The following is a 57,671-nucleotide window of genomic DNA, read 5'->3' as shown; positions in this document are numbered from 1 at the left end:
GCGGTCTTCTTTGGCATCAGTAAAAGAGCCTTTCTTATGGCCAAATAATTCGCTTTCGAATAGCGTCGGGGCAATGGCGCCAACATTCACGCTTACATAGCGTTTATCAGCTCTGAGCGAGTGCTGGTGGATATAATGTGCCAATAAGCTTTTTCCAGTGCCATTTTCGCCGGTAATTAAAATGCTGGCATCGGTTTTAGCTGCGCGCTCAGCTTTGGCAAGCAACAGCTGCATGACTTCTGATTGAGCTATGTAATGTGCTTGTGTGTCACTGGTAAGCGCCTTTAAGCAAGCATTGTCGTGATTACTTTGCTTGAGCTTGAGTTGTTGTCGCACAACGGCGGTTAAGCGTAAGTTATTCCATGGCTTTTCAACAAAGTCGACAGCCCCTAATTGCATGGCTTTAACGGCAACATCAATGCTGGCCCACGCGGTCATGACAATGACAGGTATGGTCGAACCTAATTGATTTAGTTGCTTTAAAAAGCGTAATCCCTCTTCACCTGAGGTCGTGTCGAGCTTGTAGTTCATATCGAGCAAAATCAGGCTAATGTGCTCGGTTTTTAATAACTCAAGCGCATGTTCAGGGCCTTCGGCCTCATGGCAGTGTAAGCCTAATTGTTGTAATGCAACAGTAGCAGCCAGACGTACATCAGCTTGATCGTCTATGACTAAGATTTTGTCCATGATGTTTTCTTATTATCCTGTTGAGGTGGCTTAAATTTAAGCCACCATTTTGTGCTGTTAATCGTTACGTAGTGCAGCCATAGGTTTTGCTTTAAGCAGCAAAACCAAAGGTCTAAAGCAAGCGAATAGCGCAATACATAAGGTAATACTCCAAGCGAGTAATTGCAGTCTTACATCAAGTATCAGCCAAGACATTAGCTGTCCTTGTAACATGTAAAAACCCACTATTACCGCGGCGAGAGCAACCGCAAAACCAATGAGCACAGGGATAATAGCTTCAACACTCATCAGCTTGAATAAGCGTGCTTTTTTCGCACCTAATGCCATACGAATACCAAACTCATAGCGGCGCAGACCTAGGTTGTAGCTCAGTACCCCAAAAATACCGATTGCTGCTAATAATAGAGTAAATAGCGCTAAGGTACTACACAGAACCACGGTCAGTCGGCTCATATACAGTAAATTGTCGTACTCTTGTTGCAGGTCATTAAACTGCCACATGGTTAGGTCGCTGTTCTTTTCTTTTAGCGTATTAAGTATTTGTTTATTAGTCAGTTTAACGCCTTCAGAAGCTTTGATAGTAAACATGTAGCTATACGGTGTTGCTGGCCACCAAATATGACGACCAAACGACTCATCGTAGTATTTAGGGTGATTAAAATCTTCGGTTACACCCACCACTTCATACATCTTTTCTTCTAAGCCTTGGTAGCTCTTGCCGATGATATTTCGATAGTCTTGGCCTGGTAATAAGTTCTCTGCAACGCTGACCGAGACAAGTATCTCGTTGGTTTCACCACGTATAGCTTGTTCGCTAAAGGTGCGGCCAGCGAGAATTTTGGTGTTAACTAACGCAAAGTAATCAGGCCCTACCCACTGACTAGGGAAGAAAATTGAGCTTTTACCGTTTACATCAGTCAGGGTGTTGGCATTTTGTCTTGCTGATACTGGGCTGTGACCCAGGGCAACATCATCAATGCCTTGGCTATCAAGCAAAACCTGCTTGTATTGCAGCATATGTTCGTAGCGCTCCGCTAATGACATTTGATTATTTGGCTGGAACAGGTTGGCAAAATACAGGTTTTCGGTATCACTGCCGAGTGGGCGGTTAATCGTGCCCATGGCTTTACTGACTACCATCACCGAAAAACTAACAAGCAGCGCGGCAACAAACATTTGTGAGCCAATTAAAATACGCACTGTACGGCCAGATACCTGCGAAACCCCGCCTTTACCACTGTTCTGCATTTGCGTATTTAGGGTTTTGTAATTCACCAAACGTGCTGTAATTACAGAGAAAATATAAGCAAGAGCAATACACAGTATGATGGCAACAATGACCAACGTGCTATCAACCGCCAAGCTGTTAACCAGTGGTAATCGGCCTTCTGCCAATACTTTAAATAAACGTATGCCCCATACCGATAAAAACAGCGCAATGCTTACCGATAAGGTCATTAAAATCAGTGACTGTAAAAAGATACTTTTAAATAACGTGCTGCGTTTAGCACCTAACACCGCCTGCAAGGCTAGGGTTTTATGTTGAGCAAGAGCGCGCGAGAAGAATAAAGTGCTTACATTAAGTACTGCAATAATCAGTAGCCCTACTGCACCGGCTAACATCATTAAGCTTAAGTCATCGTTATTACCCAGCTCAACGTCGCGATACGGGGTTACTTCAGGTTTTACATCGGTGATCCCCCCGTTGTTTAGCCACTCTGATTTAACCGTATCAATTTGCTGTTTTAAATCGACTTTAACTTGATCTATGGTGACCCCAGGCTTTAAAACTGCAATCAGTTTTAGGTTTTTAAAAGTGTTTGTCCACGGGCTTTGCCAATCGTCATTGTGAAAGAAACGGCGGTCCGCACTTGATGGAAACCACACTTCAACATCGCTTGCTTTAAACATGTAAGGTGGGCTGAATGAGTCATCAACAACACCCACGATACGGTGAACATAATCGGTTTCACCCGCCATGACTGAGAGTGTTTTACCAATAATGTTCGGGTCGCTGTTGTAATGCTTGCGCCAAAAGTTAGCAGAGATAACAACGCGGTCATCAGGTGTTTCTAGCGTTTCTCCAAGGTCAAAACCTTGTCCCATTAAAAATGGCGTGTTTAATAAGTCAAAGTAGTTGCCGCCAACATACAGCACAGGCTCTTTCGGTTCGCCATCTAGGTTTGCAAAGATTTGCTCACCCGCATTGATCATCATACTTTGTTCAAAGCTTTGATTATGCTTAAGCCAATGCACCATCGATTGATAGCTTTGAAAGCCGGTGGCATCGTAGTCATCATAAGTAAGTGATTGCTCAACCACTACCATGCGGCTTTCATCGTATACATCAAGGGGCTTTAAAAAGTAGCTGTTAACAAGGCTAAGCACCACAAATAAGGTGGCAAGAGTTAAAGCAAGCGTTGCGATAACCGCTGTCACAAAGCCCGGTGCATTCATTAATGATGCCCACGCTAAGCTTAGTTGGGCGCGTGTTTTGGTTAATTTCATTACATCACCTCGGCGCTTTCGAGTACTTGCTCAGCAGTGTCGCTGCTAGGTGCTTGGCGTGCTTCAGAGTAGGAAACAATTTCACCATCTAGCAATTTAAGTTGCGTCTTTGCACGTCCGGCATAACGTAAATCATGGGTTACCATACAAATCGTGGTGCCTTTTTTATTCAGCTCATCAAGCAAGTCCATGACGGCATCACCATTTTTTGAATCTAAGTTACCAGTTGGCTCATCCACCAATAAAATGCTTGGCTTGCCAGCCAGTGCGCGGGCAATAGCAATACGCTGTTGCTGACCACCGGATAATTGGTTTGGTTTATGCTGAGCACGGTGGCCCATCTCAACTTCATCAAGGGCTTGTTTTACCGCAAGCTCAATTTCGCTCGGGCTCATGGCTGGCTCTCGGTAAGTGAGCGGCAGTGCTACGTTGTCAAACACCGATAATTCATCAATTAGGTTAAACGACTGAAATATAAAACCAATGTGAAGGTTTCTAAGTTCAGCTTGCTGATCCATATCAAGGGTTTTTGTGTCGACTTCCTTAATGAAATAGTCGCCAGCAGTTGGGCTATCGAGTAAGCCTAATAATGACAGCAGCGTCGATTTACCACAGCCAGATGGGCCGCTAATGCAGATATAGTCACCTTGGTTAATATTCAGGCTGATGTCTTTTAATGCATAGGTTTCAACATTTTGGCCGCGATAAACTTTGGCGATTTTGTTTAATGAGATAAGCGTATTGGTTTTCATAAACTGTCCTGTTCGATTTTTATTGTTGCCAAATGCTGCCATTTAGAAAGGTCTGAAATGATCAGCTGTTCGCCCACGGTGGCACCGCTCAAAAGTTGAATTTGATTGTCACTGAGTGTACCAAATTCGATATTGGTTGGCGTTGCTAACTGGGTGTTTGGATTAAGTTTAAATAGCGTGGCTTCGCTATTTGCTTGTGCTTTTTGCGGCACGTTAATGGTTAACGCATTGGGAATAATGTTGCTAACCACATAGCCTTCAATGCTTAAATCGGGTCGAGCATTAGCAGGCAGTGTGCCTTGTAAATCAAGTTCGATAATAACTCGACCATCGGTAACGATAGGGTCAATTCGGGTGACTTTGGCATCAACTTCACTGTGGTCTGCTTGGCTAAAGGTGTTTACTTTCGCTGCCATATTGAGTGCCACTTTTTCGGCATCTGCTTGCTTAACGCTTAGCTCTGCTTTGAGTGCTTTGTTTGATCCAACCACCGCAAGGCGGGTACCGGGCACGAGATTTTGGCCAAGTTCAACATTCAACTCTTGCAGCATGCCATCGATACCTGCCGTTATTTGCAGCTGATCAAAAGCCTGTTGCTCAACTTGATAATTAAGCTCAAATTGGCTTAATAGTTCTTGCTGTATTTTGCTACGTTGTAAGTGCATTTCTTTAAGCTGTGCAAGGCGTTGCTGCTCGATACTTACGCGCTCTGTAAGCTGTGCAACGTTTAGCATGCTTCGTTTGTAATCGAGGCTTGAAACAATCCCTTGCTCGATCAGTTTGCTTTCAGCATCGACTCTAAGCTCTGCACTTTGCAGCTCACTTTTTAATATGGCGAGATTTGCTTGGCGCTCAAGTAGCTCACTTTGCTGGTTAATTCTTTGCTCATTAACACTGGCTTTTTGGCGAGCAAGTTCTAGCCGAGCGACCGATAAACGCTGCGCTTGCTGTGGGTTGACGAGGCTTAAAATCACTGTGTCTTTTTTAACGATAGTGCCGGGGTATACATGGATAGCTTCGACCATTGCGGTGTCGGTATTGGTTAAATAACGTTGATACTTTGGCTTTAAACGGCCAAAGCCACGTATTTTTACCACAAAATCGGCTTGTTCTACGGTTGCTATTTGCAGTTGGCTTGCAGCAACCACAGTGGGTGTCGCCCATTGATACACCATTAAAGCGCCAAGAGCCGACACGCCTATGGCTGCAGCCATAAGCCATTTTTTAGCTTTTGATTGCTGAGGTTTGCGTTTTAGTGTGCTGTCTAAATCCATGATACTGAGAAATATAAATAATCATGGAATAGCTAAGGCGAATTTTGTGCCAAAAGCTAAGGTGTTGAAAAGTAATGGCTTTTTGTTTTTTGGAACGTGAGCTTTTCCCATTACTGGGAAAGCGAGTTTTAAAATTGGGAGTGAATGCTTAAATTAGCTTTCTTCGATTTTGCCAACTTGCGAAAGCTGATTAAACAAAATGCCTGCTTGGGTGCGGTTATAAACATTGAGTTTGCGTAAAATCGCTGACACATGTTGTTTGATTGTGGTTTCTTGAATCGACATTTCAAAGGCGATTTGTTTATTCAATAAACCGTCGGCAATCATCGCTAGTACGCGGTATTGCTGCGGAGTTAGTTTTTCGAGGTTACGAGCAAATTCGCTTTGTTCGTCGTTGATCACCACATCGGTTAAATCTACTTCAGGTGGTAACCAAGTGTCGCCGTTGAGTACATGGCTAATTGCTTCACTAATGACATCTAAAGAAGATGACTTTGGAATATAGCCTGCAGCGCCAAGGCTCATCGCTTGTTTGATTATGGCTGGTGTCTCATTGGCAGAGACCATAATCACTAAGATATCAGGGTAATGGTTACGCAGTTGCGAAAGGGCTTGTAGGCCATTTGCACCTGGGATGGTGAGGTCTAAAAATATTAGTTCAATCTCAGGGTGAGCGCTTAACAGTGTAAACAAACCATCAATGTCACTGGTCTCTTTAATATGTTCTTCTGGCACTGATGTCGCGGCAGCTTGACGCAGCGCACTTCTAAATAACGGGTGATCATCGGCGATTATGGTGTTCACAGCTAAAGACATTCCCTCGATTCTCCAATGCGTTATGTTATAAGTGATTTTGCGCTTTGAAACAAGGTTTGCCTGAGGGGAAGTTTCAGACAAACCTTTCTCACACAAGGATTTAGATTCTATTTTAGAAACGGTAACCAACAGTGAAGGCTACAGTGCGAGGGTCGCCGTAGTAACCAATCAGGGTATTATCACCACCTAAACCTGGGGTGTATTTGCTGATATCAGTTGGGTCTGTTGGATCAGGTGCCACGAATTGGTAGCCACCAATCATGTACTCTTCATCCGTTAAGTTTTTACCGTAAAGACCTGCAGTCCAGTGACCATCTGTGCTGTACCAAGTGATACCCATATTAAAGATACCGTAAGCATCTTGCGTTAATAGGCTATCTTCTTCGAATAGCGCGTAGTCGCCTCTGTGGTAGTAGTTACCATTGACAACAAAGTCACCCATTTCTGTGTACATACGGTACGTTGCACCCAGGTTAAAGGTTAAATCAGGTGTGTTTGATACCGTAAAGCGATCTGATTTATCGAATGCTTCACCGGTTTCTGGGTCGTAATCAATTACGTTATCGAAGCTACTATCAATGTAACCCACTGACGCATCAAAGCTGAGTGACTCTGTTGCAACATAGTTTAGTTCAAGCTCAATACCATCTGATGTTGACTCACCAATGTTACCCAAGCGTTGATTTAGATCTGCTGCGCTATCGCCCGGTAATACAGAAATGTATTGACGGTCTTTATGGTCAAGGGTGAATAAAGTGACGTTTGCACGTAAGTTGTTGTTCCACTCACTCTTCATACCGATTTCGAATGAATCAACGATTTCTGGTTTTGCTGCTGGCTCTGCAGTGGTTGCACGTGGGTTGAAAGTACCTGACTTAAAGCCTTGCGCGTAACTAGCAAAGAACATGATGTCACGATTGTACTGGTATTCAACACCTGCACGTGGTGTGAAGCGTGACCATTCTTCTTCATCATCGAGTACTGTTGGAACCAGTTGACCTTCTGGGCGAGTGTAACCTGGTACCCAACCTGATTCTGGATAAACAATGTCAAAGATTAGGCCATTGTTAACCTGTGCTTCTTTTTTGTCTTTGGTGTAACGCGCGCCGAGTGTCATTGACCATTTATCGGTTAAATCAATTGAGCTTTGGATATACGCTGCTTTACTGTTTGAGTTACTACAGCCGCTTACTTCACGAGTCAGACCCGGGGCACCTAAGCTTTGACCTAAGATACCTAAAATAGCCTCAAATTGACCGCAAGATTCACCATCATAGTAGTAAAGGCCCGAAACCAGTTTATAGTTATCGCCTTGATGATTTAGCTGTAACTCATGAGTGGTTTGCTCATCATCGTAAATAGCAGGTACATCGAAAATTTGAATTGACGTGTTATCAAAGTCGATATTCGTTGGTGAGTAGCTCTCACGGCTTGAACCAATATATTTAATGCTAGTGCTGTCAGTCATATCCCAACGAGCAGTTAGGCTATAGCCTTCTAGTTCAACTTTATTCCATGTTGGTAAGCTGGTGTAAGAGTCATACACGCTGTCTGGAACTGGTGCATCAGTAAGAATACTTGGTAGTAAACGGTAACCACCTTTTGCGTTTGATTTGTCTTCTGTTTTATCCCACGCGAAACGGAAGAATAAGTCGTCAGTCGGAGTGTATTCGAGTGTAACGCGTGCTGCTGTTACGTCTTTGTTGTAGTTTTCGCGGTCTTGGTTATCAAGAGCCGATGTTAAAAACTCGCCAAAGCCATCACGGTTAAGCGTCGCAAAACCAAAGCCAACGTAAAGTTTTTCGTCAACAATCGGTAATTGGCCAGTGATTTTTAAATCTTTCTGGTTATAGCTACCTACAGTGCCTTGAATATTTAAGGTAGCATCACCGCTCATTTCTTTGGTGACGTATTTAATGGCACCACCGATGGTATTTTTACCGTAAAGCGTCCCTTGTGGACCACGTAATACTTCGATTTGTTGCACATCAAGAAGGTCAAGCACGGCACCCTGTGGACGAGCAAGATAAACATCATCAATATAAATACCTACGCCTGGCTCATACCCCCAAAGAGGATCTTGCTGACCTACACCACGAATAAACGCGGTAATTGTAGAGTTAGTACCACGGCTTGCTTGCAGGGTGGTATTTGGCGAGAACTGTTGAACTTCGGTCATAACGACGATGCCATTTTCTGCCAGTTCTTCAGCACCCACTGAGGTTACAGCAACAGGAACTTCTTGCAGGTTTTCAACAGTTTTACGTGCTGTTACCTGAATACGTTCAAGTTCACCTTTTTTTGCTGCAGGTTCGGCTTGTTCTGCCGCTTGAGCACTGACACCTGCCAAAGCAAGTGATACAGCCAGAGTAAGTGGCGCGACTTTTGGGTTAAGCTTTATCATGTTGTATTCCTTGTTATTGTTGTCATTAGTCTTATGGCCACTCACATTGATGTTGCCGAAGACTTAATAAGATTTGCCCGTGTCACCTGTCAATTAATGTAGAAGATAGTTGCAGAAATTGAATTAGTACCATAGTGCTATACCCGCCATAGCCCTTTATTTATCAAGCAATTAAGCTATTTTTAAAGCAGATAGTACCTTAGTGTTATGTATTTTTTGAACGCTTAGGGTAAGACTGAAAGCATTATTCCGATGTCACCTCATCTGTGTAATAACAATAATTATAGGAATGTCTATGCTGAGCATGATAGGACTGTTAGGCGGTTTAATACTGCTGATCATTTTAACGCTGCGTGGGGTAAATTTATTTATCGCTGCGCCAATCTGTGCACTGTTAGTTGCACTTAGTAGTGGCATGGCCATTTTCCCTGTATCGGCAGATACAAACTTTATTAACGCCTATATGGATGGCTTTGCTGGCTTCTTAAGCGCATGGTTCTTTATGTTCTTACTAGGTTCTTTATTCGGTAAGTTCATGGAAGACACCGGTGCTGCAGACAGTGTTGCGAGCTACATTGTGGGTAAACTAGGTATGAAGCACGCCGTTCTTGCGGTTGTGATTGCCTGTGCAGTTTTAACCTACGGTGGCGTGAGCGTCTTTATTGTTGCGTTTTCTGTCTATCCAATGGCATTAAGTCTGTTTAAAGATGCAAACTTACCGCGCCGCTTTATTCCAGCAACACTAGCATTTGGTTCGGTGACCTTTACCATGACCTCGGCAGGCTCGCCAGAAATTCAAAACTGGATCCCGGTTAAACACCTTGGTACGTCACCCTATGCGGCTTGGGAAGTGAGCTTAGTGGTGGCTATATTCATGGCGACAGCAGGTTACTTTTGGTTAAACAAGATGATCAAAAAGGCCGTTGCTAACGGCGAGACCTTTGAAGCGCGCGATGATGATCCTGTCATTATTGAGCGTCGTCGTCCGCATCCAATTACGGGTGTGATCCCGCTGATCGTGGTGCTACTTTTATCATTTACGCTACATGATGTGCTACAGCAAACAGCGCTTATTGTTGCCTTACTTGGTGGTGTACTGAGTATTGTGATTATTAACTTCAAGCATTTTCACGATATGGGTAACGCCATTAATGTTGGTACAACCGGCGCTTTAGTGGCAATCGGTAATACCGCTGCTGTGGTTGGCTTTGGCGCTGTGGCGAAAGTATCACCAGCATTTACCGCCGCTGTCGATGTGATGACCCATATGCCGGGGAATGAGTTGGTTGGTGCTGCAGTTGCGGTCAGTGTAATTGCCGGCTTAACTGGCTCTGCTTCTGGCGGGCAAGCCATTGCATTACCACTTGTCGCGCCGGGTTATTTAGATATGGGTGTAAACCCTGAACAACTACACCGTGTAGTGGCAATAAGCTCTGGAGCCCTAGATACCTTGCCGCATAATGGTTATGTGGTCACAACAATACGCGCTATCTGTAAAGAAACGCATCAGCGAGCGTATTGGTCAATGGCTGCTCTGACAGCGGTTATTCCGCTTATCGGTGTCGCATTGGCACTCGGACTCTTTATTTTCTTTTAAGGAACAGCAATGAAAACCAAATTAATAATTTTGCTATGGCTGGTTGTATTTAGTAGCACTGCGTTTGGCGCTGCAAACAAAGCCGACACCATGCTGGTGGAAAAACAGCATTTTACGACAAGAGATTTTACCACTGTGTCTGGTGTGACTTTAGAGCAAGTGGATATTGGCTGGGAAAGCTATGGAAAGCTAAACGCCAATAAAGATAACGTGATTTTAATCACTCACTATTTCTCTGGTACTTCTCATGCTGCAGGTAAATATAAAGCGGATGACGCCCTACCGGGTTATTGGGATGCGATTATCGGCCCAGGTAAAGCTATCGATACGAATAAATATTATGTGATTAGCTCAGATACCCTAGTGAATGCCAACTGGCATGATGAAAATGTCATCACCACAGGCCCTGCGTCAACTAATCCAAAAACAGGTAAACCTTATGGTTTGGATTTCCCTGTGGTTACGATTACTGACTTTGTGAATGTGCAAAAGCGTTTACTCGACAGCCTAGGTATCACTAAATTACATGCTGTGATGGGCGCATCAATGGGCTCATTTCAAGCACTTGAGTGGGCAACACGTTACCCAGATAAAGTAGAGCGTTTAATTCATGTGATTGGCGCTGCAACTATGGATGCATGGACAGTCGCTGCCCTTGAAAAATGGGCGTTACCAATTCGTTTAGATAAAAATTGGCAGCAAGGTAATTACTACGGCAAAGAGCGCCCGCTAGATGGCTTAGCAGCAACCATGCTTAATATTACGCAAGATGCGATGCATCCAATTATTTATAACGCGAGCTTCCCTGACTTTAATGTATTAGATGAAGGCGCATTAAAAGATATTCGTACCTTGCCTAAGTTAAACCAAGTACTCGCTCAGCGCGCAATGGCACGAGCGAAAACGCAAGATGCCAACCATGTACTTTATTTGGTCCGGGCATCACAACTATTTACCGCTGGCATGCAAAGTGATTTAACAACAGCACTTAAAAATGTCTCTGCCAAAACATTATTGCTACCTGCAACGAACGACTTACTGCTTCGCCCTGAAAACATGCGCACCGTGTTTGACACCATGAAAGCGGCAGGTAAAGACGTTGAGATTTCAGAAATTGAAGGGGGTTGGGGACACCTTGATGGCATTTTCTCAATCGCCACGAAAGCGCAGCTTATCAGTGAGTTTTTAGAGGAGTAGCCCGATGAGCAAAACAGTTTTAATTACCGGTGCAGCCAGTGGTATTGGTCTATATGTTGCCCAGCAACTGGCGATGCAAGGTCACACTATTATTGTGACTGATTTAAATCAGCAAGCAGCACAGCAAGCGGCATCAGGCATTGTTGAGCAAGGTGGTAGCGCCGAAGGGTATGCACTTAATGTGGCAGACAGTGATGCAATTGAGCAGTTTTTCACTGAGCTTAATCAGCCAATTGATGTACTTATTAATAATGCGGGTATTCAGCACGTGGCAAAGCTTGAAGATTTTCCGGCTGATAAGTGGCAGTTCTTACAGCAAGTTATGCTCGTTGGCCCGGCGATGATGACCAAGGCAGTACTCCCTCGCATGCGTGAGCAAGATTTTGGTCGTATCATTAATATTGGCTCAATTCATGCGATGGTGGCGTCTAAATATAAGTCTGCTTATATCGCTGCAAAACATGGCTTAATCGGCTTTGCTAAAACCATGGCACTCGAAACGGGTGATGCCAACATCACGATTAATACTGTGTGCCCAGCCTATGTAAAAACACCGCTTGTGGAGCAACAAATTGCCTCGCAAGCCAAAGAGCATGGCATTTCAGAGCAACAAGTGATCGACACAATTATGTTAGCACCGATGCCGAAAAAAGCATTTATCGGCTTAGATGAGATCCTGCATACCGTTAGCTTTTTAATGGCCGATGCAGCACGCAATATTACCGCCCAAGCAATCGCCATTGATGGCGGTTGGACTGCACAGTAGGAGGAGCCAATGGCAGGTTTTGATAAAGTAGTTACAAGTTACAGCGAAGCGATGGCTGGTCTTGAAGATGGCATGACAGTGATAGCCGGTGGTTTTGGCTTATGCGGTATTCCTGAAGGCTTAATTGCGCAAATTAAACGTCAAGGCACCCGTGATTTAACCGTGGTATCGAATAACTGTGGTGTTGATGGTTTTGGTTTAGGAGTGCTACTTGAAGACAAGCAAATCAGCAAGATGGTTGCCTCTTACGTTGGTGAAAACGCGCTATTTGAGCAGCAACTATTAAATGGTGAACTTGAAGTTGAGCTCACACCGCAAGGCACTTTAGCTGAAAAAATGCGTGCTGGTGGTGCGGGTATTCCAGCATTTTATACCGCAACGGGTGTCGGTACACCGGTGGCTGACGGTAAAGAAACTCGCAATATTAATGGTCGCGATTATTTATTAGAGCCAAGCATTACTGGCGACTTTGCGATAGTTAAAGCGTGGAAAGCAGATCGCTACGGTAACTGCATTTATCGTCATACGGCGATGAACTTTAATCCGATGGCAGCAACCGCAGGCAAAATTACGGTTCTTGAAGTTGAAGAAATTGTTGAGCCAGGGGAGCTAGAGCCAAGCCAAATTCACACGCCGGGTATCTATATTGACCGAGTGATTAAAGGTGAATTTGAAAAGCGCATCGAGAAAGTTACCACTAAGCAAGAGAATCAATAAGGAGCACGCTGATGGCATTATCACGAGAGCAAATCGCTAAACGCGTGGCGATGGAACTACAGGATGGTTACTACGTTAACTTAGGTATAGGTATTCCAACCTTGGTTGCTAATTATGTCCCTGATGGCATCGAAGTGATGCTGCAATCTGAAAATGGTTTACTCGGTATGGGGCCATACCCAAGTGCAGACCAAGTTGATGCCGATATGATCAACGCAGGTAAAGAAACGGTCACCGCTGCAACGGGGGCGGCTATATTTAGCTCCGCAGAAAGCTTTGCCATGATCCGCGGCGGCCACGTTGATTTAACCGTGCTGGGTGCGTTTGAAGTAGACCAAAACGGCAACATAGCCAGTTGGATGATCCCGAAAAAGTTGGTTAAAGGAATGGGCGGTGCGATGGATTTAGTAGCCGGTGCTAAAAACATTATTTGTACCATGACCCATGCCAACAAGCATGGTGAATCAAAACTGCTGACCGAATGTAGTTTGCCGTTAACGGGCGTTGGTTGTATCAATAAAGTGATCACCGATTTGGCACTTTTAGAAATTAAAGACGGTGCATTTCATTTATTAGAGCGTGCGCCAGGTGTCTCGGTTGATGAGATTATTGCTAAGACACAGGGCAAACTTATTGTCTCTGGTGACGTTCCTGAGATGACTTTTAGCTAGTTTGCGACTTTTAAGCAGCTAATTTGCCTAGATTTTATACTAACCCCCAGTAATGCGCTTTTTGTTCATGAGTTTTATGAACAAAAAGCCATTTATCTCCATCAATGCAACTTACCCCCTAAACATTTCGTTAATCTATCGTTAACACTATGCTCCAAACCAGATCGCCGTTTGCAGTAGGCCGATCAACGACAACAAATAACTATAATCTGGTGTGGAGTAATTCATGAAAGCAAGTAACACACAGCTCGCTTTAGCCGTTGCAGCGGCGTTAGCAAGTACATCAGCATTCGCACAAAGCGACACTGAACAACTACAGCAACAACTCGATGCACTTCAAAAAGAAGTGGATTCATTAAAAACATCTAGCGGCTTCAACCTAGAATTTGGTGGTCGCGTGCAACTTGATTACAACTATTTCGACGGTGCTTACAATGCCGACAATGATGGCGCTGGAGGCAGCGACTTCTTCCCACGTCGTATTCGTACTTATGTTGAAAGTGAACATGGCAACTGGGATCACAAATTACTACTCGAATTTTCTGAAGGCACGGCTGAAATCGTGTTAGCGCGGGTACGTTATGCATTCGACAACGGCTTAAAAGTAAAAGCCGGTAAAATCCGTGAAGACATGTCGCTCAATGCGCTAACCAGTTCTAAACACATTAATACTATTGAGCGTAGCACCCTTGCTAACACCTTCTCGCCTTTCTTCCGTTGGGGTATCTCGGCTTATCAATACTTTAAAGATTCAGGCTTACGTTACGCCGTGGGTGTTTACAAAAACGATGCGTTTGGTGCATCGGGCCATGACGAAGATGACAAACTGACATTGGCTGTAACAGGTCGCTTAACCTGGTCAAGTGCAGCGCCGGGTGATGTGATTCATTTAGGTGCTTGGCACTCTTATCGTGATATGGGCGACAATGATTTAAGCGCTCGTTTTGCCCGTGGTGAAGTGCGTGAAACCAATGTTCGCTTAGTGGATTACGCAGTCGGTGGTGAAACCGCAGCGCTAAATAGCATGTCACAAAGCGGTCTTGAATTTGCCTACCAAGCAAATGCATTCACTCTAGAGGCTGAATATGCCAGCCGTTACCTTGATACGGTCGATAGTAGTAACGAACTTGATGGTGAGCGTTTTGATGGCTTTCATGTCTCGGCAAGTTACTTCTTAGGCGGTGAGCAGCGCCGTTACAAAGCAGGTTCAGCGCTATTTGTACAACCAAAAGGGATTAAAGATGCATGGGAGCTGGTTGCACGTGTGTCACAAATGAATGCTAGCAGCAAACAGCAAGGTACTGACGTAACCACTTATACATTAGGCACATCATATTACCTAAGCAGCGATATCAAATTTATGGGCAACCTGATTTACAGCGATGTTGATGGTGCCGGTGCTTCTACGCTGGTAGGTGATGAAGATTCAGGTATGGGCATCAGTGCTCGTATGCAGTACTTATTTTAGGAGTCGTGCATTATGACTATGTTTAAATCATTAAAAAGATCTGTTTTAGCAGCTTCATTATTAGTAGCCAGCCCACTGGCATTAGCAAACTTACACTTTTTGGTACCGGGTGGCCCAGGCGGCGGTTGGGATACCACAGCACGTGGTGTCGGTGAAGCAATGGTAAAAGCGGGCATTGAAGATAATGCATCGTTTCAGAATATGTCGGGCGGCGGCGGTGGCCGTGCAATTGCATACCTGATTGAGTCGGGCACTAAAAAAGGCGATATGTTGATGGTTAACTCAACGCCTATCGTTCTGCGTGCATTATCAGGCAAAATTCCTTACAGCTATCGCGATTTAACGCCAGTTGCCAGCATGATTGCTGATTATGGTGCATTTGTTGTGCGCAATGACTCGCCATTTAAAACATGGCAAGACGTTATTGATGCAATGAAAAAAGACCCAGGCTCTGTAAAAGTAGCAGGTGGCTCTGCGCGCGGCAGCATGGATCACTTAGTGGCTGCACAAGCGGTTAAAGCGGCGGGTCTTGATGGTCGTCGATTACGTTACATTCCTTATGATGCCGGTGGTAAAGCGAAAGCTGGTTTACTGTCGGGTGAGGTCAACTTACTTTCAACAGGCTTAAGTGAGGCACTCGAAGTCGCTAATGGTGGTCAGGCACGTATTTTAGCGGTGACTTCTGCAGATAAATTGCCAGATTACCCAGCAATTCCAACCTTAAAGTCGCTAGGTTACGACATGGAGTTCGTAAACTGGCGCGGCTTTTTTGCAACCCCAGATTTACCAGCAGACAAACTTGCCGAGTACACAGAAAAGCTACGTAAGTTGCAACAAACCCCTGAATGGGAAGCGGTTCGTGCCCGCAATGGTTGGCTAAATCTATTTCAAGAAAAAGAAGCGTTTATTAAATCGCTTGAGCAGCAAGAAGCGCAATTACGCGTTGTAATGAAAGAGCTTGGTTTTATCCGAGGCTAAGGTTAGACGATGTTAAACCGTGAACTAATTGGACCAAGTTTATTCTTGGTCCTCTTTACCCTCTACGCCCTTGTGGCTTGGCAAATTCCACTTATGCCATTTGAAGAATACGAAAGCGTTACTTCTGCAACCTTACCAAAAGTGTATGCAGTATTTGGTATCGTGGTGTGTGTACTTTCGATTGGTGCCAACTTATTAAAGCAAGCGCCTGCAGAAAAAGCAGAGCTACTCAGTAAGGGCAACTTACTACGTACCTTTGCATTGTTGGTTTTAATGGTTGCTTATAGCGCCATGCTTGAACCGTTCGGCTTTTTAATTGCCACCAGTGCATTTTTAATTACGGGCTTTTTTATCATGGGCGAACGCCGTAAGGCAGTGTTGTTGTTTGCTTCAGTGCCTGTGGCCGTGGTTTTTTGGTTTTTAATGACACAAGTACTGGGCATTTACTTAGTACCTGGCAATCTGTGGAGTTAAGTTATGCTTGATGGAATTATGTTAGGTTTGTCGACCGTACTCGACTGGAACAACTTGTTATATGTGATCGTAGGCTGCTTTGTTGGCACGTTCATTGGTATGCTACCAGGCCTTGGTCCAATTACTGCGATTGCGTTGATGATCCCGATCACTTACAGCATCGGTGCTGATTCGGGCATGATTTTAATGGCCGGTGTTTACTATGGGGCTATATTCGGTGGCTCTACTTCTTCTATTTTGATTAATGCGCCGGGTGTGGCGGGTACGGTAGCGTCATCGTTTGATGGCTACCCGCTAGCAAAGCAGGGTAAGGCAGGTAAAGCCCTTGCGATTGCGGCTTATTCATCCTTTATAGGCGGGACGATTGGCGCCATTTTATTGATGGTGGCTGCGCCATTATTAGCGAAAGTGTCATTAAGTTTTCAGTCGCCTGATTATGTTGTACTGATGTTTTTAGGCTTAACGGCTATCGCTGCGTTCTCTAATAAAGGACAATTTTTAAAAGCCATGATGATGACGGTATTTGGTTTGATGCTGGCAACGGTAGGTATTGATCCCTCTTCAGGTACCGAGCGCTTTACTTTTGGCCAAGCTGATTTATTAGATGGTATTAGCTTTTTATTAGTAGCAATGGCAACGTTTGCGTTGGCTGAGGCGTTGATTAATGTGGCACGCCCTGAAGCTGAACCAGATAAAAAAATTGATGATCCTGATACGCCAAAAATTGGCTCAACAAAACTGACTAAAGAAGAAGTAAAAGACATGGCTCCTGTGGTTGGGCGCTCATCTTTACTTGGTTTTATAGTCGGTGTGTTACCGGGCGCAGGGGCAACCATTGCTAGCTTTATGGCCTATGCCACTGAGCGTAACCTTGCTCCAAAGGCACTGAAAGATAAATTTGGTAAGGGCTCAATGCGTGGCTTAGCCGCACCCGAGTCTGCTAATAATGCTGCCTGTACGGGCTCATTTGTACCATTACTGACTTTAGGTATTCCAGGCTCTGGTACAACAGCGATCATGCTAGGTGCATTAATTGCTTACGGTATTCAGCCGGGCCCTATGTTAATGCAAGAAAACCCAAGCGTGTTTTGGGCTGTCATTGTCAGTATGTACTTTGGCAATATTGTACTGCTGATTTTGAATCTGCCGTTGATCCCATATTTCGCTAAAGTGTTGGCAATGCCTAAATCTGTGCTGACAGTGATGATTTTATTCTTCAGCTTAATTGGTGTGTATTTAGTGTCATTTAACACCTTTGATTTATTTATGATGGTGGGCTTTGCGCTGGTGGCCTTGGTGCTTCGATTGTTAGCTTTCCCGATGGCGCCTTTATTACTTGGCTTTATCCTCGGTGATATGATTGAGCGAAACTTCCGCCGTGCCATGATGATTTCAGATGGTTCACTAAGCTTTTTATGGGACCGCCCATTAACACTGAGTATTTTTGTGATTTCGATCTTAGTGTTGTTGTTCCCACTGAAAGACTATATTGTCCAACGTCGTAAAGAAAAAGCAGCTACGCAAGCAGAGCAACATGCGTAGAACAAGGCACTGATATGAGATACACCAATAAGCTAAACCCATTTCAGCATGTGGTTAAAAAACCCAAGCGCTTAGAAACGCGACTCATTATTTGGGTTACCGGTCTATGTGTTTTACAGGCTGTATTGTTTGGCGCATTGGTGTATCAGATCACCGCAGAAAGCTTACATAACCACATGGGTGATAAAGCGCTTGCGCTCGCAACCAGTATTGCCTCACGGGATGACGTGCAAAATGCATTGCAAACCAAGCAAGGGCTTGATGAGTTAAATACGCAAATAGAGCATATTCGTGAACTCACCGCAGCTAGCTTTATCGTGATTGGCGATAAGAATACCCGCCGCATTGTTCACCCAGATCCCGACAAGCTAGGTAAGCCGATGGTGGGTGGTGATAGTAAAGCGGCGCTGCGTGGTGAGCGGTATGTGTCAATTGCAAAAGGGAGTTTGGGTGAGTCTATTCGTGGCAAAGTCCCTGTGCTCTCAGAGCGAGGCGAAGTCATCGGCTTGGTATCGGTTGGCTTTTTAGTGCAATCAATTGAACCGCTTATTCGTGCTCGCAGTGCTGAAATTATGCTTTGGGGTTTGTTGTTAGTAGGTTTAAGTATTTTGGCCGCGGTGTATATTGGTCAACGGGTTCGTAATGCTATTTTTGGGTTACAGCCTGACGAAATAGCACGGTTGTTCTCTGAGCAAGATGCTATTTTGAATACTGTTCGTAGCGGCATTATCGCCCTCGATCCTGAAGGTAATGTACGTAACTTAAATCAACGTGCCTGCGAAATCCTCGGTAAACCGACCAGCTGTATTCATCAACCACTTAAACTTGCAGACTTACTTCCTGAACATAGCGAGTTTTTAATGCATAACCAACAGCGTCCGATTGTTGGTTTTGAATTATTTGCCGCCGATAAACGCATTGTGTTGTCGCGATATGCATTGCAAGTGCAAGGTCAGGCTGATGGTATTTTGTTGAGTATGCGCCCTGCGGATGAACTTGAATATTTATCGCAGCAATTAACCAAAGTGCAAGCCTTTGCTGAGTTATTACGAGTGCAAACGCATGATTACTCGAATAAGCTAAACTTAATTGGTGCGTTAATTCAGATGGGGCAAACGGATCAGGCGATTGAGTTAATTGGTCAAGAAAGTAAAGGCTCGCAAGCGCAGATCCATCATTTGCTCGAAAGGATCCAAGATCCGGTACTAGCAGGTTTATTGGTTGGTAAATACCATAAAGCCCGTGAATTAAACGTGATACTTGAGCTTAATCCAGATAGCTTATTAGGATCGATCACCCGTAAAGATATGCTTGAACGGGTTGTCTCGATACTTGGCAATTTGATTGATAACGCAATTGAAGCTGCTATTCGAGCTAGCGATACACGTACCCCTAAAGTTCGTGTTACGGTTGATGAAACCAGTAAAACATTATTGTTTGATGTTGAAGACAGCGGCTTTGGTTTAGGCGATGACAAGGATGTGATATTCACACCACAATACAGTTCTAAGTCAGGGGCAGAGCATGGTATTGGCCTTTATTTAGTTAAAACCAACTTAGATTCGTGTCGTGGTAGTTTAGAAATAGGTGAGTCTGATCTGATGGGAGCACGTTTAAGTGTCTACATTCCAAAATAATAAAAAATGATCAGCCTATAAATAAAAGGTAAAGAACATGACTTACTCAGTTGTCATTGTTGAAGACGAAGTAGAAGTAGCCCAATTATTGGCGCAATACTTATTACTTCCTCATGGCGTTGCTGGCCAACAAGGGGCGCGGCAAACACTGCGTCAGGGGCAATATCAGGTTGTGGGTATTGCAGGCAATCTTGCCACTGCGAAAGCGCTATTATCGGCGATTAATGCCGATTTAATTTTGCTCGATATTCATTTGCCCGATGGCAATGGTCTTGATTTACTTAATGAATTACGCCGCGAAGAAATGAAAAGCGAAGTAATGCTATTAACCGCAGCAAAAGAAGTAGAAACACTGGAAAAAGCCATGCAACTTGGTGCCTGTGACTTCTTAGTAAAACCATTAATGCTAAATCGTTTAGATCAAGCGTTGGCGCGATTCGAAGCAAGGCAACAATGTTTGTCAGATGCCGATGAAGTAACCCAATCTATGGTCGATACTTTATTTGGATCGCAAGAACAGTTAAAAGCCCCAGTCAGGTTGCCAAAAGGGGTGGATCAGCTTACTTTACAAAAGATCTTAAAAGCTTTTAAAGCGAATATTGGCACGGCTTTTACTGCTCAGCAAATGGGTGATTTAGTCGGCGTAAGCCGCTCAACAGCCCGTCGTTACCTAGAATACTTGCTTGAAGCTGAGCAAGTCAGTGCTGATCAGAGCTATGGAAGTATCGGGCGACCTGAGCGCTGTTATAAAATGACAAGTAGCTAATCGCATCATTTAATAGCCAAATCAGTGCTAAATTAGCGATTTTAGTAGCATAAACTCATTGTTCGGCACGTTAAAAAGTGCCGCTTATCCTGAGCATAGAAAAATTTTATAAAATTGATTGCATTTTAAGCGACTTCGATGGTGATGTTCGCTTTAAGTAATGCTATACTCCCGCCGAATAATTTTTCGACTTTATTAAGAGTAAAATAATGGCAGATTTATCGAAGTACAGAAATATTGGTATTTTCGCCCACGTTGACGCGGGTAAAACTACCACCACTGAGCGTATCCTTAAGCTTACGGGTAAAATTCATAAGACTGGTGAGGTACACGACGGTGAGTCTACTACTGACTTCATGGAACAAGAAGCTGAGCGCGGTATTACAATCCAATCAGCAGCTGTAACTTGTGAGTGGAAAGGCCACCGCTTAAACGTTATCGATACTCCGGGACACGTTGACTTTACAGTAGAAGTATACCGTTCACTTAAAGTACTAGACGGTGGTATCGGTGTATTCTGTGGTTCTGGTGGTGTTGAGCCGCAGTCAGAAACTAACTGGCGTTATGCGAACGAATCAGAAGTTGCACGTGTAATCTTCGTAAACAAATTAGACCGTATGGGTGCTGATTTTTACCGCGTTGTAGGTCAAGTTGAGAAAGTACTAGGTGCTAACCCACTAGTTATGACTTTACCAATCGGTATCGAAGACCAATTCACTGGTGTTGTAGACGTACTTGAGAAAAAAGCATACGTTTGGGACGAGACTGGTCTTCCTGAAAACTACGAAGTACAAGACGTTCCAGCTGACATGGTAGACAAAGTTGACGAATACCATGAGATGCTTGTTGAGTCTGCTGTTGAGCAAGACGAAGACCTAATGATGGCTTACATGGAAGGTGAAGAGCCTTCACTAGAAGACATCAAACGTTGTATCCGTAAAGGTACTCGTGATCTTGCGTTCTTCCCAACATACTGTGGTTCTGCATTCAAAAACAAAGGTATGCAGTTAGTATTAGACGCGGTTGTAGATTACCTACCTTCGCCTACAGAAGTTGACCCACAACCTCTAACTGATCCTGAAACAGGTGAGCCTACTGGTGAAGTAGCAACTGTTTCTGCAGATGAGCCACTTAAAGCGTTAGCGTTCAAAATCATGGACGACCGTTTCGGTGCACTTACGTTCATCCGTATCTACGCTGGTCGCATGAAGAAAGGTGACACAATCCTTAACTCAGCAACTGGTAAAACAGAGCGTATCGGCCGTATGGTTGAGATGCAAGCTGACGAGCGTAACGAACTTACTGAAGCACAAGCGGGTGACATCATCGCTGTTGTTGGTATGAAGAACGTTCAAACTGGTCACACTCTTTGTGATCCTAAGCATGAATGTACACTTGAAGCGATGATCTTCCCTGATCCAGTAATCTCAATCGCTGTTGCTCCTAAAGACAAAGGCGGTAACGAGAAGATGGGTATCGCGATCGGTAAAATGGTTGCAGAAGATCCTTCATTCCAAGTTGAAACTGACGAAGATTCAGGCGAAACCATCCTTAAAGGTATGGGTGAGCTTCACTTAGATATCAAAGTAGATATCCTTAAGCGTACTTACGGCGTAGACCTAGTTGTTGGTCAACCTCAGGTTGCTTACCGTGAAACTATCACGAAAGAAATCGAAGATAGCTACACGCATAAGAAACAATCTGGTGGTTCTGGTCAATTCGGTAAGATCGATTACCGCATCAAGCCAGGCGAGCAAAACTCAGGTTTCACGTTCTCTTCATCAGTTGTTGGTGGTAACGTACCTAAAGAATTCTGGCCTGCAGTTGAGAAAGGCTTCGCATCAATGATGCAAGAAGGTGTTCTAGCTGGCTTCCCAGTATTAGACGTTGAAGTTGAACTTTTCGACGGTGCTTTCCACGCAGTTGACTCATCAGCAATCGCGTTCGAAATCGCTGCTAAAGGCGCTTTCCGTCAGTCTATCCCTAAAGCGGGTGCACAACTTCTTGAGCCAATCATGAAAGTTGATGTATTCACTCCGGAAGACAACGTAGGTGACGTAATCGGTGACCTTAACCGTCGTCGTGGTATGATCAAAGACCAAGAAGCTGGCGCAATGGGCGTTCGCATCAAGGGTGATGTACCACTTTCTGAAATGTTCGGTTACATCGGCCACTTACGTACTATCACTTCTGGTCGTGGTCAGTTCTCTATGGAGTTCTCACACTACGCACCATGTCCTGCAAACGTTGCTGAAACAGTAATCGCTGCAGAAAAAGAGAAAAAAGCTGCTAAGTAATTAGCCTCTTAACTTCTTTTAAAAAAACCCGCACATGCTGCGGGTTTTTTATTACCTAAAAATCGTAAATATATTGTCGTAATTTTTTCGATTACAAAGTAATCATTTCTTTCCTTTGTATGTTAATTAACCATTCAGCTTTGAGTTATTAATGTACCGGTACAGGTATCGCACTTTTAAAGTATTTTCTAAATAGCTAATACGATTTAAGTGCTGCTGCTCTTAAATTGTACGATTTTAATACAAATTTCATTTTCAAGAAATATATAAGGTTATTAGTAAGTTGTAAGCTAATTACTTTGTTCTAGTAAAAAAGTGCTTTTTTGTACCTTGTGTACCTTTTTTAGTCTATGTAAAATGGCGCCCGAATGATTTTTTAATCATTTTGTATTAAACGTCTGCTTATTAAATATTACAACTATAGAAATATACTCATGAAAACGATTAAGTTAAGTCCTAATTGGACTCTACAGGGAAGCAAGATAGCACTGGCTATTCTTGTTGCATTAAGCGTTACTTTGCTAGGAGCATCAATTTTGATGCTATTGTTGCCTGTTCTGCTATTTATTACTCTATTAAATTTTTTAGAATTGCGCTTCTTACACTGTTACAAGGCGGGGATTTGTTATTCGCGAGGATTAGGTAAGCGTTACATCAACGCTGAAGATATTGTCACTGTTGAATTTAACCCAATGGCATTCATCACAGTATTTAAAATTACCTTAGCGAATGGTAAAACACACCAGTTTATGAACTGGCAGATTGATGAGCAGCAACAGATTGACATTGCTAAGCTCTATAAGTCAAAAGCAGGTTGTGCCATAAAGCCTAATCTGCAATGTAAAGCCTAATACTAGCAAGCCTCAATAATGCTAAATTAAGTGAACTGAAATAAAAAGGCCGCGAAATGCGGCCTTATTTATATATAGCGTCGTTTATTTTTTCATACGACGACGAAGTGCAAACGGTAAAGCAAGTAAGCTTAACCAAGCAAATGAACCAGAATCATCATCTTTTGACTCTTCTTCTGTTTCTTCTTCAACTTCTTCAGCTACATCTTCTACTTCATCATCAGCTTCATCGTTTGTGATGTTGATGTATAGCAGTTGTGCTTCTGATAGATTACCAGCGCTATCTTCTGCACGGATCATCAGCGTAAGCTTGTCTTCTTCTTCGAAGTCTAGCTCTTTAGCCACTGTGATTTCACCTGCAGCACTGATTGCAATTGCATCAGCATGCTCACCTTCAATGCTAAAGCTTACTACTGGGGTGTAATCAGCATCACCATCAGAGAAAACTAGTTGGCCAATCACAGCGCCAATTTCACTATTTTCTACGATTTCGAATGATTGACTCGCTTCGATTACTGGTGCCTGCTCTGCAGGAATAGGCTCTGCAGATTGAATATCAACAATTACTGGGTCGTGATCAGATGCGCGGTATGCATTGTCAGCGTATAGGCTAGCTTGTTGTGTCGATGACTTATACTCAAGGTTGTAGTCTAGGCTAATTGGCTCATCGGCATTGATATGCCAATCCGTAGCAGCAACAACTTTAGCTAGCATAGATTCAGAGACTAGTGCGTGGTCAAGGCTACCAATGCGGCCAGAGAAGCTATAAGAGTAACCTAATGTGTCGCCATCTAGTTCAGCAACCGCACTCTTCAGACCTTTATCTGCAAATGCACGAATAGGATCTTCCATCGCATAAGAGTTCATATCACCGACTAGGATGATATCTTCATCTTCAACTTCAGTTGGGTAAGTTGCTAACCAATCAGCATATGCATTTGCACCCGCAACACGGATTTCATTCCAACATGCTTGACCATCGCCTAAGTCAGCATTATTACCTTCAGCGCTACCACAGCCGCCTTTAGATTTTAGGTGGGCAACGGCAACAGTGAAGATTTCTTCGCTTTCAAGAGATTGGAAGCTTTGTGCAATTGGCGGGCGATTACTGTAATCGAAAGGTTCTACTGTAGTATGAGCAGCCTTACCAACTTCAGATACTTTATTTGAGCGATAAATCAGTGCTGTAGTGATTGCATCAGTACCAATTTGGTCAACACCGAAATCAACAAATGCGTAGGTATTTTCTGCATCTTCATCATTAAGTGCAGATACTAGGCTAGCAATAGCGCTATTTTCACCGAAACCGTCATTTTCGATTTCCATTAAGCCAATAACATCAGCGTTAATAGCTGTAATTGCACTAACTAATTTAGCTTCTTGGCGAATCAGCTCTTCTTCGCTATCTGCACCACGGCTAGTAGGGAAGCCTGCGCCTTGGCCATCACCATTGAAATAGTTTAAGACGTTGAAGCTTGCTACACGTAGGTCTGCATCTTCGTTAAGCTCTGGTGCATCTGTACGAGGGTTAGTCGCAGTGAACTCAGGTTGTACTGTAGGGTGAATACGGTAACGGTTGAAGCTGTAACCCATTACACCAGTAATCGTATTAACAGTATCGCCTAAACGTAACGTGTTATAGGCATCAAGGCCGGTACCTGGGTAGGCAATAGGATCAAGGTTTTGCTTTGTTGAACCATCGTCGATTAAGATTTGTTTTTTTAGGTTTTCAGCTTCAACAGCATTTGCTGCATCACCTGGTAGCGCAACTTGAGTACCTTGGTATAAACGCTCAGTACCTAAGTCAACTTCACCATAGCGACCAAGACCGTAGTTGTTATTAACGACTAAAGGTTGATCTATAGTTACTAACATACCTTCGTAAGCTTCAAGGTCTGCCACGTCAGTAACTGGTAAAGAAATAGCGGTTGCGTCAGTAGATAAACCTGTCGCACAGATCTCAACTTGGCTAACATCGCCTAGTTGTGTTGCGCTGTAGTATTCAGCCACGCTACCTTTAACGCGCACATGGTCACCAACAGCAACGTCGGTATCTGCGAAATAAACGAATACACCTTCAGAAGTAAGTGGGTTTTCATCAATATCAGCAGCAAGTGAGCTAATGAAGAAGCCTTTTAGTTGATCATCACCTTGGAAGTCAGCTGTAACAACACCTTCAACTTCTACTTCAGTGTCGATAAGCGGGCTGTCGCCGCCTTCACCTTGAATTGCGCTGATTAAGGTTTTTTCTGCACCACACTCAAGAGGATTAACTGGCTCTGATTCAGGCGTTGGCTCTGTGCTCTCACCATATTGACCTATATTGCTGAAATCGTCTTGGTCGAATTGCTCCCACTCATCGCTTGGATTAAACGCTGAGGTTGCATCAGTACGGCCTGAAGTGATTGTAGCTTTACGGCGAAGTGTTTTATTTTGTGTTGATACGCCGCCTTCATCCCATGCTGAGCCTGGATCTACGCCCAGTTGACCAAAGCTATCAACAATTGCACCGTCTTTAGTTAGCACCAATGCGTCATCACCGTTGAAATAAGTGATTGTTGATTCAGTGTCCGCGTTGGCTTTTAACTCATCTGCAGAGCTTGCATTAACAATAACGTAAGTTGCGTTTGCTGCAAGAGTACCGGTTAAAGCTAAGCTGTTATTCGGGTCTGCTAGATCGCCGTTACCATTTGAGTATAAAGAGATGGTGTAACCGTCAAGCGATAGCTCAGCACCAGAAGTGTTGTAAAGCTCTACCGCTTTATTGTTAGAGCTTCCTTCAACGTATTCAGAGATGATTAGGTTGGCAGAAGCAGGTGCGCTCAGGCTTGCAATCACAAGCGCGAGCGGCGTTAATTTTGTATTTATCATTATTTTTCCCGTGTATGTATTATAAAAGTCCCAATATGGGACACAGTACTTTAAGAAAAATCTATGACAAATTAAATACAAAATGTTAATAAAATAGGAATAATTACCAATTTTTAGAACATTTACTTTAGATTAGTTATTTTTTAACCAAATAGCTGCTTGTTTTGCAAAATAAGTCAGGATGCCATCGGCGCCAGCACGTTTAAATGCTAGTAATGATTCCATGATTATTGCTTCTTCTGCAAGCCAGCCGTTATCAATGGCTGCTTTATGCATGGCATATTCACCACTTACTTGGTAAGCAAAAGTGGGTACACCAAACTCATCTTTTACGCGGCGTACTACATCTAAATAAGGCATACCTGGTTTTACCATCACCATGTCTGCACCTTCTTGCAGATCGAGGGCTACTTCACGAATTGCTTCATCAGAGTTCGCAGGGTCCATTTGATAGGTCTTTTTGTCGGCACCTTTTAAGTTGCCTGCAGAACCTACCGCATCACGGAATGGGCCATAATAGCTAGAGGCGTATTTAGCAGAATAAGCCATGATACGAGTGTGGATATGGCCTTCGGCTTCGAGTGCTTCACGAATTGCACCAATACGTCCATCCATCATGTCTGATGGTGCAACTACATCCGCACCCGCTTCGGCATGCGATAGCGCTTGTTTAACTAAAATTTCAGTTGTTACATCGTTAATCACATAACCGTCTTCATCGATAATGCCGTCTTGACCATGAACGGTGAATGGGTCAAGTGCCACATCAGTGATCACACCTAGTGTAGGAAAAGCTTCTTTAAGCGCGCGGACAGTGCGTTGTGCTAATGCATCTGGGTTATAGGCTTCTTCAGCAAGTAGAGATTTTTTATCGCTCGGTGTTACCGGGAAAATAGCCACTGCAGGAACACCTAATTCAACAAGCTCTTTTGCTTCTTCAAGTAGTAAGTCGATAGAAAGACGCTCAATGCCAGGCATAGACTCAATAGCTTCGCGGCGGTTTTTACCTTCTAACACAAATACAGGAAAAATAAGGTCATTAACAGTTAGTTGGTTTTCAGCCATTAGGCGACGAGAGAAGTCATCACGACGCATGCGGCGCATACGTGTATAAGGGAAAAGGTCGAGTCCTGATTGGGCCATGCTTTGTATACTCCTAGTCTGGTAGAGGATAACTCACTACGCGATTTCGACCTGTTTGCTTGGCATGATATAAGGCTTTGTCGGCATAGTCAGTGAATAAACTTGGGTTATTAATGTCTTCAGCAATTGCGCTGTAAACACCTGCACTCAAAGTAAATTTAATCGTTGTTCCGGCAACTATTATATCAGTATTTTGGGCTGCTTTGCGTATTTGTTCGGCAATTTCTAATGCACCTGTCAGTGGCGTATTAGGCAACAGCACGACAAATTCTTCGCCTCCGTAGCGCGCCACTTCATCAAGAGGTCGTTTCAGGTGCTGTTTAATGACATCGGCAGCTGATTGAATGGTTTGATCACCGGTTAAATGACCGTAGGTGTCATTAATTACTTTGAAATGGTCAATATCTAACATGATGATGGCTAAAGGTGTTTGTTCACGTCGCGAGCGACGAATATCCATTAGTAGCTTTTTATCGAAGTAACGGCGGTTCTTGGTTTTTGTCAGCGCGTCTTCCATATTGAGTTGTTCAAGCTCTCGGTTTTTCTCTTCAAGCTCGCGTAATGTCACTTGTAACTCAAAGGTACGCTCCTCGATATTCGCTTCAAGGTCTTGGCGAGCTTGTTCTTGCAGTTCAAGGCGCTCGCGCATTAAAGTATCTTTAGCTTTGCTCTCAGCTAAGGCATTTTGTTGTGCTGCAACTTCAGCATCGCGCTGCATCAAAAACAGTTTTATAACTGCATAGCTTAAACTTAAGCTACAAACCAAAAAGCAAATAAAGGTAAGTGACAGCACTCCGATATTTAAATTAAACGGGTTAAATACCCCAAGTGCGCTGTAAATAATGGCGCAGAAGAAAGCGAATAGGGCGATTAGAAAAGCGCTACAAGGCTGTTTATACTCACGGTTAAACTGCTTTAGAGCAATACTTGCAAAGATGATAAGCACCACAGGTAAACTTAATAAGCAAAGTGTAATTGCAATATGAATTGGTAAGAGCCACATTATTACGGTGACAAGCACTACGACCCACGCTAGCCAATACTGAAAGCGATTTAAGCGAGATTTGGTAAAGCCGAATATATAGCCTTGCAAGGGCACAAATAACGCACCACAAATGAAAAATAGGCTCGGTATGGTGAGTTGTTGAAACGATGAACCGCTCGGTTGTAAGTAACGATAACCATAGCCATAAAGGTAGGCTAGCGACAACCAAAGTAAGGTAAGTAATAACCCAGTGTAGGCGAAATAGCGGCGTCTAGAAAAGCCATAAAGTACTAAATTAGTGAGTGCGAGCGATAAAATAAAACCGACTAATAAGCCGTACAATAAATTGAACTTACTTTTATGTTTTAGATATTCAGAGGGGCTCCAAAGGCTTAGAGGTACTCTTAGGCCACCGTTGTTTTTAATTTTTAGGTAGATTTCGGAATGACTGGCTTTTGGAATGGTTAATGAGGCTAGCAGCGATTCATTTTTAATTTGCCGACTAGCTAAAGGAACGGCGTCACCTATTTTGGTGTTAAATAACACATGCCCACCTTGCAGATGAAAGACGCTTACTTCATCGAGTAAAGGGTTATCTATCGATAATATAAGCGGTACATCATTTAATGAGGTGTTTTTTATCGATAGCTTGAGCCACAGAGGCTTTAAAGTCATGCCTAGATTTAAGGTTTCACCTCGGTTTTTCAGCCATTTTACATTAGCATTGCTAAATGCTTGTTGTTGAGTAATAGGATCAAGGGTGTACTCAACATTTAGCGTATGTTGAGACTTAAATTGTGAGCTAACAATAAGTGGGTTAGCCAATAAATAAGGAGTAAATAAAAAAACGAAGAGTACGCCACAAAGTGACCATAGGCGCTTCATCTTAACCCTTTATGGAAAATAATTGCTGAAAGTTTAGTGTAGTTTGTTTTGCCACTTCAGTAAATTCACAGCCTTTTAAATCAGCAATTTGCTGACACACATAAGGAAGGTTCTGAGGTTCATTGCGACGAGACTTCGGTCTTGGTCTAATATTTCTTGGCATTAAAAAAGGCGCATCAGTCTCGATTAACAAGCGTTCTAAAGGGATTGATGGCACTAAGGCTTGTAATTGCTCACCGCGGCGTTCATCGCAGACCCAACCCGTAACACCGATATAAAGCCCCATTGCTAGGTAACTTTGGAGCGCTTTTTCATCCCCCGTAAAACAGTGCAATACGCCTCGTACTTTGAAGTCACTTAAAATTGCGAGCATATCTTCACTAGCATCTCGCTCATGCAAGTAAACTGGCATATTCAGCTGCTCAGCAAGCTGCAGTTGGCGTCTAAAAACGCTACGCTGAACGTCCCGAGGAGAAAAGTCACGATTGTAATCGAGGCCACATTCACCAATAGCAACTACTTCATGGTTTTGGCTAAGCGTTGTTAAGTGTTCTTCAAGGTGTTCGTCGGCGGTTTTTGCATCATGAGGGTGAATTCCTGCAGTGCAAAATTGCTTAAATTGTTTGGCGAGGTTAAGAGAGGCTTGGCTACTTTGCAGATCGCAGCCAATAAGAAGCAGCTGCGTTACATTTGCCTCAGCGGCACGTTGTAACACAGCTTCATGAATATCATCAAATTGATGATTGCTTAAGTTGACGCCAGCATCAACCAGCGAAATGCTCATTAGTTAGTGCGCTTAACACGAATCGAACGGTTTTGGCCTTCAACTTTTAAAAGGAAAGAATTGAAAACGCCACGTTCAATAACCACAACATCTTGTTTTTTTAGACGTAAGCTATCAGAGCCAACTTGACGCCATTGTTGACCATTATCAAGTTCGATGATGAGTTCACCGTAAGGGGCTTTTTTCACGCTTTTTACACTGGCGCTAATTTGGTCATCGTTTACTTTAGCAACTTCTTTATGCTCTAAACCAAAGTCTTCATTTTTTGTTCTTACGATTTGTTCGTTTGTAGCTCCTGCTGCGGCAACAGGCGCTGGGGAAGCAGCTGCAGCTGAGCTTGCAACAGGTTGTTCAATTTGTTTTTTTGTCGCAGGCTTTGATAGTGATTTACCTGCCATCACGTTGTCGTAACAAAGTAAGCGGTTAAAATCATTTTCAACAAAAGTACACGCTTGTAGTGCTTGTAAGTTAACTTCGTTTGCTTGTGCAGTGCCAGTAATCGTTAACAGTGCAACGAATGGAATGAGTTGTTTTTTCATTTATTCCTCTGATTCCTGTTGAGGTTTGGCGGTATAAAATGCAGCCAAAATTAAACCTAATTCAAATAATAACAGCATGGGTAATGCTAGTAATGTTTGTGACAGTACATCAGGAGGTGTTAAAAACATGGCAACCACAAATACACCTACCACGATATAAGGTCGTTTTTCTTTTAAACTTTTTGTTGTTGTTGCGCCACTCCAGCATAACAGCATGATTGCAACAGGTATTTCAAAGGCAATACCAAAAGCAAAAAAGAGCTTTAAAGCAAAACTTAAGTAGCTACTAATATCAGGCGCTAATGTCATCATATCAGGGCCAGTGTTAGTGAAAAACCCTAAAATAATAGGTAACACCACAAAGTAGCAAAATGCGATACCACTATAAAATAGCAAGATGCTAGAGGCCAAAATTGGCATTAGCATACGCTTTTCATGTTGATACAAGCCAGGTGCTATAAAGCTCCAAACTTGGTGTAGTATCATAGGAATAGCAGCAAATAACGCCACAAATAAGGTGAGTTTAAACGGTGCAAAAAAAGGTGCCGTTACATCCGTTGCGATCATGGTGGCAGTGCTAGGCAAGTTTGCAATAAGTGGTGCTGCAACAAAGCTATATATATCGTTGGCAAAGTACACCAAGGCGATAAATATTAGCAAAATGCTTAACAAAGCTTTCATGAGTCGATTTCGTAACTCAATTAAGTGGCCAACAAAGCCTGTGTGAGCTTGCTCGGTCATAGTTTACTATTCATCATCATTGTTATTGACCACAAAAGCAGAGATTAAATTCACTTTTTTTCGTCATTATTGTTACTTTCTGCTTTTTCAGGCGTGTCTTTTTTGTAACTGTGGGTGACTGACTGAGCAGCCTTTTGAAGTTCGTTTACAGAGTCTTGCAGATCTGGAGATAGTTCTTGCAAGTTTTGTTGCTCTGCTTTTTTTAAGTTTTCGTGAAGCTCATGGATACGGAGTTCTTCGTTCACTTCTGCTTTCACTGAGTTGGCGACTGACTTTAAGGTTTTTACCCAGCGGCTAACCGTGCGAATTGCCACAGGCAAGCGCTCTGGGCCTAATACAATTAGACCCACGATCAGTACGACAACAAGTTCCCACATCCCCATGTTGATTAAGCCTTATGGTCGTCTTTGCTTTTCTCTACGGTTTCTTTGTTTTGCGTGTTAGAAGCTTGGTCTATTTGCTCGCTTTTAGCGCTAGCTTGGTCATCATCAGACACGGCTTTTTTAAAGCCTTTTACTGCGCTACCTAAATCACCGCCGATGCCACGAAGTTTTTTTGTGCCAAATAACAACACGATGATCGCCAAAATAATGATTAATTGCCAAATACTGATACCACCAAAACCCATGGGTTACTCCGTTTTTTCAAATTTATCGAATAGACTTGTCTCGATTATACTCACCAAAACATAAATAGCACTTAGTTTATGCGCTACGCCATGCTGCAATAAAGCCTGCTACAGCAAAGCCTGCGGTAATTGCACTGGCAACTAAGTCATGCTGCAAATAACATAAGCCTGAAACAATCAAGCAGCTGCCAGCAAAGATGCTAAGTAACAAAGGTTTAGCAGATTGCGGCGCTGGCAATTGTACAGGTTGTTGTTGACGCTTTAAGTTTTGATAAATTAAATCAGGTAATTCAGGCATTTTTTCTGCCCAAAATGGCAAGTTCGCATACATTTTTTTCATTACTGCAAGCGGACCAACTTGTTCTTTGACCCAATCTTCTAGAAAAGGTTTAGCTGTTTTCCATAAATCAAGCTGCGGATACAGTTGTCTGCCAAGGCCTTCAACATACAACAGCGTCTTTTGCAGTAATACTAATTGCGGTTGAACTTGCATATTAAAGCGACGAGCCGTATTAAACAGGTTGACTAACACATGGCCAAACGAGATTTCGGCCAGTGGTTTATTGAAAATTGGCTCACACACAGTACGAATGGCAAATTCAAACTCTTCAATGCTGGTATCGGCGGGTACCCAGCCAGAATCAACGTGTAGCTGTGCTACTTGGCGGTAATCACGATTGAAAAAGGCAATAAAGTTTTCTGCTAAATAGCGCTTATCTTCACGATTAAGGGTGCCAACAATACCGCAATCAATACCTATGTATTTGGGGTTATGAGGGTTTTCACGAGAAACGAAGATATTACCTGGGTGCATATCAGCGTGGAAGAAGCTATCACGGAATACTTGTGTGAAAAATACTTCAACACCGCGCTCAGCTAGCAGCTGCATATTGGTATTTTGTGCCAGCAATGCTTCGGTATCTGATACCGGAATACCGTAAATGCGCTCCATTACTAATACGTTACTGCGGCTGTAGTCGCTGTAAACAAAAGGAATGTAGAGCGAATCTGAGTCTTCAAAGTTACGGCGTAGCTGAATCGCATTCGCCCCTTCACGCATTAAGTCGAGCTCATCGAGCAAGGTTTTTTTGTACTCGTTTACTACCTCAATAGGGCGTAAACGTTTCGCTTCTTTTAATAACTTAGCCACTAAGCGTGCGACTTTTTGCATTAGCATTAAGTCGGCATCAATTTGCTCTTTAATGTTAGGGCGAATGACCTTAATCACTACATCTTGTGGTGCGCCATGCTCATCAATTAAGGTTGCCGTGTGAACTTGTGCAATCGAGGCTGATGCTAAAGGTGTTTGCGAAAAATCACTAAACAATTCACTAATATCATTAATACCCAGCGCTTTTTCAATAAGCTGCTGGGCAAGTTCACCTTCAAAAGGTTCAACCTGATCTTGTAGTAGTGCAAGCTCTAATGCGACATCATGAGGGAGTAAATCACGGCGTGTTGAAAGCATTTGGCCAAACTTGATCCATACAGGGCCAAGCTCTTGCAGAGCAAGTCGTAAGCGCATACCTGCAGGTTTATCTTTATGTTGGTTGCGTAACCAAAATAAGCTGCCACGGGCGAGTTTGGCAAACCAAGGCACTCGTTTACGTGGAATTAATTCGTCTAAGCCATAGCTCAGTAGGGTTTTAGTGATGTAATAAAGACGAGCAGACGACACACAAGTTCCTTAGCGCATTAGCGAGACTGTAACAGCGCGTTAATTCGCATCTCTAATTGAGATACTTGGCTTTTTAATTGGCGGTTTTGCTGTTTAAATTCAGCAAGCTCAAGAGGGTGTATGGTCACTGCTAACTCATCTTGGCAAAGCGTTGTTAAGGTGTTTTCTAACTTACTTTTTGTTTGTGAACCACGACGCTTTAAAGCTTGAATAGAGAGCCACAACTGTTGTGCTGGGGCATCGCCAATGTACCGAGAAAAATGTTCTGGCCAATCAATATCAAGCTCAGCAAAGGCATTGCTAAAGCCTTGCGCAAGATTTAAATCGCCTTGTAAGTCGAGCTTATCTTGGCGAATGAGTTGCGTGAGCATTGATGGATCTTTAAGCGCCAACAAGGTGTCGATATCGGCGCTGATCATGCAATCAAAACTACGCTCTTGCGTACTGTATAAGTGAATTTGCTCGTCGCTGTAAACACACAAAATTGACTGTTGCCAATCACGTATCTCAATCAACAGCTGTTTATCAGCAATTGCTGCAAGCTTACCCTTTAACTGAGGGTCTAACTGCAGCAGTTGATTAATGATTCGTTCGACTAGTGATAACAGAGCGTTTGCTAACATCGCGTTACCTACTTAATTTACAGAATTTTTAGTATTTAAAACCACGGTGAAGGGCAACAATACCGCCAGTAAGGTTTTGATAACTGGTTTGTTCAAAACCAGCATCTTCCATCATGCCTTTTAATGTTTCTTGATCTGGATGCATACGGATTGATTCAGCAAGATATTGATAAGACTCGCCATCATTCGCAACCAGCTCACCCATCTTAGGTAAGATATTAAATGAGTAGAAATCGTAGGCTTTGCTTAATACTTCTTGTTCTGGTTTTGAGAACTCAAGCACGAGTAAACGGCCACCTGGCTTAAGAATACGATACATTGAACGCAGAGCTTTATCTTTATCGGTCACGTTACGAAGACCAAAGGCAATCGTAATTAAGTCGAAGCTGTTATCAGGAAATGGCAATGCTTCTGCATTCATTTGAACATATTCGATATTGCCAACACGACCTAGGTTACGCAGTTTCTCACGGCCAACTTTCAGCATCGAAGAGTTAATATCGCCTAAGATAACCTGACCGGTTTCACCCACTAGCTGACTAAATTTAGCGGTTAAATCACCTGTACCGCCGGCAAGATCTAATACATAGTGACCTTTGCGAACACCTGAACTTGCAATAGTTTGGCGTTTCCATAAACGATGAATACCGAACGACATAAGATCATTCATTACGTCATACTTTGCAGCGACTGAGTGGAATACATCTGCAACCATTGATGCTTTGTCGTTTTCAGCAACGGTTTTATAGCCAAAATGCGTGGTCTTTTCTTGATTCTCGTTCATGATTAATCTCTATCGTGGCAATAAAGACTAGTGTACTTGATTGTAGCTGTGGGGTGCAATTTGATTATAACTAAATCATCAGATTAGCGTGGCTTTTCATGACTTAGCGCAGTTTTAAACTTTATTGGCCGGCAATAAAACTACTTTGCCCTAGCGACTTGGCTTTAGCGGCTGCTAAAGAGGCTTTACGGGCTAAACTGTTAAAGTCGCCATCGCCTTCATGTTTAGCGATGCCTAGGGCTAGGGTGATAGCTGGAAGTTTGGTGCCATTTTTTGAGCTGACAAAGCGCAGCTTTTCTACACCATTTCGTACTTTTTCGGCAATTAAGTTGGCAGTTTCAGGCTCTATATCAGCAAGTAGGATGGTAAATTCATCTTTACTTGTGCGCCCAGGTAAACCGCTTTCTTGTACGTATTTTTGCACTTGCTTGGCGACTTTACTCAAAATAACTTCACCAATGACATCGCCATAGTTTTCAATAAAATGGTTTAAGTTCTCAATGTGAATAGAGATAGCACAAACCGCTTTATTTTGGCCGACCCAGAGCTGGGTTTGTTGATTCAAGTAATGGCGCTTGTATAAGCCGGTTTGTTGGTCGGTAATGTGTTGTTTGCGTAATTGAGTGAGCTGTTTTTGGGTTTTTTCTTGCAGCGATTTGGCTTTTGCTATTTCTTGCTTAAATTGACGGTGTTGATTGAGCAGCACTTCTGATTGCTTACCGAGCATTTTTAATGCGTGACGCGTTTGCTCAATATTGTTTTCATCGATTGAATGCACACAGTCACTAACTTGATCAGCAAAGCGCACAATATTTTGTTCGTTATTGCTAGCATTACGTGAAAGAGTGTTAATAACGGAATCAACGTTGCGAACAATGGCGGTTTTCATTTTATGGCCTTGCTCTATAAAATCGAAATAAAGCTGTTCTACATAGACACAATCGATGGTTTTTCTTTGTGCGATGGCACGGTCAATAGCGGCGTTAAGTTTTGGGTTAGACTGACTGACGTAGGTGTAAACAACTTGGTAGTTAAGTGGTGACGGCGGTAATGCATGATGTTCTAAAAAGATACATACCTTTGTCATTTTTTCTTGAGCAATAGCCATGGGATCATGGAACATCATTTTTCAATACCACTAAATACGCATATCAACCAATTAATCATCTCTTCCGTAAAGTTTATTTGCTTCCAAGCATAAATACCGAGTCTACAGTAATCTGTAATCAGTCTATTTAAAAGCAAAATCGCTAATTTTGGAACTTAAATTTGTTTCGTTTGTGTCTATTAGCTGATTTTCTCAACAACTTTAACAAGTGTAATTAAAAATTGCTTAAACCTTGCTCATTCTTATTTACACAACGCTGTTAATTTGAGCGTATTTAACCTGAGCTTGGTCGCATTTGCTTGGGTTTTAGCCAGTGCTGCGCTACTTTAGCGATACTGATTAAAACTAAAAAGAATGCTATGAAACAAACACTGTCGCGAACTTTAAACCGCTCTGTTATTGCGGTTGCTTTAGCTTGTACTTTAAGCGCTTGCCAAGTCACAAATATTGATGCTGATCAGCAATTTACTCAAGTAGCCGAAAATATTGTTAATTACCGCCAAAGCATCAGCCCATATGGTAAAGAAAATGGCGTTGATGGTTATTTATTAGAAAATCTATCGGCTGAATTTTTAGAACAAAAATACAAGAAGAATACTGAGCTACTTGCCGAGCTAGACGCTATCGACCGTGATAAGTTATCGGAAGAAAACCGCATTAACCTGACTATTTTGCGTGGCCAAGTGCAAAATAGTGTCGATGAATATGTGTTTAATGCGCATTATATGCCGCTGACATCTGAGTATGGCTTCCATTCTAGCCTATCATTTATGATATCAAGCTCAGATTACACAAAACCACAAGATTACCAGCTATATCTTGCTAAATTACAACAAATTCCCCGCTATTTTTCGCAAAATATCGGCTGGATGCGTAAAGGTCTTGAAGTGGGTTTAACTCAACCAAAGGCTGTTTTAGAGGGCTATCAAGACTCAATCACGGCTTATATTGTTGATGATGCGACACAGTCTGAATTTTACAAACCATTTTTAAATAACACGGCAGGTTTAAGTGATAGCGAGTTTGCAGCGCTACAAAAGCAAGCGCAAACCATTATCAAAGAACAAGTTATTCCGGCATATCAAGGTTACTTAACTTTCTTTAACAATGAGTATCAACCGGGTGCACGTACAGATATTGGTATTTCAAGTACGCCGAATGGCAAAGCGTTTTACGAAAATCGCGCTAAGTACTACACCACCACAGATATGACGCCAAAAGAAATCCATGAGCTAGGTTTACAAGAAGTGGCGCGTATTCGCGCAGAAATGGAAAAAATTATTGAGAAAGTAGGCTTTGAAGGCTCGTTTGCTGATTTTGTGCACTTTTTACGTACTGATCCGCAATTTTACGCAAAAACACCAAAAGATTTACTAAAAGAAGCGTCTTACATCGCCAAGAAAATGGATGCGCAGTTACCTAAGTTATTCCACACCTTGCCAAGAATGCCGTACGGTGTTGCACCGGTGCCAGAGAGTATTGCCCCCAAATATACAACCGGCCGTTACTCAGGTTCTCGCCGTGATGATCAAGCGGGTTATTACTGGGTTAATACCTATGCGTTAGATAAGCGCCCGTTGTATGTTCTTGAAGCATTAACTTTACACGAAGCTGTACCAGGGCATCATTTACAAATCTCGCTAAATGCTGAACTTGAGTCATTACCAAGCTATCGCCGTAATGCATATTTGTCGGCATTTGGTGAAGGTTGGGGCTTATATTCGGAGTTTTTAGGTATCGAAGCGGGCTTTTATCAAGACCCATACAGTGATTTTGGTCGTTTAACCTATGAAATGTGGCGTGCAGCACGTTTAGTGGTTGATACAGGTATGCATATGTATGGCTGGAGCCGCGAACGCGCAATGAAGTTTATGAGCGAAAACACCGCGCTTTCATTACATAACGTGAAGACCGAAACCGACCGTTATATTTCATGGCCTGCACAAGCGTTGTCATACAAAATTGGTGAGCTAACAATTAAACGTTTACGCCACGAAGCTGAGCAAGCACTTGGTCAAGATTTCGATATTCGCGAATTCCACCATCAAATATTACGTCATGGCTCAGTGCCAATGTCAGTGCTTGAAGAGCAAATTCAACTTTATATTAAAGCTGAATTAGCCAAACGAGCAGCATAGCGGCATAAAAGAAACGAAAAGGCGTGATTTACATCACGCCTTTTTTGTTTATTGCACGTAATATAAACACCTTATATGCTTTGAAGGATGTCATTTCACAAAGGGGCCTTGGATGAGTGATTTTATAATTTTTAGTATCGATGTTTTTGCCAGCTTGTTTATTTTTGCACTCGGCATAGGCTTGCTGGTGATTGTGTGCTTTTACATTAGTGATGTGACGCAATCTAAGCAGGCGATTCGCCGTAATTACCCGGTGATCGGCCGCTTTCGTTATTTTTTTGAACGCCAAGGTGAATTCTTCAGACAATACTTTTTTGCCATGGATAGGGAAGAGCTACCATTTAATCGTGCTGAGCGAAGCTGGGTTTACCGCGCTGCGAAAAATGTTGACCGCACTACGGCCTTTGGTTCAACCCAAAGCCTTGAAGCAACGGGAACGGTGATGTTTATGAACTGTGCGTTCCCAACCTTAGATGAAGATGCACTCGACCCGAGCGAAGTCACGTTAGGGCCTTATTGCCAAGCTCCTTATACAACAAACTCGTTATTTAATATTTCTGGCATGAGCTTTGGTGCCTTATCTAAGCCAGCAGTGCGCGCACTATCGCGAGGTGCAAAGTTAGCAGGCTGTTGGATGAATACCGGTGAAGGAGGGCTCAGCCCTTACCACCTTGAAGGTGGTGCAGATATTGTGTTTCAGATTGGCACGGCAAAATATGGTGTACGAGATGAGCACGGTAAATTAAGCACCGAAAAACTCAAAGCGATTGCTGATCACGAACAAGTTAAAATGTTCGAAATTAAAATGAGTCAAGGTGCTAAACCCGGTAAAGGGGGTATGTTACCAGGGCGCAAAGTGACCGCTGAAATTGCAAAAATTCGGGGTATTCCCGAAGGGCATGACTCGATTAGTCCAAATGGTCATCAAGAAATTAAATGCCCAGCAGATTTACTCGATATGATTGAAACGGTACGCAGTACCACAGGTAAGCCAACCGGTTTTAAAGCGGTGATTGGTGAATACACTTGGCTCGAGACCTTGTTCAGTGAAATTAATAATCGTGGTATTGAATCAGCGCCTGATTTCATCACTATTGATAGTGCCGACGGCGGTACGGGCGCAGCTCCTCAACCCTTGATGGATTCAGTTGGTTTACCGCTACGAGAGAGCCTGCCTTTGGTTGTTGATCTGCTAAAAAAACATGGTCTCAGAGAACGAGTGAAAGTGATTGCATCAGGTAAGCTAATCGTACCGTCAAAAGTGGCTTGGGCACTTGCATTGGGTGCTGATTTTATTGTGTCGGCGCGTGGTCATATGTTTTCGCTTGGTTGTATTCAGGCTCTACAATGTAATAAAGATACCTGCCCGACCGGTATTACGACTCATAATGAACGCTTACAGCGAGGCCTCGATGTGACCGATAAGGCACAACGTGTCGCCAATTATAATAAGTTTATTCATTATGGTGCAGGGCTGATTGCTCATTCATGTGGTGTATCAAGTGCCCGCGAGTTAGCTCGCCAGCATGTGCGAGTGGTACAAGAAAATGGTTTATCAGAGCCGCTCGATAAAATGTATGAGCACTACAATAAATAATCTTGTTGAATAATTAAAAGGCGCATTGAGCGCCTTTTTACTTTTTGACTATTAGTTTAATAAACTGATTAATAAAGAAAAGAATTCATCTTTATTGTTACAGCTTGTGGCATTGAGCATCAGTTGCTCGCCGAGTACGAGCGTTTGCTGTTGTACTGCTAAACGAGCTTGTGCATCTTCAATACCGTCTATATCTGCAACATGGGCTAAACCAATAGTACGGCGAATAAGTTCAGCGCCACAGTAACCAATTGCATCACGCAATACGTGTTGTAAGTAATCTTCGATAAAGGCGCGGTTTGCAAAGCTAATATCAGTTGCTTCGCTGCTTGCTAGGTTTAACCAATGTTGCTCAAATTGGCTATAACAGTCTTGTAAGCAGGTTAATAAATGGGTTTGATACTGGCGGCGTTTTGCTTGCTCTGTAATGCGGGCGTTTTGGGCACAGTAATTTAGAAGCAAGTTACCCATAAATGAGCCGATATCAAAGCCAACAGGGCCAAAAAAGCCAAACTCAGGGTCGATCATTTTAGTTGTTTTGCTATCAACAAAAATGCTGCCACTGTGCATATCGCCATGCAATAAAGTTTGTGGGCAAGATAAAAATTTAGCTTTTAATTTGGCCGCGGCCAGTTTTAAACCATCATTATTTCGAATACTTTCGACGTGTTCATTAAGCTCAGCAGGGAAATTATTGCGCTCATGCTCAATGTAAGGATCAGTAAAGAATAAGTCTTCTGTGATCTTACATAAATCAGGATTAATAAATTGACTGACTTTGGCTTTTTTATCTTCAGCAGATAAGTAAAAGTCTGAGTTATAAAAGCCTGTACGGCTTAAGTAGAGCGCAACGTGGCTGGCCAATAATGGAAATTGCTCTGCGTTGATTTGTGCACCACGTAAAATTTGTAACTCACCTAAATCTTCTAACACGGTTAATGCCAGCTCGACATCGTGATGCAATATCGCCACGGTATGCTCTGGGCACAACTTACCATGATTAATCAATACTTCGGCTTCGACTCTTGCGCGGTCTAACGATAATGGCCATGACTCACCTACGCAGCGGGCATAAGGGAGTGCTTGCTTTAGAATTACACTGTTGTTGTGCTGATCAGCAACCCGAAAAACTAAGTTTAAGTTTCCGTCTCCAAACTCGTATGCAGTCAGTGTTGCATCAGCAGGGAAGACTGAAATTAGTTCACTTTTAACAAGTTCTTTAATGTAATCAACAGCATGCTCTGCATTAAAGGCAGTGTATTTAGCCATGGCTCTATCTCGTAATACAATTAACTTTGAGCATTCTATACCTATAACCGTTTAGATGTCCATACATCTAGCTTGTTAGTTGTCAAAACTGATGTAAAATAACTATTCACTTAAATTAGTTATTCATTAGTTATTCGGATTCAGTATGCAAGATCTCATCGCCAGCAGTATTAAATATCAGCAAGGTACGCTAACCGTGCTTGATCAGTATTTATTGCCACATCAACAGCATTGGCATGTATGTAACGATGTTGAAACGATGAAAGATTTGATTTTGACTTTGAAAATCCGGGGAGCGCCTTTAATCGGCTTAGGTGCTAGCTTATTGGTTGCACACCTAGCCGAGCAGGGCATGAGTCAATCAGCACTTGCGGTTGCTATAGATGAACTAGAAGCAACACGCCCAACAGCGGTAAACCTTATGCACTGCATGGCCAAGTTACGTGCAGCGCTTGCAGAGACTGATTATGTTGCAGCTGTTGTCGCAACTGCTGAGCAGTTATTTAAAGAAGATATTGCCCTTTGCGATAGCATGGCAGAACGTGGTGCGGCTTTGGTAAATAAGGGAGATAACATTTTAACGCACTGTAATACTGGTGCGTTAGCGACTGCGGGTGTCGGCACTGCATTAGGTGTGATTTATAAAGCGCAGCAACGCCATGGTGATATTCATGTTTGGGTTGATGAGACACGACCGTTACTGCAAGGCGGCCGCTTAACAGCTTTTGAGCTTGAGCGTTGGCAAATCCCTTATACTTTGATTTGCGATAACATGGCAGCCAGTTTAATGGCTGTGGGCAAAGTAGATAAAATATTTGTAGGGGCAGACCGTATTGCTGCAAACGGTGATTTTGCCAATAAAGTCGGCACTTATAATCTCGCTGTGTTAGCGGATTTCCATAACATTCCATTTTATGTCGTTGCACCACTTACGACACTTGATACACAAACGTTGTGTGGTGCAGATATCGAAATTGAGCAACGCAGTCCTAATGAAGTGCGCGGTGTTAGTGGTAGTTTTGGTGAAGCGATGTGGGCACCGACTAACGCGAAGGTTTATAACCCGGCATTTGATGTGACACCGGCGAGCCTAGTCACAGGTTGGGTGCTCGATAGCGGCGTTTATAACCAGTCCGATATCGAGCAAGGTATTCTAAAACAGTTAAAGTCGTAAATTACTCTGCGCTTTTTTTAGTGTAGAGCTCAATGCTATTTTGATTGTTGGCAGTTAAGAAGGTCACTGCCAGCTTGTCGTTTTTAGCATTAAGGCGCGATATATAGTGAGAAGGCTTCATTTGAAGTACTGACTCAACGCCCTGCATTGTGGCTAAATTAATGCTGAAAACTTCAGTATCAGTGGCGATATACAAACTATGTAGGTTACTTGCCATCGACACAATAGAAGGCTTTAACTCAGTTAGTTTGTCTGGTGTAGTCAGCTCACTATAGGTGTTGTTATCGCTGTCTAAAAGCAGGTATTTATCGTATTTAGAATGCACAATCAGCTGTGTATCGTCATACCATGCAATAGCTAGGGGTGTATCTATAGTGCTTTTAATCACTTCATCGCTGTTGGTGTGAAGAATCATTATTTGATTTAGCTGATTGCTAAGATCGGTATATAGCACGGCAATCTTGTTACCCCTTATAGCTGCCAGCTTGGTACTACCAGGAAGTGTCCAGTGCTTAATTTCTGAGAAATCAGCAGCATTTAATAATGTTAATTGCTGATCGGCTTTATTAAAGCTAACAAGTCGGCTACTGTCACTATTTGCTGCAATTACTGAACTATCTTCACCAATTTTGCCAGTGATATTGATGTATTGGTTTGCTTTTCTGAGCCAGTGTTGTCGTTCTGAAAACTCAAAGTCAGAGAAGTACACATCATTATTAGCTAATGCGACTAAGTCGTCTTCATGCTTATTCGCTGTGGCGATATAACTCATTGTTTTTGAATTAAGGTCAAAGACTGCGGCATCTTTATCGTGAAGGTCAGTACTGATCAACACACTTTCTTTGCTTAAAGGGTAAGCATAATTTGCTCGTTTTACCGGCGCTGTTATAGCGGGTTGTCGACTCATACTATCAAAAGAGAATGATTCAATAGTTGATGTGCCGCGGCTATACCAAATTAGTGAGTTGGTCTGCTCATCATATGTGGCTACCCATGCACGGTAATCGTTGGTAGTTAAAAGCTTTAGCGAGCTGCCATCTAAATTCGCCATGTATATCTCTACTTGGCCAACATTATGGCGCTCAAAGATGATGCGGCTCGGGTTTTTTATAGTTGTTAAAATAAAGTCCCCAGTGCCAGTGATATTGGGTGTGGTGATGCGAATTTCTTCACCGGTTTTTAAATCTTGTGCATATAAAGCATATAAATGAGTTAAGCCACGGTAATTATTACGCCTTGAAATTGCGACATCACCCACTTCAATGTACTGACTTGGCTGAGAATTAAGCAAAGATTGGTTGATACGTGGCTTTATTAACGCTTCACTTGATAACAGGTTGCTTGCTTGCCAAGTGATGCAATCGCTGTAGTCTTTGTTTTCACAAGAGCCGTAAAATAATCGCTCTCCATCCTCAGACCAACCCTGTAAAAAGATATTGCCAGAGGCAATCACGTATTCTTTTTTAGTGGTTAGGTCGACGACAAAAAGACTTTGACCATCATTTTCTAGAATATAAGCAAGCTTAGTTTTGTCATGGCTTAGCATTAAACGATAGTGAGAGCCTTTATGCCATGAAATGGTTTCAGCTTGCAGGTCTAAAAATGGCGCTTCGTTTTGTACTTCATCATTTGCTTTAGGCTGTTGTGAAAATAACCAAATAGCAGTAATCAATAAACCAAGCACTAACGCTGCAAAAGGCCATGGCCAGCGTGAAGAATGCACTTTTTGTTCATTAATGGCCGTAGGTTTAACTTGAGTATCAGCGTCTTTATCTACTGTTATTACATTTTCTGTTTTAAGCGGCTCAGTACTCACAGTGTGATCAAGAGGCTTAACTTCAATAAATAGACTATAACCTTTGCGATAATGGGTTTTAATGGTTTGCCCGGGCTGTTTTTCTGATTTAAGAGTTTTTCTTAGTTCAGAGATGGCACGGTTAATGGCATTGTCATCAACAAAGCTTTGTTGCCAAATATTCTCAACCAGCTCTTGGCGAGTGATAATGCGATCATTATGCTCAATAAAGAAACACAGTAATTTAAATAATAAAGGTTCTAGTTCACGCTTATGAGTGCCATCGCTGATGGTTTGCTGCTGAGTGTTAAGTTGCCACTCACCCACATAAATAACGGTATCGCGTAAGGGTGAAAATGCCGACCCCATGTTTAGTCCTTTAGCAAATAATTAGTACTTATTAATGGGGAGGATAATAGCAGCTTTTGTTCTTAATTTGGGTCTTTTTGTTTTATATTTGTAAATTAAAGGCTGTTTTTTGCAACATATAGCCAAGCTTGGTTGTTACATTGGAATGTTTCTGCAATTCGCTGATAATCATCTACTTCGTAAGTATCTGCCTGAGCAAGCTCTTGTTCGGTGATTAAATAAATAGTGCCATTAACAATATCAGTTTGTTTGCCTGTTTTGATTAAAGCCGGGTGAAAGCGTTGACCACTACTTTTAAGTACGGCTTCGTCGGTGATCTCGACTTCACCAATGACATACCCAGTTAGCGTAGCAGGTTGACCTTCGAGCAAACGCCCGAAGGTATCAAGCTGAACCTGCGGGTACTGTAAGGTACCGTACGAGAATAGTTTTTCCATGTTAGTCCAGCAGTGGGAAGTTGGTAGCAATAGTTGACTCAGTACTTTTAGCGACCCAACCTTCGGTATTATTGAATAAGCGAATTGCTGTGAATTCAGGGTCGCTGCCCATATCAAACCAATGTGGTGTGAGTTCTGGTACTGAAATTAGGTCGCCTTGTTGGCAAAGCACTTGATACACTTTGTCGCCTAAGTGTAAGCAGAATAAACCTTGGCCTTTCACAAAAAAACGAACTTCATCTTCGCTATGTGTATGTTCAAACAAGAACTTACCGCGTAGTTCGCTGGCATTTGGATTACCCTTAGCAAGCGAAATAACATCCACTGTTTGATAGCCCCCTTCAGCTTTTAAGCGCTCTATATCTTTAGCATAAGCAGTTAAAATTGCGTCATGGCTGGTATCTTGGTCAATCTGTGCCGTTGCTTGCCATTGCTCAAAGCGAACGCCAACTGTTTTTAGTTCATTGGCAATCGCACTTAAGTCTTCACTATGAAACAGTATGTCGTTTGCGTTGTTATCGTTATAAATAGTTAATTGGCTCATGCTAAAAGCTCCGCACTAAATTCCGAAAAGTCGTTGATATATGGGTGAGCATCGCTTACTGCTTGGCCATCGCGAACAAGGTGTAAAGTGCCAAGACCAGCAGCTTTGGCAGCATCAAGCTCTGCTTCCACATCACTTAAAAACAGCACTTCTGCAGCTTCAAAAGGCAAGGCTGCAATAATATTTTCATAAGAGCTCTGCTGTTGTTTTGCGCCAACTTTGGTGTCGAAGTAATCACTGAATAACGGTCTAACATCACCATAATCAGAAAACTCAAAAATCAGGTGCTGCGCTTTTACTGAGCCTGATGAGTAGACATATAAACTTTTACCAGCTTGTTTTTGGGCTTGTAAAAAGTCATAAGCATCAGGGTAAAGGTGGCCAGTAAAGTCACCATTTTCGTAGCCTGTTTGCCAAATTAACCCTTGTAACTGCTTAAGTGGGGTAATTTTTTGATCCGTTTCAATCCAATGAATTAAATGGCTAATAACCGTGTCGATATCGGCTTCTGGTTGTTCAATATGTGCTTTAACGGCCTCAATTTGGGCTGCTACTTCTGGGTCACTTTGATGTGACTTCACAAACTCAGGTAATTGCCCTGCCGCGTAAGGAAATAATACGTCTTTAACAAAAGAAATGCGGGTAATTGTGCCTTCAATATCGGTTAAAATCGCTTTGATCATGGCTGAACTCCAGCTTGAATACCTTCTAGTTTTAGGCGCTCAAGCTCACAGCTAAATAGAAACTCTAAGCCTTCTAAATGGCGAAGTACTTCTTTGATATCTCGACCAACGACATATAAACCATGGCCACGAATTAATACAGCATGCTCAATAGGCGTGTGAAGGTGATGATCACTGACCAGTAAGCTTAAACGGTCAATGTCTTGGTCATTATCAAAAATAGGAATAGTTAAGGTATCTAAGTGCGATTTGACACCGCTTAAAGATTTTTGCATTTCGTAGCCATGCAAATTGATAGCGTGGCCTTTGATCACGCGAGATAACACGGTTGCCGCAACAGAATGAGTGTGCAAAACAAATTTAGCTGATGGGATCAGCTTATACATATTTAAATGTAGCTCAGTTTCAGCTGATGGATTGCCAGAGCCTTTAGTACGATTACCTTCATGATCAAATTCAATAAATGCATGAGTGCCGAGTTGACCTTTATCGAAGCCACTTGCTGTGACGACATAACCGCTTGCAGTGCGGGCTGAAAAGTTACCACCAGTAGCAGGGACCCAGCCACGTTGGCTTACCCATTTACCAGCTTCAATTAGTTCTGAAATAGCGGTATTGTTATGCATATATTCCTCGACATTCTAAAAGTTATTTAGACGGCTATACATCTGTTTTAAGCAATGATAGCATCGCTTCGGGCGCAAAACCATCTTTAAGGAACCTCTGTGTTTGAAAGTAAATTGCCGAATTTAGGCACCAGTATTTTTAGTCAAATGACCGCTCTAGCAAATAAGCACCAAGCGCTTAATTTATCTCAGGGTTTTCCTGAATTTGATGCACCAGAATTACTAAAAAAACAGCTCAATCATTATGTACTTGAGGGGGTGAATCAATATGCGCCTTCAAGTGGGGTTACAAAGCTACAACAGCAAATAGCGGCTTTAATTGCTAGAAAATACCATAACAACATAAATTACGAGCAACAAGTTACCGTCACCTCTGGGGCAACAGAGGCATTATTCGTAGCAATTCAAGCGCTTGTTAAAGAGGGTGATGAAGTTGTGGTATTTGACCCCGCGTATGACTCGTATCAACCGGCAATTGAACTTGCCGGCGGTCGCTCAGTTCATGTTGCCTTACATGCGCCAGACTACAAAATCGATTGGCAAGCTGTAGCTGATGTTATAACAGACAAAACACGTGTCATCATCATCAACACGCCACATAACCCAAGCGGTAAAATCTTTAAAACAGAAGATATTAATGCCCTTAAAGCGCTTGTTAATAAGCATGATTTATATGTAATTAGCGATGAAGTGTATGAGCACATTACCTTTGATGGCGCTTTGCATTTAAGTGCGCTGACCGACCCTGAGTTATTTGCACGCAGTTTTGTGATCTCAAGCTTTGGCAAAACTTTTCATAGCACCGGCTGGAAGATGGGTTATTGTGTTGCACCAGCCCAATTAATGGGGGAGTTTCGTAAAATTCACCAATATGTGACTTTTTCAAGCTTTACGCCTGCCCAGCATGCACTAGCCGATATGCTCGAGTTAGAGCCAGAACATGTTGATGAACTTAGTGGTTTTTATCAACAAAAACGCGACTTGCTCAGCGAAGCACTAGCGCAAAGCCGTTTTAAAATATTACCAAGTGAAGGCACCTACTTTTTGCTACTCGATTATAGTGATGTGTCTGATCTTGATGATGTTGAGTTTTGCCAATGGCTGGTTGAGCAAGCGGGTGTTGCAGCTGTACCACTCAGTGTGTTTTATAACAGCGCAAGCAGCGACAAAGTGATTCGTTTATGTTTTGCTAAAAATGATGACACATTAAAACGTGCCGCGGAGATTTTATGCCAACTTTAACCTTAGCTTTAGTGCAGTCATCACTGCATTGGCTTGATAAAAGCGCTAATCTTGCGCACTTTACAGAGCAGCTTAACAGTTTTAACGAGCAAGTTGATTTAATTGTCTTGCCAGAAACATTTGCCACGGGTTTTGCGATTAATCTAGATTGCAGCGAACCAGAACAAGGCGAGATACTTAATTGGTTAAAAGCTACAGCTAAGCAAAAAAATGCTGTGGTTGCAGGCTCTGTTTTAGTTGCAAAAGGCGACAAAAAGGCTAATCGCTTTTATTGGGTTTGGCCAAATGGTGAAGTGAAGTATTACGACAAACGCCATTTATTCTGTTTAGGTAACGAAGGCAATTTCGTTGCAGCAGGCGAGCAGCGCGAGATATTCGCAATCAATGATTTTCGCATTTTGCCGCAAGTGTGTTACGACTTACGCTTTCCTGTATTTCAGCGTAATTGCAACGACTACGATGTGATGATCAACGTAGCTAATTGGCCGGCGGTACGTCGCCATGTCTGGGATACTCTTCTAAAAGCACGCGCAATGGAAAACCTCTGTTATGTCGTGGGTGTGAATCGCATTGGTGCTGATGGTAATAATGTTGCCCACAGTGGTGGTACTGCCGTTTATGATTTTAAAGGCGACACCTTGGCTAAGCTTGAAGATGATCAATCGGGTATCATTATTCAGCGCTTAGAAAAGTCACCGCTTGATGACTTTCGAAGAGCGTTTCCTGCTCACTTAGATGCTGATCAATTTCAGTTACTGTAATTGCTCGAAGCCGCATACTCAAAAATTTGTTAAACTCATGGTTGGATTATTTACTATAAGCAATCATGAGTCGCAAAATCACCCCCGTTATTCTTGCTGGTGGCATAGGTTCTCGTTTATGGCCTTTATCGCGTAAAGCGATGCCTAAGCAGTTTTTATCTTTACTTAGCGAAAAATCACTCTTACAGAGCACGCTTTTACGAGTAGCTGACTCACGATTTAATGCGCCAATTTTAGTGTGTAATGAAGAGCATCGTTTTATTGCTAAAACGCAAATTGCAGAAATCACAGATAACTATACTTTATTGCTTGAGCCTGAAGGTAAAAATACCGCGCCAGCGATTGCCTTGGCCGCTGAATTTGCATTGCAAAATGGTCTAACCGACCCCTTACTAGTCATGCCTGCTGATCATCATATCAGTGATTTTGATAAGCTTATTGTCTGCTTAGATAATGCGATAGCGCTTTGTCAGCAACAACAATTAGTAACCTTTGCCATTACTCCCACTGAACCACATACCGGCTATGGTTATATTCGCCAAGGCGAGCAGTTAGCCCATGAAGGTTGTTTTAAGGTGGCTGAATTCAAAGAAAAACCAGCCCTGCAATTAGCCGAAAAATACCTTGCCAGTGGTGAGTATGGCTGGAATAGCGGCATGTTTTTATTTTTACCAGATGTGTACTTGAGTGAGCTTAATCGTTTTGCACCAAAGATTGCTGACAGTGTCGCAAAGGCGGCTAGCTTCACCGCAGATTTAGGTTTTCAACGGCCTATTGCGGCTGAGCTTACAGCATGTCCTAGTGATTCTATTGATTATGCTATTTTGGAGCGTAGCGATAACGTTGCTGTTATTCCTGTTGATTTAAATTGGAGTGATGTCGGCAGCTTTTCTGCATTATCGAAAATCGCAGAAAAAGACCAGCATGGCAATTATTTAGCCTCGCAAGGGGTAAGTTTAGATAGCGAAAATAATCTACTTATCAGCGAAGCTGACCATACTATTGCAGCGCTCGGCGTGAGTAATCAAGCAATTATACATACTCACGATGCCACCTTAGTGGCAGACAAAAGTGCGCTCGATAAGCTCCCAGATTTACTTAAACAGCTTGCTGTTGTCGATAACGATAAACTAACCCACCATCAAGCCGTATTTAGACCTTGGGGCAACTATCGAACTTTAATTGAAAGTACAGGCTTTAAAGTAAAGAAAATAATCGTAAACAGCGGTGCAAAACTCTCAACTCAACGCCATCAGCACCGTGCAGAGCACTGGGTTGTCGTATCTGGCGTGGCAAGTGTGCGAGTAGGCGATGACGAATTTGAATTAACAGCTGATCAATCTTGTTATATTGCGGCTAAACAATTACACAGTCTTGCTAATCAACAAAACACGCCACTGATCGTTATCGAAGTACAAACCGGAGCGATACTTGATGAAACTGACATCGAGCGATTTGATGATAGGTATGGGAGGGAGTAGGTTGGTTTGAGCGGAGCGAAACCCAACGTAAGCGGAGCTATCAGCTTTCAGCCGTCAGACGTCAGTTGAGCGGTGGAGTTGTTGAGTGCAGTGTCTTACTCAGCATTCGCCCTATTCATTCTTCGGGTAGGTTGGTTTGAGCGAAGCGAAACCCAACGTAAGCGGAGCTATCAGCTATCAGCTATCAGCTTTCAGACGTCAGTTGAGCGGTGGAGTTGTTAAGTGCGGTGTCTTACTCAGCATTCACTTTGTTCATTCTTCGGGTAGGTTGGTTTGAGCACAGCGAAGCCCAACATAATCCATGTAAACCTTTCCTCTGATTAGGCTTGACCTAGACTCTTTAAACTTTACTCTCGCTAACTCGCTAACTCGCTAACTCGCTAACTCGCTAACTCGCTAACTCGCTAACTCGCTAACTAACTACCAACATAAAGCCTTATATTTTCAGCATTTGTGTACTGAGTGAATGCCATCGTATTCGCTGTGTTTATCAGTAATTGTTGCTGTTGTTTTTCTAGTTTTAGTTCTGCGCTCAGTAGCTCTTTGCGGATGGTGGGGTAGTCTGAAACCTCGTTTTGAATAGTTTTCAGGTAGGCGCGTGTGGCTCGTAGGGGCTGTAAAGCTTGTTGGTCAAATTCGGCAATGCACGACTCAAGCTCACTCAGTTGAGAGGGTGTTACAGCCAGCTCTAAAGAATCAAGATAATAAAGCAGCAGGCAAAGGTTCACATTTTTGCCTTGCAGGTCTTGATAGCTTAGTAGCTTGGTTTGCATGCCGTCTTTGCTGTAAAGCTGACATGCAAACTGCCAAAACTGTTCGCTGTTAAGCGGTTTCATCGGCAAAGGCTTGCTCTTTTTTTTCAAGCTCTTCAAGTGCCATGAGCAGCTCTTCTTCAACGTCATTAAGCTTGGGTGTTAAGCTTGCTTGCTTAGCGAGTAGCTCTGTCAGTTTGGCTTTATTTTCATCATTGTATAAGTCATTGTCGGCAAGTGCGTTTTCGATTTCCCCAAGCTCTGTAGAGTACTTATCAAGTTGCTTTTCAAGCTTTTCGATTTGCTTTTTCAACGGCTGCACTGACTTTCTGAACTCAGCTTCTAAGCGCTTTTGCTCTTTGCGGTTAACGCTTGAATGGGCTTTAGGGGCATTGTCTTCAGGGCTTTTAGCAGCTTCTTTATTGGCATTGAGTAGCCATTGGTAATAGGCATCAAGGTCATAACCAAATTGTGTTACTTCGCCGTTATCAACGAGGTAATACTCATCAGCGGTATTTTTAAGCATGTGGCGGTCGTGCGATACGGTAACCATAGCGCCTTCAAAACCTTGCAGCGCCATAACTAAAGCATGACGCATTTCTAAATCTAGGTGGTTGGTTGGCTCATCTAGTAACAGTAGGTTTGGCTTTTGATATACCAGCATTGCTAGTACTAAACGGGCTTTTTCACCGCCAGAAAATGGCGCAACTGGCTCAAGTGCTTTATCGCCAAAGAATGCAAAGCCACCTAAAAAGTCACGCAGTGATTGCTCTGGAGCTTGCGGATTTAAACGTTGTAAATGGGTCACTGCACTGGCTTTTAAATCGAGTGACTCGAGTTGATGCTGCGCAAAGTAACCAATATTTAAGCCCTGATGCTGAAATACTTCACCTGCTTGAGGCTGTAAATCGCCAGCTAATAATTTAATCAGTGTTGATTTACCCGCACCATTTCGGCCAAGCAGCGCAATACGGCTACCCGGCACTAGGTTTAGCTTGATGCTATGCAAAATGGTGGTGTCGCCATAGCCTGCTTTGGCTTGGTCGAGAGTCATTAATGGGTTTGGCAGTGCTGTTGGCTCAGAAAATTCAAAATCAAAGGGTGAGTCAACATGGGCTGGAGCCAGCTTTTCCATACGCTCTAGGGCTTTTACGCGGCTTTGTGCTTGCTTAGCCTTACTGGCTTTTGCTTTGAAGCGCGTAATGAATTTTTCTAGGTGAGCAATTTGTTCTTGTTGCTTTTCGAACATCGCTTGTTGTTGTAATAAGCGCTCTGCTTTTTGGCGTTCGAATTGCGAGTAATTGCCTTTATAAACATTTATTTTTTGTGCGTCTATGTGCCAAATTTGGTCAACAACGGCATCTAAGAACTCTCGGTCATGGGAAATAAGCACTAGAGTGCCTGTGTAGGCACGTAAAAAGCGCTCTAACCAGTAAACAGCATCGAGATCTAAGTGGTTGGTTGGCTCATCCAGCAGTAATAAATCGGCATCACGGATCAGTGCTTGTGCTAAGTTTAAGCGCATACGCCAGCCACCAGAAAAGGCACTCACAGGGTTGTCTATTTGCTCATTACTAAAACCTAAACCGTGTAATAGCTCTCCTGCTTTTGCCTCAATGCTATAGCCTTGAATATGTTCTAGGCCAATATGTGCTTTTGCCTGCGCATCGCCGTCGTTATTTTGCTCAGCTTCGCGTAGTGCAATTCTTAGCGCGTAATATTCCGGATGACCCTGTAATACATAATCTAGAGCGCTGATTTCGAGCGCGGGTGTTTCTTGCTTCACAGAGGCAATTGACCAGTCTTTAGGAATTTGGCATTCACCGGCATCGAGTTGCAATTCAGACTTTAATAGCGCGAACAGCGTTGATTTACCACAGCCATTAGCGCCAACAAGGCCGACTTTATGCTCTGGGAATAAGGTTGCAGAGGCCCCTTTTAGTAAGGCGTTACCACCACGTAGAAGTTCGATGTCTGAAATTTGGATCATGAATGTTTACTTGCACAGCACTGATTAAATTGCCGCTATCATAACACGGATCACATTAGCCTTCGCAATCGTATCAAACAGAGAATTATTAGGCTAAAATAGCCGCCTACATGCCACGGGAGATCATCTATGAAACAAAAGAAACGCTTTATTGCTGGCGCATCATGCCCTGAGTGTAAGGCCATGGATACCATGATGCTTTATAAAGAACATGATGTGGAAAAAGTGGAGTGCGTACAGTGTGGCCACAAAATGACGCAACCAGAGCAGGCAGTGCAAGCCTCAACACGCCAATTTGAGCAAGTGATTGGTGTATTTAAGCCGGGCGATTAATTCCCGGCTCTATCACTACCTAATTAATAGTGCGGCGGTGGCGGCTCTTGCATTTGTGACATTAAAGATGGCTGCTGCGCTTCTTTAATCTTTTCTGCAAGTAACTCTGTCTGGCGTTTCATTTTAGCCAGCTGCTGTTGGTGCGCTTTAAGCTCATCGTTTAATATTTCAATTGTTTCATCTTGAAAAGCGACTTTCGCTTCAAGTTCCATTAGACGATCTTCAATTGTATTCATTTGATTCTCTTAGATTAAAACTTTCAGCGAATCCGCTGGAGCTTTCGGTTAATAACGCTTGGTTGTTATCAGTAAACGCAACATCTAACACCACGGCTGATTTCGGGCGGCTTCCTTCACGAGGAATCACTTGCCACGTTTGTAATTTTTTACCCGACTCTAGCTGCCATAAATCAACCAATCGATTGGGTGAACCGGTGGCAATTAAAGTGCCTTCATCGTTAAAACGGACGGCGGTAAAAATTTTCTGACGCGCAATATACGCCAGTTTGCTAACAAGATCACCTGTAGTCAGTTGCCATACATTTGCTTGCTTCATACTGTCTGCGGTAAATGCGTAACGACCTTGTGGATCAAGGGCGACTTGAGTAACGCGACTTGGGTGATTAAAGCGGTGGATCACTTGCCCTGTGCGAGTATCCCAAAAGTAAGCAACATAATCATTTGAGCCGCTAATGGCGTAGTGACCGTTAGGCGATAGATCAACAACATTGACTTTTTCTTGGTGGCCAAGGAACTCTATGCGCCTGCCACTCTCTAAGTCGAGGTAAACGACTACACCGTCGGCGCGGCCATATAATACACTGCGCCCTTGGTTACTTATCGCGATATCTCGAATTGTTGAGGCGTGTATTTTGTAATAACCCGTGTTGTTGCCCGTGGCAATGTCCCACACTGCAAAGGTGGACTTCTCAGCGGTAACTGCATGGCTATTGTCGTAAGAGATAGCAACAGTATGAACCAAGCTATCTTGATTTTGTTGTTGAAACCATTGGTATTTTAGCACCTGTTGTTGATTATCCCACAGTGCGACCCCATGGTGTATTGATGAGATTAAGCTGTATTTGCCATCGTGTGACAGCGCACTGGCGAAGGCACCTTTAGCCGCATGCTCATAGCGTGCAGTTGATTGCTCATGTTGCTCAGAGCAGGCTACAACTAAGCAAAGGCTGAGCAGATACAAAAAAGTACGAAATATCGACATATTACGAATATTTCCCCTTAACTCTTAGTGATTGAGAGGTTAGACTAGGTCTCGTTGAAGGCCTAGGTTGTTAGTCTAATCGCTGATCATGCATAGGCATGACGTTAGTTATTAGACAAGCAGCCTACCATGTAGGTCGTTAATCTTTAACTAGTAATAATACAATAATTGACAACTGCAAAGTGTGTCGGAGATATAAAATGAGAAAGACGATTAAATTGTCATTGATTGCAGCGTCAGTTTTAGCGCTTACAGCTTGTAATCAGGAAGCAAAAAAAGAACAGCAAGTTGAAGTTAAACTAGAGACTGAAGCTCAACAACAAGCATACGGTATTGGTGCATCTGTTGGTAACTTCTTAAACCAAGACCTTGCTGATAAAAAAGCGCTAGGCGTTGAACTAGACGAAGCACTTCTTAAGCGTGGTTTTGAAGACGCACTAGCGGGTAACGCTAAACTTGATGACGAAAAAATTCGTGAAGTGTTAACGGCGCTTGATCAAAGCATTCGCACTAAACAACAAGAAAAAGCGAAAGTAGAATCTGAAAAGAGCAAAGCTGAAGGCGAAAAATACCTAGCTGAAAACGCGAAAAAAGAAGGCGTTACAGTAACTGAGTCTGGCCTACAGTACGAAGTGATCACTGAAGGTGAAGGCGAAAAGCCAGTAGCAACTGACGTTGTTAAAGTACACTACAAAGGCACTTTATTAGACGGTACTGAGTTCGATAGCTCTTACTCACGTAATGAGCCAACTACTTTCCCACTTAACCGTGTGATCCCTGGTTGGACTGAAGGTTTACAATTAATGCCAGTTGGCTCTAAGTACAAGTTCACTATTCCATCTGAACTTGCATACGGTGAGCGTGATCTTGGTAAGATCCCAGCAAACTCAACGCTTGTTTTTGAAGTAGAATTACTTGAAATCCAAAGCGATGACAAAGCTGTACCAGCTGAGTAATATTTAACTCAATAAAAAAGGGCTTTTTAGCCCTTTTTTTATGCGCAAATTTTATTAACTAAATGCCGCTTCTTTCATTTTTAATGTGCCACTATCTGCATCAAGCTCAACCACAGTGCCAACAGGCAGGATAAATTGACGCTTAATATGGCCAATCATAGCCCCACGATAGGCAGGGATCCCCAGTGGTTTTATATAATCTGCAAAAATATCGTCAAGGGTTAACGATCCATAACCACGGCCTGGCTTACAGTCATTACAATCGCCAAATACAAAGCCTGCAATTTTATCAAGTGCGCCCATGAGTTTTAGTGTGCTCATCATTCTGTCAATTCGATACGGCGCTTCGTCGATATCTTCTAAAAATAAAATTGCGCCATTAAAGTCTGGTAAATAACTCGAGCCTGCAAGGGCTGTCAGTACCGTTAAGTTGCCACCGATTAATCGTCCAGAGGCTTTACCTGGTGTAATCGTTTGGGTCAGATACTGTGTGTTAACAAGCTCATCATCGGCTTTTGGTAAGTTTTGGAATTGTATTAGCTTACGCGCTTCGAACATGCTCTTAAATTGCGCAACATGAAACGGGTTCCAGTCACTCGATGCATTTGGGCCATGAAAGCTGATTAACCCAGCTTGAGACAGTAATGCATTGTGAAGAGCGGTAATGTCCGAATAGCCCATCAGAGGTTTTGGGTTGTTACGGATCATTGCGTAGTCTAGCAAAGGTAAAATACGGGCAGCGCCTGAACCGCCACGTAAACACAAAATGGCATCAACCTCTTTGTCGCTGAATAAACTATTTAAGTCTCCGGCTCGCATTGCATCAGTGCCAGCTAAATGGCCGCGTCTTGCTAAAATGTTTGGTGCAAGCTTAGCCTTGTATCCCAGTGCCTCTATAACGCCTTTTGCTAGTATGATATCAGCCTGTTCGGCAGTGGCAGCTGACGGGCTACACACACCAATTGTGCCGCATTTTTCCAGCGCTTTTGGCTTAATTAATGTTTGGGTGCTAGTATTCTGCGCCGCCATTAAAGGAGCTGATGTCAGACTTGCGCCAGCGGCAAGAATTGAAAGTGACTTTAAAAATGACCGTTTATTCATAGCGAGCCTCATGTTTTTATAGTATGAGTATCGCATTGAAAAAAATATTTCAAATATTTGTTACGAAATGGAATAGATGATTCTTTTTGGCAAGGCAAAAACACTACAGCAGAGAGTGTTTCTCTGCTGTGCAACTAAGCTGTTAGCTGGTGTGATTAGAATATAAGTTGTCGATTAACTCATCTTCTAGCTCAAAGCGCAGTTCAAGTGCTTCGCCTAAGATTGATAGGTCTTTATCAAACTCATCAAGCAAGTCATCTTTGTCAACTTCTGCGTATTTGTCGTTAAAGTCGAGTGCTACATCTGTGGTTTCAGAAATGCGCGGGTATAAGGCATTCGCCAGCTTTTGGCTCTCAGGACCTTTTTCTTCACACGCTTTGGCAATGTCGTCGTAAATTTCGAAATGGCCAGCAGAAAGGTAATCCATCAGAATTTGGCAAAAGTTTTGAATTTGCAGCTGATCAGGAAGGGCATGATCTTTCTTTTCGTACGGTGAAAAGCCTGCAATACGGCAGAACAACACAAGCAGCTCTTGACGTTCTGTGAGCCATTTGTCGATTACAGAGTGACTACCACCCCATTTTTGTTGAGCTTTTTCCAAACGCGTCAGCATATTTCATCTCCTCGCTGAGTAGGTTTTCCTTTGTATATATAAAAAGGAAATATGACACAAAGATCAACTAAATTCTTAGTGTCTAATTGCAACAGATTGTAAAAGTCATTCTAAAGACATACTTTTCAGCATTGAATAGGCCAAAAAATGACCTTGTTTTTAGAGTGGACTTTTTTTGCTCTCATTGCAGTGTATGGGAATTGATTCAAAACTACTAGTATTAATTTTGCAATTTTTATCTAAGCGGATGAGTTGTAATTTGCTGATTTAGAAAAGAAAAAACCACCAAAATTGGTGGTTTAATTCTTTTTCTTAGACTTGTTAAAACAAGCGTTCTTATTATTATGGGAAGATTGTTGTTCTTATTGTTATAAGATTTTTATTATTGTTTTTGTTAACGCGGGGTAAGTTATACCAA

The 57,671-nt window shown here is 42.8% G+C and carries 51 protein-coding genes (1 of these 51 only partly in view); 21 read left to right on the top strand and 30 right to left on the bottom strand.

Annotated features, from left to right (window positions below):
- From VRK28_RS11070 to VRK28_RS11045, 6 genes are all read right to left on the bottom strand, one after another.
- Positions 1–687, bottom strand: the 5' portion of a protein-coding gene (locus VRK28_RS11070) for a sigma-54-dependent transcriptional regulator (RefSeq protein ID WP_062566313.1). Its footprint begins 690 nt before the window's first position; 687 of the gene's 1,377 nt are visible here — the first part of the coding sequence; the start codon lies at positions 685–687; its stop codon lies off the left edge, out of view.
- Positions 688–744: 57 nt separating this feature from the next.
- Entirely contained in the window at positions 745–3,195 is a 2,451-nt protein-coding gene (locus VRK28_RS11065) for an ABC transporter permease (RefSeq protein WP_332393930.1), read from the bottom strand.
- Positions 3,195–3,947 carry an ABC transporter ATP-binding protein gene (locus VRK28_RS11060; protein WP_130050224.1) on the bottom strand — a complete coding sequence of 251 codons (753 nt, stop codon included), beginning with the start codon at positions 3,945–3,947 and terminating at the stop codon, positions 3,195–3,197. The genes VRK28_RS11065 and VRK28_RS11060 overlap by 1 nt, the downstream gene beginning before the upstream one ends.
- Entirely contained in the window at positions 3,944–5,161 is a 1,218-nt protein-coding gene (locus VRK28_RS11055; RefSeq protein ID WP_332393929.1) for an efflux RND transporter periplasmic adaptor subunit, read from the bottom strand. Before VRK28_RS11055 ends, VRK28_RS11060 begins: the two co-directional genes overlap by 4 nt.
- A 213-nt stretch (positions 5,162–5,374) precedes the next feature.
- Entirely contained in the window at positions 5,375–6,037 is a 663-nt protein-coding gene (locus tag VRK28_RS11050; RefSeq protein ID WP_054562939.1) for a response regulator transcription factor, read from the bottom strand.
- Between the two features lie 112 nt (positions 6,038–6,149).
- Complete coding sequence (locus tag VRK28_RS11045) at positions 6,150–8,441, bottom strand: TonB-dependent receptor (RefSeq protein WP_239963591.1); 2,292 nt, start codon at positions 8,439–8,441, stop codon at positions 6,150–6,152.
- Between the two features lie 295 nt (positions 8,442–8,736).
- Between VRK28_RS11045 and VRK28_RS11040 the strand changes: the two genes are divergently transcribed.
- From VRK28_RS11040 to VRK28_RS10980, 13 genes are all read left to right on the top strand, one after another.
- Positions 8,737–10,038: a GntP family permease gene (locus tag VRK28_RS11040; protein ID WP_054552324.1), complete on the top strand. Its 1,302-nt coding sequence runs from the start codon at positions 8,737–8,739 to the stop codon at positions 10,036–10,038.
- Between the two features lie 9 nt (positions 10,039–10,047).
- On the top strand, positions 10,048–11,235 hold the full coding sequence (locus tag VRK28_RS11035; protein WP_130167369.1) for an E22 family MetX-like putative esterase: 1,188 nt from the start codon (positions 10,048–10,050) through the stop codon (positions 11,233–11,235).
- 4 nt (positions 11,236–11,239) lie between these two features.
- Positions 11,240–12,001 carry a 3-hydroxybutyrate dehydrogenase gene (locus VRK28_RS11030; RefSeq protein WP_332393928.1) on the top strand — a complete coding sequence of 254 codons (762 nt, stop codon included), beginning with the start codon at positions 11,240–11,242 and terminating at the stop codon, positions 11,999–12,001.
- A 9-nt stretch (positions 12,002–12,010) separates the two neighbouring features.
- Positions 12,011–12,718 (top strand): CoA transferase subunit A, encoded by a 708-nt coding sequence (locus VRK28_RS11025; RefSeq protein WP_063527828.1) that lies wholly within the window; start codon positions 12,011–12,013, stop codon positions 12,716–12,718.
- A gap of 11 nt (positions 12,719–12,729) precedes the next feature.
- On the top strand, positions 12,730–13,389 hold the full coding sequence (locus tag VRK28_RS11020; RefSeq protein WP_054562936.1) for a 3-oxoacid CoA-transferase subunit B: 660 nt from the start codon (positions 12,730–12,732) through the stop codon (positions 13,387–13,389).
- A 226-nt stretch (positions 13,390–13,615) separates the two neighbouring features.
- The gene (locus VRK28_RS11015) at positions 13,616–14,857 is read left to right on the top strand and encodes an OprO/OprP family phosphate-selective porin (RefSeq protein WP_054552329.1); all 1,242 of its coding nucleotides are present in this window, start codon (positions 13,616–13,618) and stop codon (positions 14,855–14,857) included.
- A 12-nt stretch (positions 14,858–14,869) separates the two neighbouring features.
- The gene (locus VRK28_RS11010) at positions 14,870–15,835 is read left to right on the top strand and encodes a Bug family tripartite tricarboxylate transporter substrate binding protein (RefSeq protein ID WP_370316435.1); all 966 of its coding nucleotides are present in this window, start codon (positions 14,870–14,872) and stop codon (positions 15,833–15,835) included.
- Between the two features lie 9 nt (positions 15,836–15,844).
- Positions 15,845–16,309, top strand: coding sequence for a tripartite tricarboxylate transporter TctB family protein (locus VRK28_RS11005; RefSeq protein ID WP_054562934.1), 465 nt, complete (start codon positions 15,845–15,847; stop codon positions 16,307–16,309).
- A gap of 3 nt (positions 16,310–16,312) precedes the next feature.
- A complete protein-coding gene (locus tag VRK28_RS11000) occupies positions 16,313–17,851 on the top strand; it encodes a tripartite tricarboxylate transporter permease (protein ID WP_054552331.1) in 1,539 nt (512 codons plus the stop codon).
- A gap of 14 nt (positions 17,852–17,865) precedes the next feature.
- The gene (locus VRK28_RS10995; protein ID WP_062566305.1) at positions 17,866–19,488 is read left to right on the top strand and encodes an ATP-binding protein; all 1,623 of its coding nucleotides are present in this window, start codon (positions 17,866–17,868) and stop codon (positions 19,486–19,488) included.
- 37 nt (positions 19,489–19,525) lie between these two features.
- Positions 19,526–20,254, top strand: coding sequence for a response regulator (locus VRK28_RS10990; RefSeq protein ID WP_054552333.1), 729 nt, complete (start codon positions 19,526–19,528; stop codon positions 20,252–20,254).
- 209 nt (positions 20,255–20,463) lie between these two features.
- Positions 20,464–22,551, top strand: coding sequence for an elongation factor G (fusA, locus tag VRK28_RS10985; protein WP_062566304.1), 2,088 nt, complete (start codon positions 20,464–20,466; stop codon positions 22,549–22,551).
- 434 nt (positions 22,552–22,985) lie between these two features.
- Positions 22,986–23,402 (top strand): hypothetical protein, encoded by a 417-nt coding sequence (locus VRK28_RS10980; RefSeq protein ID WP_130167370.1) that lies wholly within the window; start codon positions 22,986–22,988, stop codon positions 23,400–23,402.
- An 84-nt stretch (positions 23,403–23,486) separates the two neighbouring features.
- On the opposite strand, the gene VRK28_RS10975 is transcribed toward VRK28_RS10980, so the two are convergent.
- The 12 genes from VRK28_RS10975 to VRK28_RS10920 form a co-directional block, all read right to left on the bottom strand.
- Positions 23,487–26,273, bottom strand: a complete 2,787-nt coding sequence (locus VRK28_RS10975) for an ExeM/NucH family extracellular endonuclease (protein WP_332393927.1) — start codon at positions 26,271–26,273, stop codon at positions 23,487–23,489.
- 132 nt (positions 26,274–26,405) lie between these two features.
- Positions 26,406–27,416 carry a porphobilinogen synthase gene (gene hemB, locus VRK28_RS10970; protein ID WP_062566302.1) on the bottom strand — a complete coding sequence of 337 codons (1,011 nt, stop codon included), beginning with the start codon at positions 27,414–27,416 and terminating at the stop codon, positions 26,406–26,408.
- Positions 27,417–27,429: 13 nt separating this feature from the next.
- On the bottom strand, positions 27,430–29,286 hold the full coding sequence (locus tag VRK28_RS10965; protein ID WP_332393926.1) for a sensor domain-containing diguanylate cyclase: 1,857 nt from the start codon (positions 29,284–29,286) through the stop codon (positions 27,430–27,432).
- 1 nt (position 29,287) lies between these two features.
- Positions 29,288–30,070: a TatD family hydrolase gene (locus VRK28_RS10960; protein WP_062566301.1), complete on the bottom strand. Its 783-nt coding sequence runs from the start codon at positions 30,068–30,070 to the stop codon at positions 29,288–29,290.
- On the bottom strand, positions 30,070–30,609 hold the full coding sequence (locus VRK28_RS10955; protein ID WP_054562926.1) for a hypothetical protein: 540 nt from the start codon (positions 30,607–30,609) through the stop codon (positions 30,070–30,072). The genes VRK28_RS10960 and VRK28_RS10955 overlap by 1 nt, the downstream gene beginning before the upstream one ends.
- A complete protein-coding gene (tatC, locus tag VRK28_RS10950) occupies positions 30,610–31,350 on the bottom strand; it encodes a twin-arginine translocase subunit TatC (protein WP_054552341.1) in 741 nt (246 codons plus the stop codon).
- Between the two features lie 50 nt (positions 31,351–31,400).
- Positions 31,401–31,733, bottom strand: coding sequence for a Sec-independent protein translocase protein TatB (gene tatB / locus VRK28_RS10945; RefSeq protein WP_054562925.1), 333 nt, complete (start codon positions 31,731–31,733; stop codon positions 31,401–31,403).
- A gap of 5 nt (positions 31,734–31,738) precedes the next feature.
- Entirely contained in the window at positions 31,739–31,978 is a 240-nt protein-coding gene (tatA, locus tag VRK28_RS10940) for a Sec-independent protein translocase subunit TatA (protein WP_332393925.1), read from the bottom strand.
- Between the two features lie 76 nt (positions 31,979–32,054).
- On the bottom strand, positions 32,055–33,656 hold the full coding sequence (ubiB, locus tag VRK28_RS10935; RefSeq protein ID WP_055198579.1) for a ubiquinone biosynthesis regulatory protein kinase UbiB: 1,602 nt from the start codon (positions 33,654–33,656) through the stop codon (positions 32,055–32,057).
- A 17-nt stretch (positions 33,657–33,673) separates the two neighbouring features.
- Entirely contained in the window at positions 33,674–34,279 is a 606-nt protein-coding gene (locus VRK28_RS10930) for a ubiquinone biosynthesis accessory factor UbiJ (protein ID WP_058586104.1), read from the bottom strand.
- A gap of 28 nt (positions 34,280–34,307) precedes the next feature.
- A complete protein-coding gene (ubiE, locus tag VRK28_RS10925) occupies positions 34,308–35,063 on the bottom strand; it encodes a bifunctional demethylmenaquinone methyltransferase/2-methoxy-6-polyprenyl-1,4-benzoquinol methylase UbiE (protein WP_062566299.1) in 756 nt (251 codons plus the stop codon).
- A gap of 121 nt (positions 35,064–35,184) precedes the next feature.
- Positions 35,185–36,171 (bottom strand): GGDEF domain-containing protein, encoded by a 987-nt coding sequence (locus VRK28_RS10920; protein ID WP_062566389.1) that lies wholly within the window; start codon positions 36,169–36,171, stop codon positions 35,185–35,187.
- Positions 36,172–36,530: 359 nt separating this feature from the next.
- On the opposite strand from VRK28_RS10920, the gene VRK28_RS10915 reads away from it, so the two are divergent.
- Positions 36,531–38,309, top strand: a complete 1,779-nt coding sequence (locus VRK28_RS10915; protein ID WP_054562920.1) for a DUF885 domain-containing protein — start codon at positions 36,531–36,533, stop codon at positions 38,307–38,309.
- A gap of 112 nt (positions 38,310–38,421) precedes the next feature.
- Positions 38,422–39,906 (top strand): FMN-binding glutamate synthase family protein, encoded by a 1,485-nt coding sequence (locus VRK28_RS10910; protein WP_332393924.1) that lies wholly within the window; start codon positions 38,422–38,424, stop codon positions 39,904–39,906.
- A gap of 51 nt (positions 39,907–39,957) precedes the next feature.
- Here VRK28_RS10910 and mtnK read toward each other — a convergent pair whose 3' ends face one another.
- The gene (gene mtnK / locus VRK28_RS10905) at positions 39,958–41,175 is read right to left on the bottom strand and encodes an S-methyl-5-thioribose kinase (protein WP_062566296.1); all 1,218 of its coding nucleotides are present in this window, start codon (positions 41,173–41,175) and stop codon (positions 39,958–39,960) included.
- Between the two features lie 145 nt (positions 41,176–41,320).
- Between mtnK and mtnA the strand changes: the two genes are divergently transcribed.
- Positions 41,321–42,349: an S-methyl-5-thioribose-1-phosphate isomerase gene (gene mtnA, locus VRK28_RS10900; RefSeq protein WP_332393923.1), complete on the top strand. Its 1,029-nt coding sequence runs from the start codon at positions 41,321–41,323 to the stop codon at positions 42,347–42,349.
- 1 nt (position 42,350) lies between these two features.
- Here the strand turns inward: mtnA and VRK28_RS10895 are convergent, their stop codons facing one another.
- The 5 genes from VRK28_RS10895 to VRK28_RS10875 all read right to left on the bottom strand — a co-directional run bounded on the left by VRK28_RS10895 (position 42,351) and on the right by VRK28_RS10875 (position 46,803).
- The gene (locus VRK28_RS10895) at positions 42,351–44,513 is read right to left on the bottom strand and encodes a winged helix-turn-helix domain-containing protein (RefSeq protein ID WP_332393922.1); all 2,163 of its coding nucleotides are present in this window, start codon (positions 44,511–44,513) and stop codon (positions 42,351–42,353) included.
- A 95-nt stretch (positions 44,514–44,608) separates the two neighbouring features.
- Entirely contained in the window at positions 44,609–44,950 is a 342-nt protein-coding gene (locus tag VRK28_RS10890; RefSeq protein ID WP_055020559.1) for a gamma-glutamylcyclotransferase family protein, read from the bottom strand.
- Position 44,951: 1 nt separating this feature from the next.
- A complete protein-coding gene (locus tag VRK28_RS10885; protein WP_332393921.1) occupies positions 44,952–45,494 on the bottom strand; it encodes a 1,2-dihydroxy-3-keto-5-methylthiopentene dioxygenase in 543 nt (180 codons plus the stop codon).
- Positions 45,491–46,177: an acireductone synthase gene (gene mtnC / locus VRK28_RS10880; protein ID WP_332393920.1), complete on the bottom strand. Its 687-nt coding sequence runs from the start codon at positions 46,175–46,177 to the stop codon at positions 45,491–45,493. The genes VRK28_RS10885 and mtnC overlap by 4 nt, the downstream gene beginning before the upstream one ends.
- Positions 46,174–46,803: a methylthioribulose 1-phosphate dehydratase gene (locus VRK28_RS10875; RefSeq protein WP_055020556.1), complete on the bottom strand. Its 630-nt coding sequence runs from the start codon at positions 46,801–46,803 to the stop codon at positions 46,174–46,176. The genes mtnC and VRK28_RS10875 overlap by 4 nt, the downstream gene beginning before the upstream one ends.
- 99 nt (positions 46,804–46,902) lie before the next feature.
- On the opposite strand from VRK28_RS10875, the gene VRK28_RS10870 reads away from it, so the two are divergent.
- The 3 genes from VRK28_RS10870 (at position 46,903) to VRK28_RS10860 (ending at position 50,287) form a co-directional block, all read left to right on the top strand.
- Positions 46,903–48,045: a methionine aminotransferase gene (locus VRK28_RS10870; RefSeq protein WP_332393919.1), complete on the top strand. Its 1,143-nt coding sequence runs from the start codon at positions 46,903–46,905 to the stop codon at positions 48,043–48,045.
- Positions 48,033–48,806, top strand: coding sequence for an amidohydrolase (locus VRK28_RS10865; protein WP_332393918.1), 774 nt, complete (start codon positions 48,033–48,035; stop codon positions 48,804–48,806). Before VRK28_RS10870 ends, VRK28_RS10865 begins: the two co-directional genes overlap by 13 nt.
- Positions 48,807–48,871: 65 nt before the next feature.
- The gene (locus VRK28_RS10860) at positions 48,872–50,287 is read left to right on the top strand and encodes a mannose-1-phosphate guanylyltransferase/mannose-6-phosphate isomerase (protein ID WP_332393917.1); all 1,416 of its coding nucleotides are present in this window, start codon (positions 48,872–48,874) and stop codon (positions 50,285–50,287) included.
- A gap of 416 nt (positions 50,288–50,703) precedes the next feature.
- Here VRK28_RS10860 and VRK28_RS10855 read toward each other — a convergent pair whose 3' ends face one another.
- Together VRK28_RS10855 and VRK28_RS10850 are read right to left on the bottom strand one after the other, a co-directional pair.
- On the bottom strand, positions 50,704–51,123 hold the full coding sequence (locus tag VRK28_RS10855) for a TIGR02444 family protein (RefSeq protein WP_332393916.1): 420 nt from the start codon (positions 51,121–51,123) through the stop codon (positions 50,704–50,706).
- Positions 51,110–53,029 carry an ATP-binding cassette domain-containing protein gene (locus VRK28_RS10850; protein WP_332393915.1) on the bottom strand — a complete coding sequence of 640 codons (1,920 nt, stop codon included), beginning with the start codon at positions 53,027–53,029 and terminating at the stop codon, positions 51,110–51,112. Before VRK28_RS10850 ends, VRK28_RS10855 begins: the two co-directional genes overlap by 14 nt.
- Before the next feature lie 129 nt (positions 53,030–53,158).
- Between VRK28_RS10850 and VRK28_RS10845 the strand changes: the two genes are divergently transcribed.
- The gene (locus VRK28_RS10845; protein WP_130167384.1) at positions 53,159–53,362 is read left to right on the top strand and encodes a YheV family putative zinc ribbon protein; all 204 of its coding nucleotides are present in this window, start codon (positions 53,159–53,161) and stop codon (positions 53,360–53,362) included.
- A gap of 23 nt (positions 53,363–53,385) precedes the next feature.
- On the opposite strand, the gene VRK28_RS10840 is transcribed toward VRK28_RS10845, so the two are convergent.
- Both VRK28_RS10840 and VRK28_RS10835 read right to left on the bottom strand, forming a co-directional pair.
- Positions 53,386–53,598 (bottom strand): SlyX family protein, encoded by a 213-nt coding sequence (locus VRK28_RS10840; protein ID WP_054554490.1) that lies wholly within the window; start codon positions 53,596–53,598, stop codon positions 53,386–53,388.
- Entirely contained in the window at positions 53,585–54,583 is a 999-nt protein-coding gene (locus VRK28_RS10835) for a WD40 repeat domain-containing protein (protein WP_063529198.1), read from the bottom strand. Before VRK28_RS10835 ends, VRK28_RS10840 begins: the two co-directional genes overlap by 14 nt.
- A 200-nt stretch (positions 54,584–54,783) precedes the next feature.
- On the opposite strand from VRK28_RS10835, the gene fkpA reads away from it, so the two are divergent.
- On the top strand, positions 54,784–55,539 hold the full coding sequence (gene fkpA / locus VRK28_RS10830; RefSeq protein WP_062564767.1) for an FKBP-type peptidyl-prolyl cis-trans isomerase: 756 nt from the start codon (positions 54,784–54,786) through the stop codon (positions 55,537–55,539).
- 54 nt (positions 55,540–55,593) lie between these two features.
- On the opposite strand, the gene VRK28_RS10825 is transcribed toward fkpA, so the two are convergent.
- Together VRK28_RS10825 and VRK28_RS10820 are read right to left on the bottom strand one after the other, a co-directional pair.
- Positions 55,594–56,640, bottom strand: coding sequence for a S66 peptidase family protein (locus VRK28_RS10825; RefSeq protein ID WP_332393914.1), 1,047 nt, complete (start codon positions 56,638–56,640; stop codon positions 55,594–55,596).
- A gap of 142 nt (positions 56,641–56,782) precedes the next feature.
- Positions 56,783–57,253, bottom strand: coding sequence for an Rsd/AlgQ family anti-sigma factor (locus VRK28_RS10820; protein ID WP_054562902.1), 471 nt, complete (start codon positions 57,251–57,253; stop codon positions 56,783–56,785).
- Between the last annotated feature and the right edge of the window lie 418 nt (positions 57,254–57,671).

This window comes from Pseudoalteromonas sp. P80D2, from assembly GCF_036680945.1.
Lineage (GTDB): Bacteria > Pseudomonadota > Gammaproteobacteria > Enterobacterales > Alteromonadaceae > Pseudoalteromonas > Pseudoalteromonas shioyasakiensis.
This window is presented reverse-complemented; position numbering and strand designations above follow the sequence as displayed.

Excerpts from the sequence above, each read along its gene's own strand:
- VRK28_RS10825 (WP_332393914.1), bottom strand. The coding sequence starts at position 56,640 with ATGAATAAACGGTCATTTTTAAAGTCACTTTCAATTCTTGCCGCTGGC.
- VRK28_RS11055 (WP_332393929.1), bottom strand. The coding sequence starts at position 5,161 with ATGGCTGCAGCCATAGGCGTGTCGGCTCTTGGCGCTTTAATGGTGTAT.
- VRK28_RS11015 (WP_054552329.1), top strand. The coding sequence starts at position 13,616 with ATGAAAGCAAGTAACACACAGCTCGCTTTAGCCGTTGCAGCGGCGTTA.
- VRK28_RS11060 (WP_130050224.1), bottom strand. The coding sequence starts at position 3,947 with ATGAAAACCAATACGCTTATCTCATTAAACAAAATCGCCAAAGTTTAT.
- VRK28_RS10820 (WP_054562902.1), bottom strand. The coding sequence starts at position 57,253 with ATGCTGACGCGTTTGGAAAAAGCTCAACAAAAATGGGGTGGTAGTCAC.
- VRK28_RS10850 (WP_332393915.1), bottom strand. The coding sequence starts at position 53,029 with ATGATCCAAATTTCAGACATCGAACTTCTACGTGGTGGTAACGCCTTA.
- VRK28_RS10955 (WP_054562926.1), bottom strand. The coding sequence starts at position 30,609 with ATGAAAAAACAACTCATTCCATTCGTTGCACTGTTAACGATTACTGGC.
- mtnC (WP_332393920.1), bottom strand. The coding sequence starts at position 46,177 with ATGATCAAAGCGATTTTAACCGATATTGAAGGCACAATTACCCGCATT.
- VRK28_RS10860 (WP_332393917.1), top strand. The coding sequence starts at position 48,872 with ATGAGTCGCAAAATCACCCCCGTTATTCTTGCTGGTGGCATAGGTTCT.
- VRK28_RS10895 (WP_332393922.1), bottom strand. The coding sequence starts at position 44,513 with ATGGGGTCGGCATTTTCACCCTTACGCGATACCGTTATTTATGTGGGT.
- tatA (WP_332393925.1), bottom strand. The coding sequence starts at position 31,978 with ATGGGTTTTGGTGGTATCAGTATTTGGCAATTAATCATTATTTTGGCG.
- VRK28_RS11005 (WP_054562934.1), top strand. The coding sequence starts at position 15,845 with ATGTTAAACCGTGAACTAATTGGACCAAGTTTATTCTTGGTCCTCTTT.
- fkpA (WP_062564767.1), top strand. The coding sequence starts at position 54,784 with ATGAGAAAGACGATTAAATTGTCATTGATTGCAGCGTCAGTTTTAGCG.
- tatC (WP_054552341.1), bottom strand. The coding sequence starts at position 31,350 with ATGACCGAGCAAGCTCACACAGGCTTTGTTGGCCACTTAATTGAGTTA.
- VRK28_RS11045 (WP_239963591.1), bottom strand. The coding sequence starts at position 8,441 with ATGATAAAGCTTAACCCAAAAGTCGCGCCACTTACTCTGGCTGTATCA.
- VRK28_RS10920 (WP_062566389.1), bottom strand. The coding sequence starts at position 36,171 with ATGGCTATTGCTCAAGAAAAAATGACAAAGGTATGTATCTTTTTAGAA.
- hemB (WP_062566302.1), bottom strand. The coding sequence starts at position 27,416 with ATGGCCCAATCAGGACTCGACCTTTTCCCTTATACACGTATGCGCCGC.
- VRK28_RS10930 (WP_058586104.1), bottom strand. The coding sequence starts at position 34,279 with ATGTTAGCAAACGCTCTGTTATCACTAGTCGAACGAATCATTAATCAA.
- ubiE (WP_062566299.1), bottom strand. The coding sequence starts at position 35,063 with ATGAACGAGAATCAAGAAAAGACCACGCATTTTGGCTATAAAACCGTT.
- VRK28_RS11035 (WP_130167369.1), top strand. The coding sequence starts at position 10,048 with ATGAAAACCAAATTAATAATTTTGCTATGGCTGGTTGTATTTAGTAGC.
- VRK28_RS11010 (WP_370316435.1), top strand. The coding sequence starts at position 14,870 with ATGACTATGTTTAAATCATTAAAAAGATCTGTTTTAGCAGCTTCATTA.
- VRK28_RS11025 (WP_063527828.1), top strand. The coding sequence starts at position 12,011 with ATGGCAGGTTTTGATAAAGTAGTTACAAGTTACAGCGAAGCGATGGCT.
- mtnA (WP_332393923.1), top strand. The coding sequence starts at position 41,321 with ATGCAAGATCTCATCGCCAGCAGTATTAAATATCAGCAAGGTACGCTA.
- VRK28_RS11020 (WP_054562936.1), top strand. The coding sequence starts at position 12,730 with ATGGCATTATCACGAGAGCAAATCGCTAAACGCGTGGCGATGGAACTA.
- VRK28_RS10995 (WP_062566305.1), top strand. The coding sequence starts at position 17,866 with ATGAGATACACCAATAAGCTAAACCCATTTCAGCATGTGGTTAAAAAA.
- VRK28_RS11050 (WP_054562939.1), bottom strand. The coding sequence starts at position 6,037 with ATGTCTTTAGCTGTGAACACCATAATCGCCGATGATCACCCGTTATTT.
- VRK28_RS10975 (WP_332393927.1), bottom strand. The coding sequence starts at position 26,273 with ATGATAAATACAAAATTAACGCCGCTCGCGCTTGTGATTGCAAGCCTG.
- mtnK (WP_062566296.1), bottom strand. The coding sequence starts at position 41,175 with ATGGCTAAATACACTGCCTTTAATGCAGAGCATGCTGTTGATTACATT.
- VRK28_RS10960 (WP_062566301.1), bottom strand. The coding sequence starts at position 30,070 with ATGAGCATTTCGCTGGTTGATGCTGGCGTCAACTTAAGCAATCATCAA.
- tatB (WP_054562925.1), bottom strand. The coding sequence starts at position 31,733 with ATGGGGATGTGGGAACTTGTTGTCGTACTGATCGTGGGTCTAATTGTA.
- VRK28_RS10855 (WP_332393916.1), bottom strand. The coding sequence starts at position 51,123 with ATGAAACCGCTTAACAGCGAACAGTTTTGGCAGTTTGCATGTCAGCTT.
- VRK28_RS10965 (WP_332393926.1), bottom strand. The coding sequence starts at position 29,286 with ATGAAGCGCCTATGGTCACTTTGTGGCGTACTCTTCGTTTTTTTATTT.
- VRK28_RS10915 (WP_054562920.1), top strand. The coding sequence starts at position 36,531 with ATGAAACAAACACTGTCGCGAACTTTAAACCGCTCTGTTATTGCGGTT.
- VRK28_RS11000 (WP_054552331.1), top strand. The coding sequence starts at position 16,313 with ATGCTTGATGGAATTATGTTAGGTTTGTCGACCGTACTCGACTGGAAC.
- VRK28_RS10980 (WP_130167370.1), top strand. The coding sequence starts at position 22,986 with ATGAAAACGATTAAGTTAAGTCCTAATTGGACTCTACAGGGAAGCAAG.
- VRK28_RS10840 (WP_054554490.1), bottom strand. The coding sequence starts at position 53,598 with ATGAATACAATTGAAGATCGTCTAATGGAACTTGAAGCGAAAGTCGCT.
- VRK28_RS10885 (WP_332393921.1), bottom strand. The coding sequence starts at position 45,494 with ATGAGCCAATTAACTATTTATAACGATAACAACGCAAACGACATACTG.
- VRK28_RS10835 (WP_063529198.1), bottom strand. The coding sequence starts at position 54,583 with ATGTCGATATTTCGTACTTTTTTGTATCTGCTCAGCCTTTGCTTAGTT.
- VRK28_RS10875 (WP_055020556.1), bottom strand. The coding sequence starts at position 46,803 with ATGCATAACAATACCGCTATTTCAGAACTAATTGAAGCTGGTAAATGG.
- VRK28_RS11065 (WP_332393930.1), bottom strand. The coding sequence starts at position 3,195 with ATGAAATTAACCAAAACACGCGCCCAACTAAGCTTAGCGTGGGCATCA.
- VRK28_RS10845 (WP_130167384.1), top strand. The coding sequence starts at position 53,159 with ATGAAACAAAAGAAACGCTTTATTGCTGGCGCATCATGCCCTGAGTGT.
- VRK28_RS10990 (WP_054552333.1), top strand. The coding sequence starts at position 19,526 with ATGACTTACTCAGTTGTCATTGTTGAAGACGAAGTAGAAGTAGCCCAA.
- fusA (WP_062566304.1), top strand. The coding sequence starts at position 20,464 with ATGGCAGATTTATCGAAGTACAGAAATATTGGTATTTTCGCCCACGTT.
- VRK28_RS10890 (WP_055020559.1), bottom strand. The coding sequence starts at position 44,950 with ATGGAAAAACTATTCTCGTACGGTACCTTACAGTACCCGCAGGTTCAG.
- VRK28_RS10910 (WP_332393924.1), top strand. The coding sequence starts at position 38,422 with ATGAGTGATTTTATAATTTTTAGTATCGATGTTTTTGCCAGCTTGTTT.
- VRK28_RS11030 (WP_332393928.1), top strand. The coding sequence starts at position 11,240 with ATGAGCAAAACAGTTTTAATTACCGGTGCAGCCAGTGGTATTGGTCTA.
- VRK28_RS10865 (WP_332393918.1), top strand. The coding sequence starts at position 48,033 with ATGCCAACTTTAACCTTAGCTTTAGTGCAGTCATCACTGCATTGGCTT.
- VRK28_RS11040 (WP_054552324.1), top strand. The coding sequence starts at position 8,737 with ATGCTGAGCATGATAGGACTGTTAGGCGGTTTAATACTGCTGATCATT.